Raw genomic sequence first — 56,636 nt, 5'->3', positions numbered from 1 at the left:
GCTGCTCTTGCAACCGTCGCCACCTCGGCTCTCGCGGTTGAAACGCAGGAAACCTCGATCCCTGACTCGCTGCAGTCCAGTGAACTGGTCGAATCCTATGGCGTAAATTCCGTGACCACCTTCACCGAACACACCGAAGCGCCGAACAGCCTGCGCAACCGCGTCGTGGAGCAACTGGAAGACGGTCAAGTGACCGAGGTCAACTCGGACTTTGAAGAAAACGTACCGGCATCGCTGCGCGGCAGCCGCCTGTACCAGCGCTGATCCGAATAAACTTCGGACCTTCCGTGCCCCGTGACGGGCACCTTTCGCGGGGCTTAGGCCCCGCGACAAATTTTTTGCAGATCAATTTCCGCGAACAGATACCTGTAGAAAGGATCCCGCGCACATACGTTTGAAAACGCATTTGGATCCCTTTTTTAAAAATTTTTTTCTACAGGAACCAACTCCTTACTGGACGGTTGATGACCCAGACAGCCCGCAACGAACCAATCTACAGCGGGCAGAGATAAGGAGCTATATATTATGCGTACGACTAACAAAGCACTTGGCCTTGCAGCAATCCTCGCTACGGTTTCCACCGGCGCCGTGATGGCACAGGACGCCGTGAAAAAAGACGTCCCGGCATCGCTGGAAGATTCCCGTCTGATCGAAAGCACGGACAATAACACCGTGACGACCTTCACCGAGTCGACCACTGTCGCCGAATCCGCCGAAGACACCCAGCGTGTTGAAGCAGGCGCCGACATGTCCACCGAAGTCGCCACCACCATGGGCACGCCCGCATCGCTCGAAGATTCCCGTCTGGCAGAAGCCAACGACATCACCGAGATGAACGCTGACGGTACCATGTACATCTGGAACATGTCCGAAGTCGAAGGCGCATCCATGTGGGCCGACGACGACGCAGTGATGATGCGTCAGGCGATCCTCGACAATGCTGCTGTCAAAGCCCAGCTGGAAGCTGAAGGCTACACCGAAGCAGACGTCGTGTCCGCTTACACCAACGCAGAAGGTGGTCTGACCATCCTCGTTGACGGCTAATCTTAGTTCATAAGTCAGCCCACCCCGGGTCGCCTCGCGCGGCCCGGGGTTTTTCGTGTCTAAATCGGGGCTTTTAGCCGCAGAACAGCCCATTGCGCCGCATCACGCACAACCGGATCGTCATCTTTGCAAAGCGTCTGCGCATGCTCCAGCAACCGCTGATCTGCACTGTTCCCAATCGCATAAAGCACATTGCGGACGAACCGCCCCCGCCCGATCCGCTTGACCGGAGAGCCAGAGAACATCGCCCGAAATTCCGCGTCATCCAACGCGACGAGCGTCCCGAGATCAGGCCCCACCAAATCCGTCCGCGCGTGATACTTCGCCTCCGCCGCGCGGCTGGCGAACTTGTTCCACGGACAGACCGCCAGACAATCGTCACAGCCGTAGATCCGGTTCCCCAAGGCTGGGCGCAACGCCTCATCCACCGGCCCCGCATGTTCGATCGTCAGATAGGAAATGCACCGCCGCGCATCCAACTGGTAGGGCGCCGGAAAGGCATCCGTCGGGCAGATGTCCAGACATTTGCGGCACGAACCGCAATGATCCACCTCCGCCCCATCCGGCTCTAACTCTAACGTCGTGAAAATCGCGCCCAGAAAAAACCAGCTTCCCAGATCGCGGCTGACCAGATTGGTGTGCTTGCCCTGCCAACCCAACCCCGCCGCCTGCCCCAAGGGCTTCTCCATCACCGGTGCGGTATCGACGAAAACCTTGACCTCGCCCTCGCCCGCCTCGGCCAGCAGCCAGCGCGCCAACCGCTTCAGCCGCTTCTTCACGACGTCATGGTAATCGCGGTGCTGCGCATAAACGGAAATCGCGGCCCGATCAGGATGCTCCAGCACCTCCAGCGGATCATGATCCGGACCGTAATTCTCGGCCAGCATGATGACCGACCGCGCCTCGGGCCACAGCGCCTGTGGATTGCCGCGCCACGCCTCCCGATCTGCCAACCAGCCCATGTCGCCATGATACCCGGCATCCAGAAACGCGCGCAGCCGCTCTGCTGCGAACGGAATATCGCCCGGACGACACACCCGGCAGGCCGAAAACCCAACCTCCAAAGCCTCAGAAACCAGCGCCTCTTTCAAAGCCCGCCCCTCCTTTCAGCTTGATGGAAATATCCCGGGGGTGTGGGGGCAGCGCCCCCACGTAGCCCGATCAGAAATCCAGATCGGCATAATGTGCAGGCGGCGGAAAGCCCGGCACCACATCCGCAAGGATCGACCGGAAGGCCGGACGCGATTTGATCTTCGCATACCAATCCTTCACGTTTTCAGACCGGTTCCAATCCACGTCCGAGATATAGTCCAATGACGACAAATGCGCCGCGGCGGCGAAATCGGCCAGCGTCATGGAATTGCCCGCCAGCCACCGCCGATGGTCCAGCAACCACGCCATGTAATCCAGATGAAATTTGATCTTCTGGGCCCCGGCCTTGATGTGCTTGCTTTCGGGATAGCCCGATTTCATCAGCTTCTTGTTCACCCGCTCGTACAGCAGGTTCGCCGTGACCTCGGAATGAAACTTGTCGTCGAACCACTGTACCAGCCGCCGCACCTCGGCGCGTTCGTCGGGCGTGTCGGGCATCAGCGACGGTTCGGGATAGACCTCTTCGATCCATTCGCAGATGGCAGAGCTTTCCGCCATCAGCTTGCCATCGATCTTCAGAACCGGAACTTTGCCCGCAGGGTTGCGACGCAGGAATTCCGGCTCCTTCTCCCAGTACCGTACCTCGACCAGCTCACATTCAATCCGCTTTTCAGCCAAGGACAGACGAACTTTGCGACAGAACGGAGACAGGGGTACGTGATACAGTGTGGCCATGATGATCGAATGTTATTGCGTCACGCCTCTCTGCCTTGTCGTAAGGGGAAATTCAATCCTCGAAGCAGGCGGCGCGCCCGTCTGCACGGATTGTCGCCGCACCGTCCATAATCGACGCGGCCCGCTTGCGCAGGTAATCGGTGGGCCGGCTGGCCGAACGCTGCTTGGGCGACGGCAGCACCGCCGCCAATAGCGCGGCCTGCCGCGCGCTTAACTCGTCAGGTCCGATGCCGAAATAATGATGCGCCGCCGCGTCCACGCCAAAGACGCCCTCGTCGAATTCCACCATGTTCAGATAGATCTCGATAATCCGCCGTTTCGACCAGACCGTTTCGACCACGGGCGTCAGGATGGCTTCCAGCGCTTTGCGGGTCCAGTTGCGCCCATGCCAAAGATAGACGTTCTTGACCACCTGCTGCGAAATGGTCGACGCGCCGCGATTGCCGCCCGCGTCGATTGCGCTGCGGATGGCGGCGATGTCGAACCCCCAGTGTTCGCAGAAATTCGCATCCTCTGCCGCCACGACTGACCGTGCCATCACCGGCGCGATCCCTTCCAGATCGACCCATTCGTGATCGATGGTGCCCAGCCGAAGCTCTTCTGACTTCATGTAGATGCCGGTGGGCGGGTCCAGAATGGCATAGGTCCCGGTGGCCAGACCGATGATCCCCACGGCCAACAGCACAAAGCGCATGACCCAGCGGCGCAACACCCGACCAAGGCCAAGGCTGCGTGTCTGCTTTGTCTTTCTGCTCTGCTTGCGCGGTTTTCTGCGCTGCGCTGCCTGCTTTGCCATGTGCGGTTTTTACGCCAGTTGCGGGCCTGAGGGAATTACGAACTCACCCTCGGCGCACTTAGGGCGAACAGGACGACACGCGCACCTGACAGTTGCGCCCGTGCGGCACGCAATACGCAATGGCAGAGCTTTCTGCATCCGACCTGGTCGGCGCATGGGCCCAGCCCCAGCCGCCATTGTCGGCCACCGCGATGGCTCCGCAGGTGTTGTAGAATGTCCTGACCACACTGCAGTTCCAGCCACAGCCATTCTGCGCCACGTTCACCGCCTCGGTTTCGGAAAACTGTCCGTAGGAATAACCCCATGCGCCATTCGGTCCGAAACCGACCGCGCCCCAGCAATAGTCATAGCCGCAGTCTCCGGCATAAACCGCTGGCGCTGTCACCATGGCCGCGGCCAGCACTGCGCATCGCAACAATCGCTTCATAAGATATCCCCCCGGTAAAACTGAATATATCCTAACAGCAGACACCGCCCCGCCAAAGGTCCATTTCCGTGACAGCAGGATCCTCGCGCAGGTCCAAGCCGCCCAGCCCCCTTTGTGCCAAAAGAAAAGGCCCCGCTCTCACGGGGCCTTTTGTCACCGGGTCCGGTCAGATCACTCTGCCGGAACGGCCTGTTCTTCGACCGACAGCGGATGCGGGATATGGACCAGCATCTCTTTCGGGCAGACCTGAAGGAAGTTGTCCTTCTCCAAATCCCAGTTCTGCAACAGGTCGGTGGCTTTCCGGCTGCCCGTCTCGGCCGCATGGCGTTCGATCAGGCCTTTCAGCTGATCCTGCCAATGCTCGACCGTGACCGGGCAGGTCACCAGCGTTTCCATGTTCATCAGATCCGCCGCCTGACCTTCGGGATCGTACAGATACGCCATCCCGCCGGTCATACCCGCGCCAAAGTTCGGCCCGATGGACCCAAGGATCACCGCGACGCCGCCGGTCATGTATTCACACCCGTTCGAGCCACAGCCCTCGATCACCACCTTCGCGCCCGAGTTCCGAACCGCGAAACGCTCGCCCGCGCGGCCCGCCGCAAACAGGTAACCGTCGGTCGCACCATACAGCACCGTATTGCCGATGATGGTGTTGTCCGCAGCGACCAGCGGCGATTCCATCGGCGGACGCACGACAATCGTGCCGCCCGACAGACCCTTACCGACATAGTCGTTGGCCTCGCCCATCACCTCGATCTTGAGGCCCGGAGCAGAGAAGGCCCCCAGCGACTGACCGGCCGATCCCGACAGCTTGACCGTCAGGTGATCCGGCTGCAGCGCGTTACGCATGCCAAAGTTCTGAACGATGTGCGACGAGGTGCGCGTGCCGACAGACCGGTGGGTGTTTTCCACCGCGTAGGACAGCTGCATCTTTTCGCCGTCTTTCAGGAACCGCGCGGCGTCGCGCACGATTTCCACGTCCAGCGTATCCGGCACGGCGTTGCGGGCCTTGTCACGGTTGTAGACGATGTTCTTCGACCCATCGACCGTGATCAGCAGCGGGTTCAGGTCCAGATCGTCCAGATGATCCGCACCACGCGACACCTGGCTCAGCAGGTCCGCACGCCCGATCACCTCGTCCAGCGACCGCGCGCCGATGGAGGCAAGGATTTCCCGCACTTCCTGCGCGTAGAAGGTGATGAGGTTCACGACCTTGTCCGCCGTCCCGGTGAACTTGGCACGCAGGCTTTCGTCCTGCGTACACACGCCAACCGGGCAGGTGTTCGACTGGCACTGGCGCACCATGATACAGCCCATCGCGATCAGCGCGGCGGTACCGATGCCGTACTCCTCGGCCCCCATCATCGCGGCCATGACGATGTCACGACCCGTGCGCAGACCACCGTCGGTCCGCAGCGTGACGCGGGACCGAAGGTTGTTCATCGCCAGCACCTGATGCGCTTCGGTCAGGCCCATTTCCCACGGCAGACCCGCGAACTTGATGGACGTACCCGGGGACGCCCCGGTGCCACCGTTGTGACCCGAAATCAGGATGATATCCGCCTTGGCCTTGGCCACACCGGCAGCAATCGTGCCGACGCCCGAAGACGCCACCAGTTTCACCGTGACCTTCACCGTCGGGTTGATCTGCTTCAGGTCATAGATCAGCTGCGCAAGGTCTTCGATCGAGTAGATGTCGTGGTGCGGCGGAGGAGAGATCAGCGTCACGCCCTTGGTCGAGTGGCGCAGACGGGCGATCAGGTCGGTGACCTTCATGCCGGGCAGCTGACCCCCTTCGCCGGGCTTGGCACCCTGCGCGACTTTGATCTCAAGCTCTTCACACTGGTTCAGGTATTCGGCGGTCACACCGAAACGACCCGAGGCCACCTGCTTGATCTTCGCAGACGGGTTGTCGCCGTTGGGTTCCGGGACGAAGTGCGCCGGATCTTCACCGCCCTCGCCCGAGTCCGACTTGGCCCCGATGCGGTTCATCGCAACGTTCAGCAGCTTGTGCGCTTCGGGCGACAGGGCACCCAGCGACATGCCCGGCGTCACGAACCGCTTGCGGATCGAGGTGATCGACTCGACCTCTTCCAGCGGGATCGCGTTGCCCAAAGGCTTGATCGCCAGCAGGTCGCGCAGATGGATCGGCGGGTTCGCCTGCATCCGGGCGCTGTACTGCTTCCAGATCTCATAAGACGCGCGGTTACAGGCCGTCTGCATCATATGCATGGTCTGCGCTTCCCACGCGTGGGTTTCACCCGATTTCCGCGACTTGTAGAAGCCGCCGATCGGCAGAACGTCGAGGCCCGAGAGCCAGCCCTTGGCATGAACGCCTTCGATCTTTTTCTGGATACCGGACACACCGATACCGGAGATCCGCGAGGTCATGCCCGGGAAGAATTCGGCACACATCGCGCGGGACAGGCCCACCGCTTCGAAATTCAGACCGCCGCGATAGGACGACACGACCGAAATGCCCATCTTGGACATGATCTTTAGCAGACCTTGATCGATGGCTTCGCGGTAGGCCGCGGTCGCTTCGGTCAGGGACATGTCCAGCAGGCCGCGGTTGATGCGGTCGGCCAGCGTGTCTTCGGCCAGATAGGCGTTCACAATGGTCGCACCACAGCCGATCAGCACCGCAAAGTAATGCGGGTCCAGACATTCGGCAGACCGGACACCCAGCGAACAGAAGGTCCGCAGACCTTTCTGCGTCAGCCAGCTATGCACGGCGGACGTGGCAAGGATCATCGGCATCGGCACCTTGTCGGGGTTCTGATGCTGGTCGGTCAGGATGATGTGACCCCCGCCCGAGCGGACGGCCTCTTCGGCCTCGGCGCGGATACGGTTCAGCGCCTGACGCAGGCCATCGGCCCCGCCACCCGCCGGGAAGGTACAGTCGATTTCCGACAGGCCCGCATTGAAATGCGTGGTCAGCTCATCAAACTGAGAGTTCGCGACAAACGGGCTGTCGAGAACAAAGATTTCCGTCTGGGCCGAGCTTTCGTCCAGCACGTTCTTCAGGTTCCCAAACCGCGTCTTCAGCGACATCACCCGGAATTCCCGAAGCGAGTCGATCGGCGGGTTGGTGACCTGAGAGAAGTTCTGCCGGAAATAATGGCTAAGGTTGCGATACTGGTTCGACAGAACGGCGGACGGCGTGTCGTCGCCCATCGACGCCAGCGGTTCTTTCGCATCTTCGGCCATGGGGATGAGGATCTGTTCGATATCCTCAATCGTCATGCCCGACGCGATCTGACGCTTGCGCAGTTCTTCGCCCGTATAGATCGGCTTTTCTTCGATCTTGGACAGCGTGTCTTCCAGATCGGTGATCTTGCCGACCCATTCGCCAAAGGGCTGCGATGCGGCCAGACGGTCCTTGATTTCGACGTCGTGGTACAACTTGCCCTCTTGCATATCGACGGCAATCATCTGACCCGGACCCAGCGCGCCTTTTTCGCGCACAGTGCCTTCGTGGGTGGGGACCATGCCCGCCTCGGACCCGGCGATCAGCAGGCCGTCGCCGGTCACGACATACCGCATCGGGCGCAGACCGTTGCGGTCCAGACCACCACAGACCCAGCGACCGTCGGTCATGGCCAAGGCTGCGGGGCCGTCCCACGGCTCCATCACGCCGTTGCAGTAGGAATACATGTCACGCCACGCCTGCGGCAGTTCCAGCGCCTGCTTGGACCAGGATTCCGGCACCAGCAGCGTTTTCGCCATAGGCGCAGAGCGGCCCGAGCGAACCAGCACTTCGAACACCGCGTCCAGCGCGGCCGAGTCGGACGAGCCCGACGGAATGATCGGTTTGATGTCTTCCGCCAGATCGCCGAACGTGCCCGACGCCATACGGATTTCGTGGGACTTCATCCAGTTGATGTTGCCCTTGATGGTGTTGATCTCACCGTTGTGGGCCAACATGCGGAAGGGCTGCGCCAGCCACCACTGCGGGAAGGTGTTGGTGGAATAGCGCTGGTGATAGACGGCGAAGGCCGACTCAAACCGTTCGTCCTGCAGGTCGGGGTAGAAGACGGCGACCTGTTCGGCCAGCATCATACCCTTGTAGATGATCGACCGGCACGACAGCGACGCGATGTACAGGCCGTCGACATGCGCGGCAGCAGCCGCTTTTTCGATGCGGCGGCGGATGACGTACAGCTCACGCTCGAAGGTTTCTTCGTCCACACCTTTGGAGTTCGAGATCAGGATCTGTTCAATCTCGGGGCGGGTCGCGTTGGCCTTTTCGCCAAGGCATTCGATGTCCACCGGAACGTGGCGCCAGCCGTAGATGTAATAGCCCATGCGCAGCACTTCGGCTTCGACGATGGTCCGGCAGGTTTCCTGCGCGCCGAAATCGGTGCGGGGCAGGAAGACCTGACCAACGGCCATCAGTTCGTCCAGACGCGGTTCGTGGCCGGTGCGCTTGATCTGGTCATAGAAGAAGGGGGCCGGGATCTGCACGTGGATGCCCGCGCCATCGCCCGTTTTGCCGTCTGCGTCCACAGCACCACGGTGCCAGATCGCCTTCAGCGCCTTGATCCCGGCTTCGACCACCTTGCGGCTTTTCTTACCGTCGATGGACACAACCAGACCCACCCCGCAGGAGGAGTGCTCTTCGGCTTCGGAATACAGGCCGTTTTCGGCCATCCACTTGCGCTTGGCTTCCTCGGCCCGGGCCCAATCGGCGTCATACTTGGTCATGGTCTTGGTCCTCCATCTGGGCGAACGCAGCGCATTCGCGTGGAACAGGGTCTAATTTCATCAGATCGCGGCGGGTCATCCGGCAACCTGTTTTGCAAAAGGGTCAGGGTCCGACCGGCGGTAGGCTTCCATATCGGACAGCGACAACCGGAAGGCGCGCGGGCGATTCTGGAACGCAAATTCCACTACTTCGCCCAGCTTGCCCGCGGCCCGCAATTTCTGCGGCACGTTGTGAACCGTGCGCGGCAGGATCAGGTGGACGATGTTCGTCGCCTCGGGCATCCGATCCCGCAGATGTTTTTCCCGCGTATGGCGGCCATGCAGCACGTAGTAGGTCGTGTCCGGCACGATGGTTTCCGACAGATCGCGGATGGTAAATGCCGTGATCCGGTCACGGTATTCGGCCCAACGGGTTTCTTCGGGCACCACATCGGGATGCACCGAGGCCTGCGGCGACAGCCCGACAGCAACCTTCACCGGCGTATATTTCGGCATGGCCAGCGCAGCGAACCCGCCCATCGAATGGCCCAGCGTCATCACCACCTTGGCCCCGGTTTCAACCCGGGCCGCGTCGATCCACTGGCGGATATCGTCGATGATGCCCGGCGCGTTCAGCCAGCTGCGCGTTTTGTCCGCGATAAACAGCGCCGAGTCGCGCCCGCCGTGCGTTGCCGTATTGGCAAATTCATAGCCCAGATCTGCGCCGTCCAAGCCGATGCCCGTAAAGGACACGACCAGCCGATCGCTTTGGCCTTTGTACAGCCAGACGCGCAGGACGTCGCCGTCCTGTACCATGGGAATGGAGAGCTGCGCGCTCACAGTTGGACCCCGAACTTGGCCATCACTTCGGCCTTGGTCAGCCGTTCGTGATCGCCAGCCAGATCGTAGCTGTCGGGCTTCTGGTCGATGAAAATCTCGCGATTGAGCGTAAAACCGTTGGGATCGTCAAAGACCCCGAGCGGGATTTCCACCTTGGCCGACATCGGGCCATCCACCGTCACGTGATAATACAGCGACGTGCCGCACCGCTGGCACCACGCGCGTTCGGCCCAGTCGCTGGATTGCAGCGTCTTAATATGCGCCTCGCCTTCCCAGGTGAGATCGGACTGAGCGACCGATACGCCGAACAGGGCAGATCCGGTCCAGCGACGGCACATGTCGCAATGGCAGACGCCGAACGTGTCGGGGACGTTCGTTGCGGTGAAACGCACCGCGCCGCACATGCATTGTCCTGTCTTCGTCTGTGCCATTGATCCGGGCCTTCTTGATTTGATCCGGGTATACCATGGGTTCGGAGGGTGTTGCGGACATCGCAAATCACCGAACGGTCGAAATCGGGGGGTTGTGCCCTGAAATCAGGGCACAAATTCTTTTCAAATTATTCCGCGGCAACCGCAGCGTTGGTGTTCAGATCGTCCAGAAGGGCGGCAACACAGTCGCGCCCATCCCGAATCGCCCAGACCACCAAGGACGCGCCGCGCACGATGTCGCCAATGGCATAAACACCGTCGAGGCTGGTCTTGCCGGTCGCGAATTCCGCGCGGATCGTGCCCCAGCGGGTCACGGCCAGTTCCGGCTGATCCCAGAGCGTCGGCAGATCTTCGGGCTCAAAACCCAGCGCCTTGATGACCAGATCGGCGTCTTCGGCATAATCCGAACCTTCGATCAGTTCCGGCGACTGACGCCCCGAGGTATCGGGCGCGCCCAGACGCATTTTCTGGATGGTCAGGCCGGTGACAGTGTCACCTTTGAAATCCAGCGGGTTCGACAGCCAGACAAACTCGACACCTTCTTCTTCGGCGTTCTGCACTTCGCGCTGCGATCCCGGCATGTTGGCACGGTCGCGACGGTACAGACATTTGACGCTGGTTGCGCCCTGACGGATCGCGGTGCGAACGCAGTCCATCGCAGTGTCACCACCGCCGACCACGACGACCTTCTTACCCTTGGCGTTCAGCTCACCCGATTCAAACTCGGGGACGGTGTCGCCAAAGTTCGACGCCTTGTTCGACGCGGTCAGATAATCGATCGCGCGGACGATACCCTTGGCGTTGCAGCCGGGCTGGGTCAGTTCGCGGGTCTTGTAGACGCCGGTGGCGATGATCACGCGGTCATGCTGTTCGCGGATCTCGGCGAACGAGATGTCTTCGCCGACGTTGCAGTTCAGCTTGAAGGTCACGCCGGATTGCTCCAGCTGGTCCATCCGGCGCATGACGACGTCTTTTTCCAGCTTGAAGCCGGGGATGCCGTAGGTCAGCAGCCCGCCGCCACGGTCGTAACGGTCATAGACGGTCACCTGCACGCCAGCGCGGCGCAGCATGTCAGCGGCGGCCAGACCACCGGGGCCCGCGCCGATGATGCCGACGGATTCCTTACGCTCGACCGCCGGGGTCACAGGCTTGACCCAGCCGTTTTCCCACGCCGTGTCGGTGATGTATTTTTCGACCGCGCCGATGGTGACGGTGCCGTGGCCCGATTGTTCGATGACGCAGTTGCCTTCGCACAGACGGTCCTGCGGGCAGATACGGCCACAGATTTCCGGGAAGGTATTGGTGGCCTGAGACACCTGATATGCTTCTTCCAGCCGGTTGGTCGCGGTCAGACGCAGCCAATCGGGGATGTTGTTGTGCAGCGGGCAGTGCGACTGACAATACGGCACACCACACTGAGAACAGCGCGACGCCTGCTCTTCTGCTTTGGCGGCGGCGTATTCGGCATAGATTTCGTCGAAATCCTTGTTCCGAATATCAGCTTCGCGTTTGCTGGGCATGTCACGCTCGACGGTGACAAATTTGAGCATCGGTTGCTTGGCCACGCGGAATCCTCTTGGTCAAACTGGCGTAAGTGCTGGTTCCGGCGGTTCTTACGGTATCCGATCAGAAAAGAAAAGTCATTATTGCTGACCTAATACTGGTCGCGAAGGAAGATTTTACACCCACGGCACAATATCTGACCGAATTAATGGTCCGATGCGGACCTACATGCGGTCTTCCCTTCGCGCAGCAAAGGCGTAAACCACCGAAAACGGAGACTTAACGATGCCCCTGTTCCAACTGATTCTGCTGGCCGTCATTCAGGGCATCACCGAATTCCTGCCGATATCGTCGTCCGGACACCTGATTCTATTGCCCCAGCTTACCTCAATGGCGGATCAGGGGCAGACAATCGATGTGGCCGTGCACGTCGGAACGCTGGGCGCGGTGATCGTCTATTTCTGGTCGGACGTGAAACAGGCGCTGCTGGGAGTGCCAAGGTTGCTGACAGGCCGGTTGGACACGCCGGGCGCGCGGCTGGCGTTCCTGCTGATCGTCGCGACGATCCCCGCCATTCTGGTGGGGCTGGTGCTGAAGGTCACAGGGCTGGCCGATGCAATGCGGTCAGCGCTGCTGATCGGGATCACCATGCTGGGGTTCGGCATCGTGTTGTGGTGGGCGGACCAGAAATCCCCGGCCGAGCGTGAGGCGAGAGAGTGGAACCTGCGCGAAGCCTGGGTACTGGGTCTATGGCAGGCGGTGGCGCTGATCCCCGGCACGTCGCGGTCGGGCATCACCATCACTGGCGCGCGCTTCATGGGATATGCGCGGCCGGACGCGGCCAAGATTTCAATGTTGATGTCGGTGCCGGTCATCATTGCCAGCGGGTTGCTGCTGGGCGCGGACGTGGTGATGTCGGGCGATGCGATCGTGGCCAAGGACGCGGCGATCGGCGCGGGGTTCGCGTTCGTATCGGCCATGCTGGCGCTGGTGCTGATGATGCGGCTGCTGCGGACCGTCAGCTTTATGCCTTACGTTATTTACCGGGTCGTGCTGGGCGCCGGGTTGATCATCTGGTCGCTGAACTGAGCCGGGCGTCGCGGGGCCGCGGACTGGCGATCCCTTTCGATTGAACCGAGCGATTTATCTACCCGTGGAAGCGCGCTGAATGCACGTGCGGCCTACGACGCCAAATCGCCGGGCCCGGGGGCGGCCCGTCGATGCGCGGCGGCCTGCGGCCTTGATGCCGCGCGGGGTAAGCCGCCCAGACAATTCGAAGAGAGAGCTCCATCAAGGCCGGAATCGAGGCACTCAGTGCCGCCGACCTTTTCCTCTCAGGCCCGCAGGTTTTTCGCGGAATCCTTGATCGCGTCGTACTGACCCGACGGGCGGAAGCGCCACAGGTAGTCGGGCAGAACCGCTTCGGTCGCGACGGGCGTGATACCCACGTCAGCAAAGCCCTTGTGATTCCCGGACACGACATTGTCGATCTGCAGGTTCACGATCTGGTCGCGGGTCAGCGTATCGTTGTGGATCAGACCCAGCGACACGTACTGAACAATCGTCAGACCAAAGGCCATCAGCTTGGCAACCCAAGCGGGCAGGTTCAGCAGGATGCGGCGGCGGTGGATCACGCCCAGCATTTCCTTCATCAACTCGCGGAAGGTCGCGACATCAGGACCGCCCAGTTCGTAAACGCCACCCTCGGCCGTGCCCAGCGCGCCCATTTCCGCCACAGCGGCCACGTCATCGACATAGACCGGCTGGAACTTGGTCGACCCACCAACCATCGGCAGCACCGGACCAAAGCGGGTCATTGATGCGAACCGGTTAAAGAACTCATCCTCGGGTCCGAACATGATCGACGGGCGCAGGATCATCGCCCCCGGCATATGCTCTAGCACGGCGGCTTCGCCTTCGGCCTTGGTGCGGGAGTAATCGCTTTCGGCGTCCTTATCCGCGCCGATGGCCGAAATCTGCACCATCCGCTTAACCCCATCCGCCGCAGCAAGCCGCGCGATCCGGGCTGCGCCTTCGGTCTGCACCGCGTCAAAGCCGTTCTTGCCCTTTTCGGTCAGAATACCGACGCAGTTCACCACGGCCTCGGCCCCGTGCAGGGCCTGCCGGACCGAGTCGTCATCGCGGATATTGCAGAAAATAGGTTCGACCTGGCCGACGGTCCCATAGGTCCGCACGAACATGGAATCATTCGGATGCCGGGTCGCGACGCGCACGCGCCAACCCTGTTTCGCCATCCGCCGCGCTACATAGCGCCCCAGAAACCCCGATCCGCCAAAGATGGTCACCAGTCCCGACATGCGAGAAACCCCTGCAATCTAGCCTTTATCCCCCTTTTCCTAGCCCTCGCACCCCCCCGGGGCAAGGCGAATTGGGAGATATGATGAAAATGGCGCAAATCGCCGTTGACACCGTGCCCGACCACGTCTAAATCGCGGCCTCACGCAGTTTCGTGCCCAGATGGCGGAATTGGTAGACGCGCTGGCTTCAGGTGCCAGTGGCCGCAAGGCCGTGGAGGTTCGAGTCCTCTTCTGGGCACCAACTGTGGTATCACCCCGTACCGCACAGAACCGTAGAGCCTTGATAACAGGGCCGTCTGGTTCCATTCTTTACCGCACAGTTCCGCAGGAGCCCGCAGCGTGTGGGGGAAAAGTGGGGGAAATTTGCGAGTGAGGGGGGAAATCCATGTCGAAAACCGGAGAGCGGAGCCGGAGCGGCCTTACCCAGAAGTTTGTCGATAGAGCCGAGGTTGGGCGGCACAATGACGGCGGCGGCCTGTACCTGAACGTGAAAAGCGAAGGACAGGGTAGCTGGGAGTGGCGCGGCCAACGCAACGGTAAGCGTCGGGAAATCGGCCTAGGGTCCGCAAAGACGGTGAAGCTGGCCGTGGCACGTGACCTGGCTGCCAAAATTCGGACTGCCATCCTGGAACAGCGTGACCCCTTGGAGGCGATTGGCCGCGTGAAGGGTGCAGGAGCGAAGGACTGGACGCTCAACGCTGTGGTGGAGCGTACTTTCGAAAGCCTAAAACCCAGCCTTAAAGGTGAAGGCAATGCAGGACGATGGATGTCTCCTTTGCAGCACCACGTTCTACCAAAGATGGGAAAGATGTCGGTCGAGGAAATAACGTCCGAGGACATTCGGGCAACCCTCTCGCCCATTTGGACGACAAAGCAATCAACTGCCAAGAAAGCGTTCAACAGGTTGAAGATGTCCTTGGACTATGCTGCGGACGAGGGGGCGAGGGTTGATGAGGCCGCCGCGCCAAGGGCGAAAAGGTTGCTTGGACAGGTGCCAAACAACACCAAGCATATCCCCCACACACCTTATGAAGATATTCCGCAGCTGTACGAGCGGATCTGCGAACTTGACCAGACGCCGGCGACACTTGCTTTGCGCCTAGCGCTGCTGACAGTGCATCGCGGCAGTCCCGTTCGGGAAGCGATGGTAGAGCAGTTCGATATAGAAAATCGTGTATGGACAATTCCGGCCCAAGCTTTGAAAGGTCGGCTTGGAACTGTCTCAGACGTTCGCTGTCCACTTTCGCCTGAAGCCGCCAAGGTTGTTGAGTTGGCCATGCGGCACGCCAGAGGCGGCAAGCTTTTCCCAGCCCAATACGGTCCTAACGAAGTACCGCAAAAAAGCGTGTTGGAGGTATTAAACAACCTCGGAGAAAAAGGACGTATTCATGGCTTCCGGTCGTCTTTCTCTGATTGGGCGACCGCCACCGGTATTCCGCCAGATATGAGCGAAAGGTGCATTCAGCACAAAGTCGGCAACAAAGTATCTCAGGCATATCAGCGGGACGACCATCTGCCCTTGCGCCGCAAGATTATGAACGATTGGTCATCCTACGTCACGTCCGCCAAGGAAGGGACGCAACGCGCTGGGCTGCGGGTGGTGGAATGAAAGGCCTGATGTCCCTCACACCAGAACCACCTAAGGGATTTTGTTATCCTAGCCAGTTCGTGGCCATTCTTCGGGAGAGAGGAATAACCGAAGAGCCGGCGGCCAGTTGGTTACCGACGGCCCTTAGCGCCCAGTATTCAGCAGAATTGCGGAGAGGCCGAGATGAAGGTTGGTCCGAACGGTTTTGGGCGTTTTATCTTGAAGTTCAACTCGCAGAAATGTGCCACCGCGGTTTGTTCGCGTGGCGACCGGGAAGCGAACCGGTCCAGCTGCAAACTTTCACCTTCATAACAGACATATACGATGAAAACGGGTACCAAGGAACATACCCTGACACATTGTATTTCAGTGCTGAATTTAATCTCATCAAAGCCAACAGAAATTGTAATGTCTGGAATTTCGCTAAGACGACATCTAACAGATACGGCGGCAGAGAAGACCAAAACCTGCTGGAAAGTATTTTCTCAGGAATAGACCTGTACCAAGGCCATTACGCGCTGTTTCGAAACGACGAAATCGAAGAACAGTTAGCCTGTACCTACGGGGTTCAGAATACAGCAGCGAGAGTTCGGCCTGGGCGACCAGTCAAATTTGAGGCCGAAAAATATATCAGGCTCTTGTCTGAAGCCCTAGAGTGCGGTGAAAGACCGACACCCTTTAGTGCTGTTGCGATATGGGAAAAAAGCGGTGTGCCCATCCCCGGCAAAACGACAACCGAAAAATTTGTCCGAGAATATCGGGAACGATACCTCAAATAATTGGCGAGCGAGGACCCACCTCAGGAGAAGCTACGCAAGCTTCTGTTTTCACGATGAATTTTAGCTCAAAAACTACAGCCGTCATTTACCGAGGTTAATGGGCGTTGAGAGCGAGCGGCGTTGTGCACCATTCTGCGAGCGTTCCAGCAACCAGACGGGAGTAAACGATGTCTAAAGAACAGCCTACATATATTAATGTTAAGGAGGTTTGTGAAATGACCGGTCTCGGTGAGACCTTCGTTCGCATCTCCATTGCCACCGGCGACCTGCCCGCATTCAAAGTCGGCAAGAACGTTCGCCTGCGCCGCTCCGATGTCCGTGAGTGGATGGAGCGCAAGAGCGCGGCCTAGTAGCGCCAAACACGGCACTTCCAGCCAAAAATGAAACCGGGTGCTTCTCCACAAAGCCCCGGTTTCCAATTTCCCAAAATTATGGAGTTCCCATGTCAGATGACATCAAAACCCCTCGGGGTGCACAGTACCGCTGTGCCTTCACCAATGCAAAGACCATCCTGTCCGAAACGGACCTCAAGCCTGACACGGCACCCGCGACTTTCATGGTCACCAACGGCTCGGAGACGTCCACCATCACCGTCGCTGGATTGAACCGGCAAGTTCTGGAAACCCTGATGGAAGCCCCGCTGGTTTGCGCCAGCACCGTCCGCCTTGCTGCGAACGTCCATTGCCTTGCCGGGAAAGGGGTCATGTTCGACACCATCCACAACGCGGTCCAGTTGCCGGGGAAGCATCGCCGCAGCGCCATCTACGTTCTCAAAAGCGACGTGCGCCGCGTCGAAGAGGGGGGCGAATAATGCACGTCGCACCTGCATCTCAGCGGGTTTCGACCCCTCTCAAGCGCCGCTCCGCCGCTGTCGTATCTCGTACGTCCCGGAACCCCGCCAACGCCAAAGCCCACAGCAAAAAGGCCAATCGGCGGACCGGCCCTACTATTAGTATGGCGAAAAAGAATACCCGTAAGGCAGGGAAAGCAAAAAACGCTCGCCAGAAGACTTCGCCGCGCAAGTTGGCGGAACGGGTGAAAGCTGCGGAGACTGTCGCTATAGCGGCATGGCAGGCCGGGTATCCATTGTCCTTCATGGTCACGGTCACCTGGCACAATCTGCGTCACCTGGGCAAAGGCCATAAGCACAATGTCCTGGGCCTTCCTGAGCCGAAGCGGCGCGACACCCTCTTCCAGCGGCTCCGCCGCGTGCTGAGAGAGGTTCTGGGTTTCCCGGCCTATTGGGTCTGGGCAAAGGCCGAAGGCTCTCAGGTTGGCGTACATCTTCACGTCTACCTGTTCTGGCCCGAGGACCACACCCACCACCTCATCCGCGTCTTAGAGAAGGTCACCGGCGACCCAGCGCACCCGCAATGGGCGGACGATGCAGAGGATGTCGTATCAGAAGCGCACAGCCACGGGTGGCAGGTGAAGCGGAACCTTTACGGCTATCACGGCAGTCTGAGAGGCGCAGATTACGTGGCGCGTCAGGAGGAACACCACGGGCGGGCTTTGCCGGGAAAGTGCTTCGGGACGACGATGCCCAAGGCGGCGTAACGCTCGACAAGTACTAAATCCGGGGGGCGTCAAATTTGCGCCCCCCTATTTGATGGGGGTGCACTAGGCCACGTACTTCCCGTCTTCGACCCGCTCCGCATCGCCCCACGCAGCCTGCAAGCAGCAAGTTTTCAAATGCGACTATTCGTTAACTAGTTCTGTTTCATTTAGAAAATCTGGTGCGGTTCTGGGTTGAAGGTAGAACACATACTTGATGATTTTCTCGTCGAACGCGACGGAAAGTGCCGACCTTAGGTCTTCAATCGTGCTCAGCTTCTCTTTTCTAGCCACCCTTCGCCATGAAATTTTCTGCCCACTTGGACGCACCCAATCGAGAAGCCGAACCAAAGTTCTATGACCAAACTCTGTAACTTCGGTAGGTGCTGTGTATCGAAGCCAAATGTGGTCTTCATCGTGATCTTGGCGTTCTTCTAAATCCCATACGGTTAATAGCGACTGCGTTTCAGACGAAAGCTCGTCGACTACTTCTCCATCACGGTTGGTAAATTCGACTTTGTCGATATGCATCTTCCAATGCTCTGATGTGTGACTATCCAGTTTTTCGGCGGAGAGAAGCTCATCTTTTTTTGCGCGCAGATGCACACCAGAGCCGGGGCCAATTTCATATGCTACATCCCCGGCCAATACCGTCAGCAGGTTTTCCGCCATAGCGTCATGGAATGAGATGTTGAAATTCTTCACAGCCAACTTGAGGTGGCGAGCCTCGAACAGTGTCCAGAATGAGTGATACTTCCAGGCGATCAGGAGCGGCATTCCCATGAGCGTCGAGTAGTTTTGAAGTCGTTCGAGATATTCAGGCTTGAAAGAAAGTGTATTTTCATTGCCCGTTTTAACCTCGATCAAGAGCGGTCTGTTGTTTTTCTGTGTATCGAAACGAGCCAAAAGGTCAGGGACTTGGAAACTCTCTTTTGACATTTTGGGCACCTGGTGTTGGTCCAATTTGTGAAGAAGCTCCACTCGACCCAACCAAGCGCAAATCACTGAGAACTCGTCCTCCGCGGGCAGGCCTATGTCCAGTCGCCTAACCCTTTCAGCCACACTGGCTGCGTTCGAATCCCACCCTAGTTCTTCAAGGGCTTCGTGTATCAGTCGGGGAAGGTCATCGGGTGATCCGCTCATCTCAGCACCCTTTCAGATATTGTCGAAGTGTTAATCCAAATAAATCCGAACAAAACGCTCTCGATGGCTTCGCCCAAACTAAAAGCTAAATTCGCCGGAAACTCTCCAAGTCTGCACAAGCCGAAGTGGGCCGCAAAACGTGGCTATTATGACTTCTACGCCGCGTACTTCCCGTCTTCGACCCGCTCGGCATCGCCCAGCGCGGCGAGGCTTTCCAATAGGGGCAGCACGGCCTTGGTCCGGGCGCGGTGGAAGCGGCGGGCGATTTCTTCGGGGGTGGCAACGCCCATGTCTTCCAAGACCTCCCGGACGGCGGTGATTTGTTCGGGCAGAGACTTGGGCCACGCGGCCTTGTCCACCGTGGCGACGATGCCCAACTCCATCTCGGCCGTCTTGCCTTTGGCGGCGGCTTTGCCTTCGGGGTTCTGATACTCGGGACGGAGCCAACGGATATGCCCCCGCGCCTCCTCTTCCGCCCGTTCCTTGTTCAGCGCGACGAGGCGGAACAGGATGTCTTCGTCCGACAGGTCAGCGGGCCAGCCGTAGGCTTCGGCCACGGCGGCGTCGATACGGTCGTGAATGTCGCGCAGGATGCCGACAAGGCCCTGGTCATAGATGTCACGGTCTTTGCCTTCGATGGTTTCCCCGGCCCGGAGTTTTTCCAGGACGTTATACATCTGGGTGAGGGTGAGTTTGGGGTGCGCGGCTTGTTGTGCTTTGCGGTGCGCATCGAGTTCTTCGCCCAAGTTGCAGAGGTGGGTGCGCTGATCCTCGGTGAGGTCTGGGAATGGGAACGGGTCGAAACAAAGGCTATTGTTGTATCGTGGATCATTTCCGACGCCCATCCAACCGCAAGTAGCCAATGAGAAAACTGTATGATGGCGAGAAGATAACACGGACAAAATAGCGTCATCGCTTGCGCCAACTACGACCACTTCGCTCTCGGGCAGAAAATCTGTGGGTTGTTTTTGAAAAATTCTGTGCTTGGCCGTTCGAGAAGTGACAATCATCTCACTTAAGCCGTTGGTAGCAGACCGATAGCTGCGACTCGGGTCTCCAAAAACCCACCAGTTCTCTCGTCGCCAATCCATGTCGTTTTCATCTCGAACAGGCTTCACCGTGTCCAAAATATGTTGGAAAGCAGAAGGGTATCGGGTCATGGCTTCTTTGGCAGATAGCCCCCAGAAATCGATAACCCATCGACGCCTATGTTTTTGCGTCAGGTCGTAGCCTCCCAGGAAGGGCCTGATAACCAACGTCTTCAATGCGTCGGTGTCTTTTGCGAGCTCGAATGCCTCTTCCTTGGTTCTAAGAAACCCTTTACCGATTAAGAATGCGCCCCTCGCGGACATCTTTTGGTTAGACTTGAGTGGGCCAGCTTCCAAAACATCCGCGCCAAGCCTAAGGTTGCTGAAAATTCGACCTGTCTCCACAGCATAGTCAACTCTTCTGCCGAGTGACTCAGAGTGGTCCTTAGTTTCTTCGACAACTGTCTCAAGCGAACCGCTTCGCCTTCCTTTGGCACCAACGGTCATCGAAATCCGAACCGCAGCTCCAAAAAGTGCGTCCACCCAAGGGTGATCAGGTATGGCGTACAAAATTGACAGCGTATCCTTAGGATCTCGCAGGTAGGGTTCAACGATAGCGCGGTTTCTTAGCTGTCGGAGACTATTGGTTGAGATGAAGCCAAATCTGCGAGCTCCGGTTCTCGATTTTGAGTTCCATTTTTTCGCACACTCAGCTGCCTTGGCCCACCAGTACATAACAAAATCAACGCTGTCAGGGATGTTTGGGTATGCTTTTCGCAGCGCGTCAACATAGCCGATGCCCAGGTCACTCTTTTGTTTACTTCCCCCAATAAACGGCGGGTTGCCGACAATGAAATCCGCCTGCGGCCACTGGGTCGGCTTGGGCTTGGCATAATCAAAGACCTGCACCCGGAACTCTGGGTCTGGCACTTCCTCTCCGGTCACCGGATGCCGCATCGTGGTAACCCCGTCCCAGCGGGTCACGGGGTTGCCATCGGCATCAATACGCGGCGTCCGCTCTGACCATTCCAACACCGCGTCGCCTTGGCGGATGTTTTTGAAATCCCGCAACACAGGTTCTGACGGGGCCGCCGTGCCGTAGGTGCGGAAATGCCATTGCAGAAAACCAATCCACAGCACCAGTTCGGCCACGTTGGCGGCCCAGGGGTTCAACTCAATTCCTAGGAACTGATGCGGGTCCACGGTAATAAGCGGGCGGGAGTCGTCCAGGTCGGACATCAGCGCCGTCACCTCACCCTCTAGCCGCTTCATCATCTCTAGCGCGACGTAAAGGAAGTTGCCCGACCCGCAGGCCGGGTCCAGCACAGTCGTGGCGCATAGCTTGCCGTGAAACTCCCGGACAAGCGCCCTGGCATCGTCAAGCTTCCCGTCCTCTGTCAGGCGCTGCACGCCCGCCTGGACGGCCTTCCAATCCTCTCGCAGGGGTTCGATGACTGTGGGGGTCACAAGGCGCTGCACATAGGCCCTGGGCGTGTAATGCGCCCCCAGCTTGTGCCGCTGGCGTTTGTCCAGGGCACGTTCCAGAAGCGTGCCAAAGATGGCCGGTTCGACCTGTTTCCAATCGGCCTCTGCCGCTTTGATAAGCAGACCCAGTTGAAGGGCGTTCAGGGGCAGCGCCTCCGCCTCTTTGAACAGCCCACCATTGAAGCGTTTTAGGTCGGTCGTGAGAACAGGAGAGAAGCCGCCGGTGTTCATGGTTTCCCACAGGCTTTTCAGCGTGGGGGCAGCGTGTTCGGGGTGGCCCCGCAATTCGATAAGCTTTTCGGTGAAGCTGCCGCGCGGGATCAGGTCCACGTCTTCGGCAAACATCGAAAATAGGCACCGCATGAGGAACTTTGCCACAGTTTCGCTGTCGTGCCCTTGGCCTTCAAAGCTTTTGCCAAGTTCCGCCAGCTGCGCGGCGATGTCTCGGGTCACCTCGGCCGATTTTAGCGAGGGGTCCAGGCTGTAGGGGTCGTTCCAAATGGTGCGAAGAAGGTCGCGGACTTCTTCCTTGCGGAGGTCGTCCATCGTGATGCGATAGCGGTTGCCGTCCTGGAACTGGTTGTACCCCTGCCCTTGCCGCGAAAAGTCGGCATAGAGTTCGATGACATAGCCCACGTCCACGATAAGCAGGAAAGGTGGCCAGCCGTCCTCTTTCGACACCGCGCGTGCGTAGTTGTCCGCCTGGTTCCGCGCCTTGAGCATCGTGTCATCGAATGAGGATGTCCCGCGCTTGCCGTGCCCGGTCTGTTTGGGCGCACTGTCGTCGGTCAGCAGCGACAGTTGGTCTTTGTGTTCGCGTGCAGGCTTGTGACTGCCTTGCTTGGCCTCCAACACGAAGCAGCCGCGCCGATACAGGTCGATGCGCCCCCGGCGCTCACGGCCCGTATGTGTGAAGGTCACGGGACGCTCAAAACGGTAGTCGTTGTTCTGACCTTCCGCGTCAGCGACCTTGACGGGTTCTACCCCAAGGATTTGCACCAATTCACCAGCGAAACTCTGAAAGTTCGCCATTTCATTCCCGCCGGACGCTTTCCAGCGTTCAATGAATGCGTCCAATTCCATCGTGTCTTCAACTTTCAGCAACCAACTCGGGAACGATAGAGTTCACTTTGAACGCCGACAACCGCCTAGCGACGGGTCTTGAGGTGGGCTGACGTCGAAGGCGCGGCCAAGGGTCGATTTTCAGAAATGCAGCGCAACATGTGCAGGGTCCAGGCCGGAGTGAGGACCAAACGGCCCCAAGATGCGACGGGGCGGGGGGTAGGAGGGCCGTTAAGGGGCATAAGGCGGACATCCCCACCCGAGCACCGCCGAAGCCGCCTAGCGGCGTCCTATGCGACTTGATGGTTTGCCTGTCCCACTCCAGGTATCGAATGGCACTCTTTATTCCGCCAAAACACCCAATGTCGGAACGCGTTCCAGCTTCATTTTGAAAACCGAGCAAAGAGCGGAGCGTCAGCCGGTGGGAACGATGCCCCAATGCGAAGTATGGAAAAAAACTTAGTGGGGGAATTTTGGGGGAAACCGACAATCCGAAAAAACAAAAATTAATATTTTCAGATTCTTGCAATAACCAGAAGGTGCCTCTTCTGGGCACCAACTGTGGATCAAAAGCCCCGGTGGTTTCGACCATCGGGGCTTTTTGTTTTTATCTCGAATGTGCGGCTAACAACTGCGCCTAGTGGCCAGAGCCGCCACCGTCGTGGTTGTTGGTCTGATCCGCTGCGGCGGCCGCCTCTCGGTTCAACTGGCGATCTTGAAACAGGGGATCCCCCAGTACGTTGACCACCGTTGCCTCGCAGGTGCCTTCGCACTTGTGCCATTCGCCTTGGATCTGAACGTAAGGACCCGTCTTTTCCTCTTTGAAGCCGTCGTACTGCATGCCGACGGGATAGGTCTTATTCTCGACCGTGACGACGCGCCCATCGGCTTCGATCGTCGTGCAGGCAGCCAGTGACAGGCCGACGGCCCCAAGGATCAGGGATCTGGCGGAATTGGTGATGAGAGGCATATCGGGCCCTCCGTCTTTGGTGGTAGATGCCCGCAACTTCTTTGGTCGGCGAAGAGTCCGCGATGACCTAAATCAAAGGTTTCCTGAATATCCGCAATGACTTAAATGCATAGCAAAAATACTATATGTCTAGCGCGTTTGCCTTTTCCCAAGCCGAGAAATGCGCCATGTAGCTGTCCCATTCCTTCGACTTCAGCGCGACATAGGCGGTGGAAAACGCGTCCCCTAGCATCGCCTTGAAGGCCTTGTCCTTGTCGAAGGCGCGGATGGCATCCAGCAGGTTCAGCGGCAGGCGCACGGCCCCGCGGACCTTGTGCCCTTCGGCGTACATGTCGATATCCAGCCGTTTGCCCGGATCGGCCTTGGCCGCGATCCCCGACAGGCCCGCGGCGATGATCGACGCCTGCAGCAGGTAGGGGTTCGCGGCACCATCGGGCAGGCGCAGTTCGAACCGGCCCGGGCCCGGCACGCGGACCATGTGGGTGCGGTTGTTGCCCGTCCATGTGACCGTGTTGGGTGCCCATGTCGCGCCCGAAGACGTCGCGGGCGCGTTGATGCGCTTGTAGCTGTTCACCACGGGGTTGGTCAGCGCGGTCATGGCCTGCGCGTGTTTCATGATGCCGCCAAGGAAATTCATGCCTTGCGGCGACAGGTCCGCATCGGCGTCGGCAAAGACGTTCACCTTGCCCGCCTTGTCCCAGACCGAGACGTGGCAGTGACAGCCGTTCCCCGTCAGGTTCGCCAGCGGTTTCGGCATAAAGGTCGCGCGGAAGCCGTGGTTTTCGGCGACGGATTTGACCATGAACTTGAAGAAGGAATGGCGGTCGGCGGTCACCAGAGCGTCGGCGAAATCCCAGTTCATCTCGAACTGGCCATTCGCGTCTTCGTGATCGTTTTGATACGGCCCCCAGCCAAGCGCCAGCATGTAATCACAGATCTCCGCGATCACGTCATAGCGGCGCATGACCGCCTGCTGGTCGTAACAGGGCTTTTCGGCGGTATCGAAGGGGTCAGAGATTGCCTCGCCCTCAGGCGTGAGCAGGAAAAATTCAGCCTCCACCCCGGTTTTGACGTGCAGGCCCTGATCGGCAGCCTTGGCGACCAGCGATTTGAGCACGTTGCGCGGGGCCTGCGCGACCTCCTCGCCCTCCATCACGCAATCGGCGGCGACCCAGGCGACCTCTGGCTTCCATGGCAATTGGATGACGCTGTCGGGGTCTGGCACGGCCAGCATGTCCGGGTGCGCCGGGGTCATGTCGAGCCATGTGGCAAAGCCCGCAAACCCGGCCCCGTCTTCCTGCATGTCGGCGATGGCCTGCGCGGGCACCAGCTTGGCCCGTTGGCCGCCGAAGAGGTCGGTGAAAGAGATCATGAAGTATTTCACGCCGTTCTGTTTGGCGAATTTGGCTAGGTCCATGATCGTCTCTCCTGTCTGATGTGGTGCGGGCGGATGCGTTGGGTTGGGATATTTATTTGACCAAAGAAGCCCTGATTTAGTGTCTTAAAACCCCGGTTTTCCGGGATACCAATCGGTGCCCGCAAGGGGGACCTGCGCCATGGCGGCGGCCTCCATCGTGAGGGCGCAGAGGTCTTCGGGTTCAAGGTTATGGACGTGGGATTTGCCGCAGGCGCGGGCGAGCGTCTGGCATTCCAGCGTCATCACGTTGAGGTAGTTGTGCAGGCGGCGACCTGCGGCGACAGGGTCGAGACGTTGGGCGAGGTCCGGGTCCTGCGTGGTGATGCCCGCCGGATCGCGGCCTTCGTGCCAGTCGTCATAGGCGCCGTGGGTGGTGCCAAGCGCCTGATAGTCGTCTTCCCAGCGGGGGTCGTTGTCGCCCAACGCGATCAGCGCGGCGGTTCCGATGCTGACGGCGTCCGCGCCAAGGGCCAGCGCCTTGGCCACGTCCGCGCCGTTGCGGATACCACCGGAAACGACCAGTTGAACCTCTCTGTGCATGCCGAGATCCTGCAGCGCTTTGACGGCGGGGCGGATACAGGCGAGCGTCGGCTGGCCGACGTGTTCGATGAACACATCCTGAGTCGCCGCCGTGCCGCCCTGCATGCCGTCCAGCACAATCACATCCGCCCCGGCTTTGACCGCGAGCGCCGTGTCGTAATAGGGCCGCGCGCCGCCGACTTTGATGTAAATGGGTTTTTCCCAGCCGGTGATTTCACGCAGCTCTAGGATCTTGATTTCCAGATCGTCCGGGCCCGTCCAATCCGGGTGACGACAGGCCGATCGCTGGTCGATCCCCTGTGGCAGGTCGCGCATCCCCGCGACCCGTTCGGTGATTTTCTGACCCAAGAGCATGCCGCCGCCACCGGGTTTCGCGCCTTGGCCCACGACAATCTCAATCGCGTCGGCGCGGCGCAGGTCATCGGGATTCATGCCGTAGCGGGACGGCAGGTATTGATAGACGAGCTGTTCGGAATGCCCACGCTCTTCGGGCGTCATGCCGCCGTCGCCTGTGGTGGTCGAGGTCCCGGCAAGGGTGGCACCGCGACCCAACGCCTCTTTGGCCTGAGCGGAGAGGGAGCCAAAGGACATGCCCGCGATGGTAATGGGGATCTTCAGCTCGATCGGTTTCTTGGCAAAACGGGTACCGAGGGTGACGGCGGTTTCACACTTCTCGCGGTACCCCTCTAACGGATAGCGGCTGACCGACGCGCCGAGAAACAGCAGGTCGTCGAAATGCGGCACGCGGCGTTTCGCGCCACCGCCACGGATGTCGTAGATGCCCGTCGCCGCGGCCCTACGGATTTCCGAGTTCACCTCGCGCGAGAAGGTCCAGGATTGGCGCGGCTCTGTTCTGGGTGTCTTATCCATCAATAGGCATCCGCATGATCAATGTTAAAGTTATAAAGCTTGCGGGCCGAGCCATAGCGCCGGAACTGGTCAGGCGTCGCATTCGCGCCCGTCCGGGTCAGGATGTCGGCAAGAAAGCTTAGATGTTCATCACGCATCTCTTTCTCGATGCAGTCGGTGCCCAGCGATTTGACGGATCCGCGCACGAACAGCCGCGCCTCGTAAATCGAATCGCCCAGCGCATCGCCCGCGTCGCCCAGCACCACGAGGTTGCCCTTTTGCGCCATAAAGGCGGACATGTGGCCGATGTTGCCATGCACCACGATGTCGATCCCCTTCATCGAGATGCCGCAGCGGGATGAGGCGTTGCCCTTGATGTTCAGCAATCCGCCGCGACCGGTCGCGCCCGCGTACTGGCTGGCGTCGCCATCCACGGTGATCTCACCCGACATCATGTTTTCGCCGACGCCCGGACCCACCGATCCGGTGACATGCACGCTGGCCTGTTGGTTCATGCCCGCGCAGTAGTAGCCCGTCGATCCGTTGACCGTGACGCTGATCGGGGCGTTCAAACCAACGGCCACCGCATGAGAGCCACGCGGGTTGTCGATCTGCCATTCGTCCTGCCCTTTGGCGGCCTGCAGCGTGGCGTTCACCTGCCGCAGTTCAACCTGCGACATGTCCAGTATTTCAGTCATCAGCGTTCCCAGAAATAGACAGTGGCGGGTTCGGGTTCCCAGATGCGGGCGGTGTCGATACCGGGAAGGTCGGCGAAGGCGCGGTATTCGCTGCCGAAGGCGACGTAATCGTCGGTTTCCGCCATCACCGCCGGTTTGCAGGCGATGGGGTCACGCACCACGCCGAACCCGTCGCGGGTGCCGGTGACGAAGGTGAAGAACCCGTCGAGGTCTTGCAGCGTGCCCTCCAGCGCGTCGCCCAGCGATGCGCCGTCGGCGATGCGGGATGAGATATAGGCCGCGCCGACCTCGGTATCGTTTTCGGTCTTGGTCATCACACCCTTGCGGGCCAGTTTGCGGCGCATCTGGTTGTGGTTCGACAGCGACCCGTTGTGCACAAGGCACTGGTCGTCAGCGGTCGAAAACGGATGCGCGCCCAGCGTCGTCACGGCGCTTTCGGTAGCCATGCGGGTGTGGCCGATGCCATGGGTGCCGGACATTTCGCGCAGACCAAAGCGGGCGGCGACGTCACGCGGCAGGCCGGTTTCCTTGTAGATTTCCATCGCCTCGCCCACGCCCATGATGCGCAGGCCCTTGGCCTCCAGATGCGCGATCAGGGCGGCGCGGGCGTCAGCCGGGCAGGTCAGGATGGCGTGGGTGTCGACGATGCGGACGCCGATTTCAGAGCCGGTCGCTTCGCTCAGATCAGTCTCTAATCCGGCGAAATCCACGTCTGGCGTGTCGGACTGGATGGTGATCTTCACGCCCTCACCACCCGTGCCATAGATGGCGATCCCGGCGCTGTCGGGGCCGCGGTCGGTCATGGTGATCAGCATATCCGTCAGCATCGCGCCGAGCTGCGTCTGCAAGCTGTCGTTCTTTAGAAATAGGCCAACGATCCCGCACATGGGCGCCTCCTGTCGATTGCCCGATATGCGTAGCAAGAAAATAAGTTTCTTGAAAGGAAACCAAAGCGCCTTGAGGCGCGGCGCGGCAGGCCGCCCAAAAATCAGGCAGATTGCGGGTAGGTGATGATCGAGAGGTAACGGATCGGGAGGGTGTTCAACTCCTCTGGCCCATGTGGCGCGTCAGAGTCGAACAGAAGCGAGTCACCGGGTTCCAGCAGATAGGTCTGATCCGCGTGGCGGTAGAGCATCGTGCCGTCGAGCACATAGAGCATCTCGATCCCCTCATGCTGGAAGGTGGGGAAGCGGTCACTTTCGCTGTCGAGGGTGATCAAATAGGGCTCTACCACTACACCAGAGGCATTCGACCCAATGTGGCCCAGCAGGTTGTACTGATGACCGGCGCGGGTTCCAGCGCGGTCGATCTCTACCCCCTCGCCCGCTTTGACATGCATGCAGCCGCGCGGTTCCTCATAGGCCTGGAACAGCTGCACCACCGGCACCTTCAGCGCATTGGCCAGCACCGTCAGCGTGTTGAGCGAAGGCGAGATCACGCCGTTTTCGATCTTGGACAGCATCCCCACCGATAGCCCCGTCTGCGCCGCCAGTTCGGCCCCGGTCATCCGCTGGCGGTGGCGCAGCGACCGGACCTCGCGCCCGATGGCGGCCTCCAGTGTCTTGTCGCGGGGTTCACGCAGGGCGTGGGGGTCTTGGGACAGGGGGATGGGCTTGGGGTCTGACATGGATGCTCCGGCTACGGGGCGATTGTCCGTGCCGCACCGCGCGTGGTCAATGGCTTGTCGCGGCGCGAACCCCGGCGCTAGGGTGTCGGACAGGGAGAGAGCCATGGCCAACACATACGAGATCTACGCGATCCGCCACGCGGTGAACGAGGGCCGGACCCGGTCGCAGAACTTCATACACGACCCCGACCCGATGGCGCCGCTGACCATGGATTTCTACTGCTGGGCGCTGAAAGGCCCGGATGGCTGGATCATCGTCGACACCGGCATGGACCCGGTCAAAGGCGCGGCGCATCAGGTGGTGATGAACCCTGTAGACGGCTGGCGTGCCTTGGGGATCGAGCCTGAGGCGGTGACAACCGTGATCCTGACCCACGCGCATTACGATCACATGGGGTTTGTCGATGCGCTGCCTTTTGCCACCTTCCTGATGCAGGCCGAGGAGATGGCCTATGTCACCGGACCGCTGATGGAACATGCGGTGTTCCGCTACGCCTATCACGCGGATGAAATCGCCGGGCTGGTGACGCTGCTGCACGAGGGACGACTGCACCTGCATGGGCGGGAACATGAGGTCGCGGACGGGCTGACCCTGCATTGGGTCGGAGGCCACACAGCCGGGCAAGAGGTGCTGCGGGTGCGGACGGAACGGGGGTGGTGCGTGCTGGCGTCCGACGCGCTGCACTACTACGAAGAGCTTGAGAAGGGCATTCCCTTTGCCGTGGTTCACAGCCTGCCCGACATGATCAATGCGCATCAGACGATCCGCGATCTGGCGGACAGTGACGACCATATCCTGCCCGCGCATGATCCGTTGATCCGGGCGCTTTATCCCAGTGTTAGTGACACATTGGAGGGCAAGATCCTGCGGCTGGACGTGGCCCCCACCAAATGAAAATGGCGCCGCAAGCGCGACGCCATTTCCTAGTGTATCCAGATGTGATCAGACCTCGAAACGGTCCGCGTCCATCACCTTGGTCCAAGCGGCGACAAAGTCTTTGACGAACTTGGTGCCGTTGTCGGACTGGGCGTAAACCTCGGCCAGTGCCCGCAGTTGCGAGTTCGAGCCGAACGCCAGATCGACGCGGCTGCCCGTCCACTTCAGATCGCCCGAGGTACGGTCACGGCCTTCAAAGACCTTTTCGTCATCCGTGGGCGTCCAGACGGTTTCCATGTCCAGCACGTTGGTGAAGAAATCCGGGGTCAGCTGACCCGGACGGTCCGTCAGGATGCCGTGCTTGGCACCGTCGTAGTTGGCGTCCAGCGCACGCATGCCGCCGACCAGAACGGTCATCTCCGGCGCGGTCAGGCCCAGCAGGTTGGCACGGTCGACCAGCATCTTTTCCGCTGGAATGGTGTATTCTGGGCGAACATAGTTGCGGAAGCCATCGGCCAGCGGTTCCAGCGGGGCAAAGCTGTCGGCGTCGGTCATTTCGTCCGTCGCGTCAGTCCGGCCCGGCGTGAAGGGTACAGTGACGTCGTGACCCGCAGCCTTGGCGGCCGCTTCGACGGCGGCACAGCCACCCAGAACGATCAGGTCCGCGATGGACACCTTCTTGTCGCCCTTCTGGTCGAACTTGCCCTTGATCGCTTCGATCGCCTGCAGGGTCGTGGCCAGCTTGGTGGGTTCGTTGACTTCCCAATCCTTCTGAGGGGCCAGACGGATGCGGGCGCCATTGGCACCGCCGCGACGGTCAGAGCCGCGGAAAGACCCGGCTGACGACCATGCGGTATAAACCAGATCGCGCTGCGGCACGGCGGACAGAAGTTCGGCCTTCAGATCGGCGATGTCGGCGTCGTCCACCAGCGGGTGATCGACTTCCGGAACCGGATCCATCCAGATCAGGGTTTCTTCGGGGACTTCCTTGCCCAGGTAACGGACCTTCGGACCCATGTCGCGGTGGGTCAGCTTGAACCACGCGCGGGCAAAGGCGTCGGCGAACTGATCCGGGTTCTCGTAGAACCGGCGCGAGATCTTCTCGTACTCCGGGTCCATGCGCAGGGCGAGGTCGGTGGTCAGCATGTTGGGCGTGCGCTTTTTGCCCGCGACATGCGGATCGTCCACGGTGCCTTCGGCCTCGGCATTCTTGGGCGTCCACTGGTGGGCACCTGCGGGCGACTTGGTCAGTTCCCATTCGTATTCGAACAGGTGCTTAAAGTAGTCGTGGCCCCACTGCGTTGGCGTCGTGGTCCAGATGACTTCAAGGCCAGAAGTAAAGGCATGTTCCCCACCCTTGCCGTCGCCAGAGGTCCAGCCAAAGCCCATTTCGTGGATGTCCGCAGCTTCGGGTTCACGACCCACGGTGGCGGCGTCGCCGTTACCGTGCGTCTTACCAAAGGTGTGACCCCCCGCGATCAGCGCGACGGTTTCTTCGTCGTTCATCGCCATGCGGCCGAACGTGTCACGGATGTCGAAGGCTGCGGCCAGCGGATCGGGATTGCCGTCCGGACCTTCGGGGTTCACGTAGATCAGGCCCATCTGCACGGCAGCTAGCGGATTTTCCATCGCGCGGCCTTCGGAATAGCGGGTGTTCGGGTTGTCCGACGGCGCCAGCCATTCTTCTTCGGTGCCCCAGTAGACGTCTTCGCCCGGTTCCCACGTGTCTTCGCGACCGCCACCGAAGCCAAAGGTTTTAAAGCCCATGGATTCCAGCGCAACGTTACCCGCAAGGATCATCAGGTCGGCCCAGGACAGGGCATTGCCGTACTTGGCCTTGACCGGCCACAACAGGCGGCGCGCTTTATCCAAGTTGGCGTTATCCGGCCAGGAGTTCAGCGGCGCAAAACGCTGACCACCGGTGGAGGAACCACCGCGGCCGTCGCCGATCCGGTAGGTGCCCGCGCTGTGCCACGCCATACGGATCATGAAGGGACCATAGTGACCCCAGTCCGCCGGCCACCAGTCCTTGCTGTCTTTCAGAACGGTGTCGATATCGGCCTTGACCGCGTCGAGGTCCAGCGCCTTGAACGCTTCGCCATAGTCGAAGTCCGGGTCCATCGGGTTCGACACTTTGGTGTGCTGAGCAAGGATGCGCAGGTTCAGCTGGTTCGGCCACCAATCTTTGTTCTGGCGTCCGTCAAAGCTGGTGTGAATGACCGGGCATCCGCCCGTGAGGGGTGCGTCGTTTCCGTCCATATTGGCTCTCCCTTGGATGGTTGGCTGGCTGAGAGACTCAGCCGTCGCGCGGAGAGTAACAGCGCAGATGCATCAGAATAACCCGCAATATGGTGATTATTGCGATAGGATTTGCTTATGAATTTGTGCAGCAAGCCATCAGTCACCACGCCGGCATTTGCAAGTGCGCCCAACTGCGGCTAGATCAAGCCAGACACCGCGAGGGAGAGCCGCGTGACCAACCATCTGTACAAAAACGATCTTCCAGACGGGCTGGACCTTGGCCCCATCGTTGCGATCGACTGTGAAACTATGGGTCTGAACCCACACCGTGACCGTCTGTGCGTGGTGCAGATGTCCGGCGGCGACGGCAATTCGCATATTGTGCAGATCGAAAAAGGTCAGACCGAGGCGCCGAACCTCTGCGCCATGCTGACCAATCCGGACGTGCTGAAGCTGTTTCATTTTGGCCGTTTTGACATCGCCGCACTGTTCAACACCTTTGGCGCGCTGACGGCCCCCGTCTACTGCACCAAGATCGCCAGCCGTCTGGTGCGCACCTATACCGACCGTCACGGGCTGAAGAACCTGACACAGGAATTGATCGGCGTGGACCTGTCGAAACAGCAACAATCAAGCGACTGGGGCGCCGCAGAACTGACAAACGCGCAGCTGGAGTATGCCGCGTCAGACGTTTTGTACCTGCACCGCCTGCGGGACGAGCTGAACAAACGTCTGGCCCGCGAAGGCCGCATGGACGTGGCGCAGGCCTGCTTTGACTTCTTGCCCATGCGCGCGCAGCTGGACCTGATGGGCTGGCCCGACACCGATATCTTTGCTCATTCATGATCCGCTTTTGCCACCTCTTGGGGGCCGCGTGACATGGCCCGCGCCGACGACGGATACACCCGCCTTGTCGGCTGGCTAAAGATTCTGCTGCCGCTGGCCGCGCTTGGGCTGCTGTCCACGGTCTTTCTATTCTCTGAATCCAACGAAGCGACGCTAGAGATCCCCTATTCCGCGATCGAGCTGGATCAGGACGGTCTAGTGGAACGGATCGTCGAACCCAGCTTTGCAGGCGCAACCGATGACGGCGATCTGGTGTCGTTCGTCGCCGCCTCTGCCCGGCCCGAGGGCGAAGGTCTGGGCCGCATCGCCGCATCCGAATTCCGCGGCAAACTGGACCTGCGCGCAGGCAGCACCATCACCTTCGACGCCGACACCGCCATCGTCGATCAACCAGACGGTACCGCACGGTTGCAGGGCAACGTGGTGATCGTCTCGTCACAGGGATACCGCGCCGAAACCAGCGCGCTGACCGCCGATCTGCGTGAAACCATGCTGGAAAGCGATGATACGATCACCGGCCAGACACCCTTTGGTGACTTTACCGCAGGGCGCATGGTGATTACCGGGGATGCGCAGGGTGACCACCTGCAACTTGTGTTCACCGATGGCGTAAATCTGGTATACCAGCCGAAATCCGACTAAAGGGCTTTTTATGATGAACCTCAGACTGATCGCTGCCCTTTGGATAGCCCTGATGCCTGTCGCGGGTTTTTCCCAGCAGACGGCCTTTGGGTCCGCCACCGTCGATCCCGACACCCCCGTCGAAGTCGAAAGCGATGAGTTGCGGGTAAATCAGGACGACGGCACCGCAGAATTCATCGGCAACGTCGTGATCGTTCAGGGCCCCATGCGGCTGGCCGCGCCCCGCGTTCTGGTCATCTACGACGAAGAAGGCGAAGAGGTCCGCGAGATGGAAGCCACAGGCGGCGTCACCATGGTCAGCGGCGAAGACGCGGCCGAGGCGCAGTCGGCATTCTACAACATCGAAAACGGCAAGGTCCGCCTGACGGGCGACGTGCTGCTGGTGCAGGGAGAGTCGACCCTTGCGTCGCAGGACATGACCATCGACCTGACCACCGGCAGCGCGCAGGCCAGCGGCCGGGTGAAAACCCTTCTGAACGCGAAAGACTGACGTGACCAAACCGGACCTGACCCTGCACGACGGCGATCACGGGCTGCGCATCGAACACCTGCGCAAGTCCTACAAGCGGCGCGTCGTCATCCGCGACGTCACGATGAGCGTTGACCGGGGCGAGGTCGCCGCCCTGCTGGGGCCGAACGGGTCCGGCAAGACCACCACCTTTTACGCCGTCGCCGGTCTGGTCGTCCCCGAAGGCGGGCGCGTGACCATCGACGGGCGTGATGCGACCAACATGCCGATGTATCGCCGCGCCAAACTGGGCATCGGCTACCTGCCGCAAGAGATGTCGATTTTCCGCGGTCTGAACGTCGAAGAGAACATCAGCGCCATCCTCGACATCACCCATTCCGACCGCCACAAGCGCCGCGAACGGCTGGAAGAACTGCTGTCGGAATTTTCCATCGAACACCTGCGCCGCGCGCCCGCGCTGGCCCTGTCGGGCGGCGAACGTCGCCGGGTGGAAATCGCCCGCTGTCTGGCCGCCGATCCGAAATATCTGCTGCTGGACGAACCCTTTGCGGGCGTCGACCCAATCTCGGTTTCGGACATCCGGCACCTTGTGGCCGACCTGAAGAAACGCGGCATCGGCGTGCTGATCACTGACCATAACGTACGGGAAACGTTGGAAATTGTGGACCGCGCCTACATTCTGCACGACGGCAAGGTTCTGATGTCCGGCACGCCCGCCGAGGTGGTGGAAAACGAAAACGTGCGCCGCGTTTATCTGGGCGACAGCTTCCGCATCTCGTAACCCTGGCTCAAGCGAAGTTCATGCCTTGAACACCATTGTTGCGTGTTTCCATTGACAGGTCGGGTCCGGCTCCCTTCATATAAAGGTATGACAGTCGTCCTTCGGCTTAGATTTCAATCTGGCAAGCACTTGCACAATTTGCGCAAGGTCAAGGAAACTCGACTGTCTTTCACCAACATTCGACCGTGACGAACCCCGGGCCCCCGGGGGGTCCTTGCACGTGCTCGAAGACAAAGAAAAGGAGACGAAATGCGTTACGAGATCACAGGTAAGCATATCGACATCGGTGAGGCCCTTCAGTCCCACGTGAAAACCGAATTGGGAAGCATGCTGGAAAAATACGGCCAGCGGCCAACCGACTCGACCGTCATCTTTTCCAAATCCGGTCACGAGCATGTCTGCGAAGCGACCGTCCACCTGTCGTCCGGTCTGAACGCAGCGGCCAAGGGCCATGCCACTGAAATCTATGCAGCTTTTGAAGAAGCCTGCGAGAAAATGGACAAGCAGCTGCGCCGCTACAAACGCCGGCTCAAAGACCACCACAAGGCCCGCCCCGAACCGGTTGAACTTTTTGGTGCTGCCTCGTATATCCTCGCCGCTGAGCAGGAAGACGAGGAATCGGAAGCCGAGACGCTCCAACCTATCATCGTCGCCGAGATGGAGACAAAGATACCTTCTTTGTCCGTTGGTGAAGCGGTGATGCAGATGGAGCTGGCAGGTGCACCCGTTCTTGTTTTCCGAAACGAGGGTAAGGAAGGGGTCAATGTCGTGTACCGTCGCGAAGACGGCAACATCGGCTGGATCGACCCCCGAAATTGAGGCGACGGGTTACCGTCGCGAGCGTTGGTACACATGAATCTTGCCGAGATCCTCAAACCCGAGGCGATCAAAGTTGTCGCCTCGGCAACGTCGAAGAAACGGCTACTGCATGATCTGGGCGATCTCGCTCAGGCTGCTTACGGGTACGAGTCGGGCGCCCTTGTCACCGCCCTGATGGAGCGTGAAAACCTTGGCCCCACCGGTGTGGGCCATGGTGTCGCCCTGCCCCATGCCCGCATGGAGCAGGTCACCGATATGTCGGCTGCTTTCATCCTGCTGGAACGCCCCGTCGATTTCGACGCGGTCGACCGTCAGCCAGTGGACGTGGTCATGGCGCTGTTCGCCCCCGAAGAGGCAGGCGTTGAACACCTCAAAGCACTGGCACTGGTGTCGCGCACCCTGCGCAACGAAGCGCTGTGCAAAAAGCTGCGCGCCAACCGCGATGCATCGACGTTGTACGCGCTGCTGACCTCGGATCAGGCGACCCAGGCCGCCTAAGGCTTATGGCGTCGCCAGGCGCCATATCCGAACATCAGATAATCCCGCTGATAGACCTCCTGCGCCTTTGACTCGATCTCGTCATCGTAGATCGCGTCCAGCGTAAAGGGTTCGTCTTGCGGGATCGCTCCGGGTTCCGGCGGTCCGGCGTGGCCGACCTGTTGGGCCAAGGCGGGCAGATAGACGCCCAGATCCTCTTCGCGCACGATCATGTCAGGCAGGGCAAAACCGCCCATGCCTTCGACCACTGCTGATTGCGTGGCCCACGTCTGATCGATGCGGATCGTCGTCTGGCCCGACAGGTTCGCCCTGAGGAAATCCAGAAACATGACAAACGCCGTCCGGTGCATGTCGAGCGTATAGTCACCCTCTTCATGCTTACCAAGGATCGGCAGACCGTGCCTGTTCTTCAGGATGCGCCGGATTTCGCCAAAGCTGCCTTTGCCCCGGTTCACGATGCGGTGGCAAAACACCGAATGCGCCCGCGCAAGGGGATGGCGCACGACCGCAAAGGTGCGGTGCCCGACGCGGCGGCGTTTCCACTGGCGCAGGCTTTTCTGCGTGAACTGCGTCTTCAGATCGTCGACGCCTACGTCGTCCAAGGCCGCCAGCCACGTCAGGATCGGATCATCAATCTCTCCGCGTACTGGCAGGTACAAAAGGTTCGTTTTAGCCGCCGCGACATAGGACGGCACGTTCGGCCCGCGCCGCGGTTCGAAATTCGGCGTGCGCGTCAGGTTGAACTGGTCCAGCCGGGCCAGCGCCTTTTCCATGTCGTTAAAATTCTCGACCTTCTCGGACAGGGGCGCGGGGTTCTGCGGCTTTAGCTTTCCGTCCAGTTCATCCAGCTGATCGGTCTGACCCAACCAGCGGGCAAGGCCGTTCATCACCTCAACGTCCTTGAGGTCTTCGTAGGCCACGTAAAACGGCGTCTGGCCCGTGGTCTGCATCGCGTTCAGCAGGAACACCTGAAACGCCTGCAGATCGGCGATATGCTTGCGGAATTCTTCGGCATCAAAGACGGCCTTGGCGTCCTTGCGCTTGCGCACGTCTGTCAGTTTCCACTGCCCGGTTTCCTGCGCGATCTTCCAGCTGACATAGCTGTCGACCGGGTTGCGGGTCAGAATGATCTTGGCGCAGCGCGGGTCTGGCAGAACCTCGTCCAGAATGCGGTGATCGTGGTCGTGGAAGAACCGGAACCCGGACAACGCATCAGGCGTGTCACGAACCGCGTTGATCAGCACCATCGGATCGGCATCCCGCGTGGGCAGGTCGATGCCAAGGCAATCGTCCTTGTTGGGATAACCGACAAAATGCGGATTAAACGCCTCACCCAGACAGGACAGTCCGGGAAACGCATTCAAGTTGGCCTCTAGCAGGTTGGACCCGGTCCGCATCTCGGCAAAGACCACGAAATACTCAAAATCCGCCATCTACTTGGTCACCACATAGGGTTTGCGTTTAGCCCCGCGCGACGCAGCCTGCGGCGCGGGGTCGGCGGGGAAATCGCCCATCAGATAGGGGTGCATCCCCTGGTTCTTCAGCGTCTGCAGAAATTCCCCAAAGCCCGTCAGATCGACCATACGAGGCAGTTCGGACAGCCGCCGCATATTGCTGGCGGCCAGACCGTCGACGATGGCCTGCAGCGGTTCAACCGGAGATTCCACGAAATCGGCCATGGTCCAGATATCCACGCGCGCCTTGGTCGCTGGATCGCGCAGCAGATCGATGAAGGTGCTTTCGATCCGTTGCAGGCGCGCGGCCTCGGCCCGTTTTGTGGCGAAATCCGCGTTGGTTCTGAACAGCCGGATCGCCCAGGCCCCCGAAATGACCGAGATATTGGCATTGGCGTCCTTGACCAGCACCTCGGTGATGTCCTGCACGTCCATGGGCCCGAACTGAAAACACTGCTTTTCACCACGCGCGTTCCAGATCAGGTTCGTCAAAAAGGCCTGAGGGCGATAATCCCTGATGGCCGCGCTGGCAGGCAGCGCCCCGTTCACCACCTTTTGGCGGCCGGAAAACACCGCGCCGTCAGGGGCGTAGATATGGCCGTGCACCTTGGCCCCGGTCATCCGGTGCAGCCACGGTTCAAAATCATCGAACAGCTCGGCAAAGCCTTGGAACACCGAATAGGGCGCGCCGGTCAGCCCGTTATCCCATTTCGCATTGGGAAAGCGGCTGTGCATGTAAAGCCCGGGCCGCCCCCGCGTGCGGCGGTCGGTGGCGCGGGAAAAGATCCGGTCGATCTTGGCCGGGTTCGGCTCGGCCCGCTTCATGGCGTGTTCGGCGTCGGTCAAGAACGCCTTGTACAGCCGATCCGCGTGGTGCCAGATCTTGCGTGCCACAAAGCAATCAGACCGCCGCAAAAGCTGCAGGTGATCGTCGTAGAAGATATGCGGTTTGCCCTGAAAATCGAACTTGGACAGGGTCAGGGATCGGCTTTGGATATCCTGCGAATATAGCCGGGATAGGGTCTGAAAATAGCTCTCGTCCGGGATCCAGACACGTTTGAAGAATTGGTCGTAATCCGGGCGATCCGGGCTTTCCAGAATGTCCTTCAGCGTTTTGCGCGTCAGGCACCACCATTGCGATCCCATGTGCGGCACGATCCCGTGCGGCATCTTGCGTTTCATGCCTAGCCGACGTTGCAGCCGGACATAGCCGTCGAACAGCCGTCGCTGCCGTTTCCATGCGAAAGGAAAACGCAGGGTGAACCGTTCCGCATCCAGACCGCCCACCGTCCAGGGCACATCCGCGGTCGTCGCGCTTTCGATGAAATCTGTGGTGGGGCGATCCTCAAGGTACTGGATCAGTTCCGACACCGGACGCAGCGGCAGGCACGAGCCCGAGGCAAGGTAGACATGCCGCACATCTGGAAATTCCCGCAACATTTGTTCCGAGGCCGAGATCGTCGCCGCCACGATCCCCCACGTCCCCCATTCACAGCGATGCCGTTTCGAAAACTGGATCAAAGGCTGATCCTTCACTGAGGCGACGAACCGGTTGTACGCCTTAGGAGAGACGTTGGTATCGGCATGGATCACCACCGGACAGCCCGCCGCCGCCCAGTGCCGCGCCACCTGTTCCGCGCGGTTCAGCGCGGTATGGATCAGCATGACGACGCCCAGACTCATGCCCAGTTCCCCTTGGACAAAAGACCCAGGATCTCGAGCTGGCGCCAGTTGATGTACTTCTCGCTCCACTTGCACCAAAGCTCTGGATCGTTGTCCAACATATCGGCGTAGGACCGATATTCGACAGACGCGTTATAGTGCTGTTTCCGCTCCAGCTCTTCCTGCGCCTTGGCGTCGAAGGTGTTCAGGAACTTGGTGTGCAAAAGCAGCCCGCTGGCTTTCTCTCCGCCCCATTCGTCGTAGACAAGATTCAGCCCGCGCGGCAGCAGCATATGGGTCGAGGACACGTAGGCGTTTTTACGTTCCCATTTGACCAGCGGTATCTTGTTCAGCGCCGGGGCCAGTTCGGGTTTGTCCGCAAAGAACACACGCTGACGCACGCCGCCTTGGATCCACAGGTTGCCATAGCGTTTGTTCTTTTGGATCGCGTAATTGCCGCTGTCGAACCAATGGGCGATCTCGATCGGGTCCTGCCCTTCCTGATAGGTCTGCTGACTGATCCGCCCCTTGGGATACATGTCCAAAAGCATGGCCGAGAACGACTTGATCGACGAGGCATCCAGCCAATCGGTCAGGGCCTGCAGGGGCCGCGTGTCGCAGAAGGGAAAGATGAAGAATTCGTCTGGATCGACCGTCAGACACCAATGGCCGGTGCCGTATTTGAACAGCAGCCAGTTGATCCAATCCATGCCGTACCGCGCACGTTTATAGCCCGCCTTGGTGGTCCAGACCGAACAATCCTCTTGTTCGGCCAGATACTCTCGGCTCCCATCGGTGCTGTCGTTGTCGACGAACAGAAAGTGTTTCACCCCAAGGTCGCGGTAGTATTTCAGGAAATACGGCAGCCGGACCTTTTCGTTGCGCAGGGTGCAGAACACTAGAATATCGGGTTTCTTGATCTGGCGGGTACGGCGGACAACAACCTTCAGCTCGCGCCGTTTGCGCACGGCACGGATCAGCCAGCGGCGACGCTGGAGCCTTAGGCGATATTGCGAAACGATGCTCAACGCTCGCCCTTCTTGACCGCGGTGCGGACCCATTAAGGGCGGTAGCCTATCAGGTCGCCTTTAACACGACCTTGAAATGCATATCCCATGTCGGGGGAAAAAACCCCGAACTTGCCCCGGACCCTGACCGTCCAACCTCTATTCGGCTCTTTATGGCCTTTTTCCAAGAATAGCTGTCCGTTGCGTCCACGTAAACTGGCAAATCCCCCAGCGTTTCCTTGACCGCGTCCAAGGGCGCGCTGATCACCGGCGTGCCTAGCGTTGCGGCCTCGACCGGGGGCAGGCCATAGCCTTCGGCGAAACTGGGAAACAGCAGCGCGTTGGATTTCGCCAACAAGGTCGCGACGACCTTGTCCGACAGGTCGGGCCATTCAAAGATATCGATGCCCCGCATGGGCGTGCGGTCCAGACGGCGGAACGTTTCTTGGTTCATCCAACCGCGCGCGCCGCAGATGCCCAGCACCGGGCGGGGGCCGTCCTCTTCCTCGTCCCACTCTTCCCAGACATCCAGCAGGATCGCATGGTTCTTACGCGGCTCAATCGTGCCGACACACAGGAACAGGGGCCGATCCTCGGGCAGTTCTGGCGGCAGAACGGTGCTGTCAGCGCGGGAGATGTCGACGCCCAGAGGCGCGACGATGCAATGCGGCGGCGTGACCCGGTCGGCTTCGTCCATTTCTTCGTTCAGGGCGGCCATGTGGCGAACCACGTCCTGACGGGTCTTGTCGCTGTTACAGATCACCAGATCGGCGTGATAAAGCACCCGTCGCAGGATGCCGCGAAACCGATCCACGCTTTCGGGGCGGCAGTATTCGGGGAAATCCAGCGGGATCGTATCATGGATCATCACGCTGATCTTGACCCCCGGCTTGGCATCCAGCGCGGACAGCGTCGCTTCGGTCAGGCCGGAGTGGCCAATGTTCAGGTAGGTGAATTCCCCGGTCAGCGATTGCAGCAGTTTGGGCAGGTTCTTCCCGTAGACGCGCACGCGGGCCAACCGCCACAAATCGCTGTGCACGCGTTTCTGCAAGGGCGTCAGGCGCCCGAAAAAGTTCAGCCAGAACCGTGTCTTGCCCCAAGGCGTCTTGCCCTGAACCCGGTGCAAGAACGACGTCATACCGGACCGGTCCAGCAGCACATAGCCCAGCGCAACCCGCACCAAGGCATAGCAATCGGTATCCCGCTCCAGCAGCTCGCGCAGGTAGGCAAGCTCGACCCGGTCGACGCCCGTGGGTTTGCGCCCCATCCGGCTGGCCATGCGGGTCAGGTCCAGAACGCGAACCGTCGGCTGTTTATTTGTCGTAGTGTCCAGTCTGATGCCACCGCCAGGCATCGGCAATCATCTGGTCCAAGGTGGACCGCGTCGGTGTCCAGCCCAGCTCGGCCTCGGCCCGGGTAGAGCCTGACACCAGTTTCGTACAATCGCCGGGCCTGCGCGGACCCTCCGTATAAGGCACAGCCTTGTTGGTGACTGCGCGGGAATGTTCAATAACCTCACGAACCGAGAAACCAGAACCTGTGCCCAAGTTAAACACACGGCTTTCCCGCCCGTCTATGAGCCATTTCAATCCAAGAACATGTGCGTCGACGAGATCACATACATGTACATAATCCCGGATGCAGGTGCCATCGGGCGTATCGTAATCGGTACCAAAGATCGTCAACGCATCGCGTTTCCCGTCGATCGCGTCCAGCATCAGGGGGATCAGATGCGTTTCGGGCCGATGGAATTCGCCAATTTCACCGTCAGGGTCACCGCCCGCCACGTTGAAATAGCGAAAGATCACGTGGCGTAGACCATAGGCCGCCCCAAAGTCGCGCAACATATCCTCGATCGCGCGTTTGGACGCGCCATAGGCGTTGATCGGCAGTTGGACCGAGTCTTCGTCCAGCACCACCCCATCCTGATCGCCATAAGTCGCGCAGGTCGACGAAAACACGAAGTTGCGGCAGCCCGCATCCACCGCGGCCTCGATCAGATTGCGTGACCCTTCGACGTTGTTCTGCCAGTAAAGCCCCGGCTTCTGCATGGACTCGCCAACCTGCGACAAGGCCGCGAAATGCATCACGGCGACCGGCGCATGGGTGGCAAAGACCTGATCCAGCCGCGCACGGTCCAGCAGGTCACCGCGTTCGAACGGTCCGAATTGGACCGCATCTTCCCAGCCGGTGATCAGATTGTCGTAGGTGACGGGCTCAAACCCCGCCGCGCGCAATGCCTTGCAGGCGTGGGATCCGATGTATCCCGCGCCGCCGGTGACCAGTACCTTATCCAAGAAACACCCGTATTATTGCGCCGCTTGGTCCATGTTTACCACGGTCTGCAGAAATTCCATCAAGTCATCGCGCAATTCCGGCCGCGACAGGGCAAAAGACACAGTGGCCTGCAAATACCCCGATTTAGAGCCGCAATCGAACCGCTGCCCGTTGAACCGGAAGCCAAAGACATCGCGCCCTTCGGTGATTTCATGCGCGATGGCGTCGGTCAGCTGAATCTCTCCGCCCGCGCCGGTTTCCTTGGCCTCCAGGTTTTCAAGAATTTGCGGCGTCAGCAGATACCGCCCAATCACGGCAAGGTTCGATGGCTGCGTTCCGGGCTTGGGCTTTTCGACCATCCCCTTGACCGACACCAGCGATCCCATGTCCTCTTTCACGTCCAAGATGCCATAGGCGTGGGCGCGATCCGCGGGCACTTCCATCGCGGCGACCATGTTGCCGGGATTTTCTTCGAACGCCTCGACCATTTGCTGCAGGCAGGGCTTTTCGGCGGCGATGATGTCATCAGGCAGGATCACGGCAAAAGGCTCGTCACCGATCAGACGGCGCGCGCACCAGACCGCGTGGCCCAGACCCAGCGGCTTTTGCTGGCGGATATAGGCGATGCGCCCGCTGTCCATGACCGTTTTCTTCAGCTCTTCCAGAAGGTCGTCTTTGCCCTTCTTTTTCAGCTCGGCCTCCAGATGCGGGGCGTGGTCGAAGTAATCTTCCAAGGCGGATTTGCCACGAGAGGTGACAAAGATGAATTCCTTGATGCCCGCCGCGCGGGCTTCATCGATCGCGTATTGGATCAGGGGGCGGTCGACCAGCGACATGATCTCTTTCGGGATCGATTTGGTGGCCGGCAAAAAGCGCGTGCCCAGCCCCGCGACGGGGAAAATGGCCTTGGTGATCTTGTTTTGCATATGTGTCTGCGCCTTTGCGCCTAGTCCTTCGTTACCCATCATTATGTCAGAGCTTCCTATAGTAATCACCCCGAACGCCCCGAAAAGTTCCCCATACTGAACCGAAGGGTTACGAAACAGGCAGATTACCGGGCCTTCCGAGGGATCCCTCTGACAGCCGCAACCCGCGCGATTTCACGCCGGACGCGGCCCTTGAAACGGCCCGGACGGATCATCCACCCCGATCGCAGGCTTTTACCCCAGATACCGCCGCGCTGTTCCCAGACCCCCGCACGCGTCATGCGGACGCGGTGGTACAGCGTCGTCGGCGAAAACAGAAACAGGCTGACGGATTCCCCGCGATCTGCCCGCTCTTCTGCTTCGGCCCTTAATGCGCGTCGGCGCAGGCTGCGACCCGAAAGAACGACGCCCGGGGTCTTGATCCGGGTTTCAAACGCCAAGAACGGCTCCGTCGAATGGGGCAGGCTGGGCAGCGCGTGCAGATCCCGCGTTTGCCCCGCCTTGATCCCGTCGCGCAGACGCCTGCGCAAGCGGCGCACATCACGCGGCTCTAGCCGTCCGGCGATCATGTGGTCGATCAGGGCTTTGTCGCGGGCTTTGCGGAAGTGGCGCACAATGCTGTCGCGCTGATCTTCGGGACAGTGACGGCGCAGATAGACCATCAGGCTTGCCCCGATTTCGAACAGATCGCGGGGTGCACGCGACGCATCCCGCCGGACCGATGGGGCAAAAGCGTGATGCACCTGCGCCAGTGGCACGATCGCTGTGGGCTTGCGCGCCTTGGCCAGCCGCATGTTCAAATCGGCCTCGTCCAGATAGAACCGATAGGCCGGGTCGAACCCTCCGATCCGCGCCAGATCAGAGCGGCGGAACGCCATGTTGGTACCTTCCGTCTTGATCGCCGACCCGGGCGGCGGCGTCAGCACCGTCGGCTGCATCCCGTCCAGATTCAAAGCGCTATCGGTCGCGGTATAGTCGATGCTGCGCGCAGTCCATTGGAAGGAAATCCCATTCCGGCCAATCACATAGCCACCCGCAGCCGCCACAGACATATCCGCAAAAGGCGCGGTCAGATGGTTCAGCCACGTGGGTTCCGGCACAGCGTCATCATCGATAAAGGCCACCAACTCTCCGGCTGCGATGGCGATACCGACGTTCCGCGCAAGCGAGATGTTGGGATCAGCAAAGGCCACTGTCTTGACCTGATCTTCCATCCGCAGGCGGCGCACGGTTTCCAGACCTTCGGCATCGGCGACCACGATGATTTCATAGCTGTCGTACAGCAGCCGCGCCAATCCGGTCAGCGTCAGGGCAAGGCTGTCGCCCCGGCCCTTACTGACCACAATGACACTGACCGCAGGGTTCGACATCGGCGTTATGCAGGCTTTAGATCGACCGTCGGCGATGCGACGATAAAGAACGGGTTGGCAAAGTCTTCCTTGCCGTAAGTCAGCGGCTCATGCGTATCAAAGCGCACGACCTTGCCGCCCGCGCCGTTGACGACCGCATGGCCCGCGGCTGTGTCCCATTCCATGGTGCGTCCGATGCGGGGATAAATGTCGGCCTCTCCGGTCGCGACCAGACAGAATTTCAGCGACGATCCCGCGCTTTTGGTGTCTGCAGCTGTGTATTTCGCCAGATAATCATCGGTCGCCTGATCGCGGTGCGATTTCGACGCGACGATCCGCAGGGCGCTGTTGTCGGCCTGTGCGACGCGAATGTCATGCACCTCTCCGACCGTGTCCTTGTCGAACGGCCCAAACTCCTCGACCGAGGATCCGTCGGCCCGGGTGTAGAACATCCGGTCCCGCGCCGGGGCATACACCACGCCGCGCACCGGAACGCCATCTTCGACCCAGCCGATGTTGACCGTGAAGTCGCCGCGCCGATTCACGAATTCCTTGGTTCCGTCCAGCGGATCGACGATCAGAAAGCTCATCGCGCTTTCGCTGTGGGTCGCGGCCTGTTCTTCGGTCACCAGCGCCACATCAGGGAACGCGTCGCGCAACCCGGCCGAGATCAGGGCATCCGCCGCCTCGTCCGCTTCGGTCACGGGGCTGCTGTCGGACTTGGTCTTCACCTCGAAATCGTCGGAGTTGTAGATCTCCATGATCTTGTCACCGGCTTCCAATGCCAGCTTCCGCATCACGATTTCTAGTTTTTGATAGTCCAAACTGCTGCTCCTTGACCCAAGTGCGCCTGCAGGCGTGAATTGCCTTAACGCTTGGTCAGAGTTATGATGCCCCCTAAAGGGATCAGCAAGACTTCCCTGCACAGAATAGGCGCAGCCCTACAGGACACCATCATGTTCGAGACGAGAGTCAATCGGTCCAAATTCGCGTCAGCGCTCGCGATCCTCGAACTGATCTACCATTCTGCCGTCCATTCGATCCGCATCACGCACCGTCACGCGATCTGGTCGATCTTCATCAACATGCTGCAGGCGATCATCTTCGTTCTGTCGTTCTACGCGATGTTCGAAATCCTCGGCATGCGCCGAACGGCGATCCGGGGCGATTTCCTGCTGTACCTGATGTCCGGCATCTTTCTGTTCATGACCCACGTGAAAACCGTGGGCGCGATTGCGGGCGCGGGCACCTCGACCAGTGCGATGATGAAACACGCGCCGATGAACACGGCGGTGGCGATCGGGGCGGCGGCGCTGTCGACGCTCTATATCCAGATCCTGTCGCTGTTCATGATCCTGTTCATCTATCACGTGGCTTTCACACCGATCACGATCGAACAGCCGGTCTATGCGCTGGGGACGCTGCTTCTGTCTTGGTACACCGGGATCGGTGTGGGCCTTGTGCTGCTGTCGATGCGGCCATGGGCACCGCAATTCGTCAGCGTGTTCAGCCAAGTTTATCAGCGGGCGAACATGATCGCCTCGGGCAAGATGTTCGCGGCCAATTCACTGCCGGGCTACATGATCGCCATGTTCGACTGGAACCCGCTGTTCCATGCGATCGACCAATGCCGCGGCTTCGTGTTCCTGAACTACACCCCGCACAATTCATCGCTGGCCTATCCCATCTGGGTCGGCACGGCACTGTGCATGATCGGTCTGATGGGTGAATTCTACACGCGCAAACACGTGTCTCTGTCGTGGGATGCGAAACGCTAATCCACAACGCGTAGCGTCAGGTTGATCCGCCCGCCCTTGGGCAACACGCGGGACGACCCGAACCGGATGCGATCCACCCCGTGATAGGTCAGCCGCGCAGGCCCGCCCATCACCACGACATCCCCGGATTCCAGCCAGATCGACTCGGTCTTGCCGCCCTTTTCCTCGTTCCCGATGCGGAACAAACCGTCGTCGCCCAAGGATACCGACAGCACCGGATAGGTAAAATCCGCCTCGTCGCGGTCTTGGTGCATCCCCATCCGCGCGCTTTCGCCGTAATAGTTGATCAGGCAGCAGTCCGGCTGCCGGTCCAACCCCGTCACGTCGCGCCAGATGTCCAGTATTTGGTCCGGGATCGGCGGCCACTCCATCCCCTTTGGGTGCGTGCGTTCGTACCGATAGCCGCGCGCATCCGAATACCAGCCGTACTTGCCCGCGCTGGTCATTCTTACCGACATCTTGTTGCCAAAGCGGGTCGTGGGTGAAAACAGCGGCGCAGCCTTCAGCACATCGCGCAGCCCGGCGATCAGGTCGCGCTGCGCCTGTTCATCCAGATAGCCTTTATAGATATCAAAACCGCGAATTGAGACCTTGTTCACCCGATTTCGCGCCCTTTTCGCGTCCAAAAGCCCAAATATCTCAAATTTGCCGATTCCTGTTCTTTGCCCGCCTTGCAGCACGAAACACTGGTCCTTATATACGCCGAGAAGCGCGGCGGACAGCATATCGACCGCCGCCCTGTCAGGCGGAGGTGGATGCCGTTTACGGGTCCGTCTCCGGTACTATCGCCTTAAGTAGAAGGGATTGAAAATATGTCCAAAGTGATCGGTATTGACCTTGGCACCACGAACTCCTGCGTTGCTATCATGGATGGCTCGCAGCCGAAGGTCATCGAAAACGCAGAAGGTGCACGCACGACCCCGTCGATCGTTGCCTTCACCGACGAGGAACGCCTTGTCGGCCAGTCTGCCAAGCGTCAGGCTGTAACGAACTCCACCAACACCATCTTCGGCGTCAAGCGTCTGATCGGCCGTCGTGCGGACGATGCGGATCTGGCCAAGGACAAGAAGAACCTGCCGTTCAACGTCATCGACGGCGGCAATGGTGACGCATGGGTGGAAGCCAAGGGTGAGAAGTACTCTCCCTCCCAGATTTCTGCCTTCATCCTTGGTAAGATGAAGGAAACCGCCGAATCCTACCTCGGCGAAGAAGTCAGCCAGGCCGTCATCACGGTGCCTGCTTACTTCAACGACGCACAGCGTCAGGCGACGAAAGACGCCGGTAAGATCGCCGGCCTCGAAGTGCTGCGCATCATCAACGAACCGACTGCCGCCGCGCTGGCCTATGGTCTGGACAAAGAAGACACCCAGACGATCGCCGTCTACGACCTTGGCGGTGGTACCTTCGACGTAACCATTCTGGAAATCGACGACGGCCTGTTCGAAGTGAAATCCACCAACGGTGACACGTTCCTTGGTGGTGAAGACTTTGACATGCGCATCGTCAACTACCTCGCCGAAGAGTTCAAAAAAGAAAACAACGTCGACCTGACGCAGGACAAGATGGCCCTGCAGCGTCTGAAAGAAGCCGCTGAAAAAGCCAAGATTGAACTGTCGTCGTCGCAGTCGACCGAAATCAACCAGCCGTTCATCTCGATGGGCTCGAACGGTCAGCCGCTGCACATGGTCATGAAACTGACCCGCTCCAAGCTGGAGCAACTGGTGGGCGACCTGATCAAAGCTTCGATGAAGCCTTGCCAGGCTGCGCTGAAAGACGCGGGTCTGACCACGTCTGACATCGACGAAGTCGTTCTGGTCGGCGGTATGACCCGTATGCCGAAAGTCATCGAAGAGGTGACCAAGTTCTTCGGCAAGGAACCCCACAAGGGTGTGAACCCTGACGAAGTGGTGGCCCTTGGTGCAGCCATTCAGGCCGGCGTTCTGCAGGGTGACGTGAAAGACGTTGTTCTTCTGGACGTGACCCCGCTGTCGCTGGGTATCGAAACGCTGGGTGGCGTGTTCACCCGCCTGATCGACCGTAACACCACGATCCCGACCAAAAAGTCTCAGGTCTTCTCGACCGCCGAAGACAACCAGAACGCCGTGACGATCCGCGTGTTCCAAGGTGAACGGGAAATGGCCGCTGACAACAAGATGCTGGGTCAGTTCAATCTGGAAAACATCCCGCCCGCACCGCGCGGCATGCCCCAGATCGAGGTGACGTTTGACATCGACGCCAACGGTATCGTGTCTGTTTCTGCCAAAGACAAAGGCACCAACAAGGAACAGAAGATCACGATCCAAGCATCGGGTGGTCTGTCGGACGAAGACATCGAAAAGATGGTCAAGGACGCCGAAGAAAACGCCGAGGCGGACAAGGAACGCCGCGAGCTGATCGAGGCGAAGAACCAAGCCGAAAGCCTCATCCACTCGACCGAAAAGTCGATGGAAGAGCATGGCGACAAGGTCGACCCGTCCACGATCGAAGCGATCGAACTGGCGATTGCCGCGCTTAAGGATGAACTTGAGAACGACAACGCCGAGAAGATCAAATCCGGCATCCAGAACGTGACCGAAGCGGCCATGAAACTGGGTGAAGCGATCTACAAAGCAAGCCAGGACGAGGGCAGCGATGACGAACCCGCCCCCGCCGATGGCCCGTCGGATGACGACGATATCGTAGACGCGGATTTCGAAGATCTGGATGACAACAAGCGTGCGTAATTGCGCATGCTGGAACCTTTGGGGCCGGCTCACCTTCGGGCGGGCCGGCCCTATCCGTTCCTAGGGGGAGACCACCCATATGGCAAAACGTGACTATTACGAGGTGCTGGGCATCGCCAAAGGTGCCAGCGCCGACGAGATCAAAAAAGCCTATCGCAAGAAGGCCAAGGAACTGCACCCCGACCGCAATTCGGACAACCCGAAGGCCGAGGAACAGTTCAAGGAAGCCAACGAAGCCTACGACTGCCTGAAAGATCCTGATCGCAAGGCGGCCTACGACCGTTTCGGGCATGCAGCATTCGAAGGCGGCATGGGCGGCGGCGGCGGACCGCGCGGCGGTCAGCAGGGCGATTTCGCCAGCGCCTTCAGCGACGTCTTCGACGACCTCTTTGGCGACTTCATGGGCCAGCGCGGCGGCGCGGGCGGCGGGCGTCAACGCGCGACCCGTGGCTCTGACCTGCGCTATAACCTGCGGATTTCGTTGGAAGATGCCTTTAGCGGGCTGCAGAAAACCATTCAGGTCCCGACCTCGGTTCAGTGCGACACCTGTAACGGGTCTGGCGCCGAAGGCGGGTCCGAACCCGCGACCTGTCCGACCTGTTCCGGCATGGGCAAGGTTCGTGCACAGCAGGGATTCTTCACGGTCGAACGCACCTGCCCCACCTGTTCGGGTGCGGGTCAGATCATTAAGAACCCGTGCAAATCCTGCGGTGGCATGGGCCGTGTCGAACGGGATCGGTCGCTGTCGGTCAACATCCCCGCCGGTGTCGAAACAGGCACCCGCATCCGCCTTGGCGGAGAGGGTGAGGCCGGGATGCGCGGCGGCCCTGCGGGCGACCTCTATATCTTTATCGAGGTTGAACCACATAAGATCTTTGATCGCGAAGGTCCGAACCTTTTCTGCCGCGTGCCCGTGTCCATGACGACCGCAGCACTTGGCGGTGATATCGAGGTGCCAACCATCGACGGTGGCCGTAGCCGTGTGAAGATCCCCGAAGGCTCGCAATCCGGTCGCCAGATGCGTCTGCGCGGCAAAGGGATGCCAGCGCTGCGGGGCGGCGGTTCGGGCGATATGATGATCGAACTGGCGGTGGAAACGCCGGTGAACCTGACATCGCGCCAGAAAGAACTGTTGAAGGAATTCAACGAGCTGTCCGAAGAAAACAGCCCCGAGAACAAGGACTTCCTAAAGTCTGTTCGCGGGTTCTGGGACTCGATGAAAGGCGCTTAAGAACAATACCGAAAGGCCCGCCTAACCCGCGGGCCTTTCTTTTTCCTAATCCCCACTCCAGCGCTTTCCTTTTCCTATTTACGCACCGCCAGTTTCATGGCTGGCTGACGAAATTAGGTAAAAGGATTTCTCATGGATATTCACATCTGGCTGGCCTTCGTCGCCGCCTCTATCGCACTGTTGTTGATCCCGGGCCCCACTGTTCTGCTGGTGCTCAGCTATGCGATCAGCCAAGGCAAACGGGTGGCCCTTGCCACGGTTGCGGGCGTTGCCCTTGGCGATCTGATCGCGATGTCGGCCTCTCTTGCCGGGCTTGGCGCGCTGCTACTGGCTTCGGCCACATTGTTCATGGTGCTCAAGTGGGTCGGCGCGGCTTATCTGATCTACCTTGGCATCAAACTCTATCGCAGCGCCTCTTCGGCCTCACTTGGCCAGTTGGAGACGGCTGACCAATCCTCGGCGTCGGGCGTTTTCGGTCACGCGGCTGCGGTGACGGCGCTTAACCCCAAGTCGATCATCTTCTTCATCGCCTTCGTACCGCAATTCGTCGCCACGGACAGCCCAGTGTTGCCGCAGTTCGCGATCCTGACCGCCACTTTCGTTGGCCTCGCTGCCATCAACGCACTGGCCTATGCCCTGCTGGCCGACAAGCTTCGGTCCAGGATCGCCCGCCCTTCGGTCCTTGCATGGTTTTCCCGCATCGGCGGCGGCGCGTTGATCGCCATGGGCATCGCCACGGCTGCGGTCAAACGCGCGTAACGGTACAGCCAGCGGGCGGTCGTTTCTATGACCATCGCCCGCTGCGTTAACCCGGCTTTAACCATGAGCGGCGCATCTTCGCGCTCATGACACACCGCGCCCATTCTCTCTCTGAACCGCCTCTGCCGCTTTTCGCCTCCTCGCGTCAGGCATCGGTGCCACAATCCACCGGCGACAAGCTTCCCTCCTACATCGCCGATCACCGCGCCCGCCTGCGCGATCGGTTCCTGAACGGCGGCGCGGATGCCATGCCCGACTACGAACTGCTGGAAATGGTCCTGTTCCGCGCCAATGCCCGAACGGATATGAAACCGCTGGCCCGAGCGCTGCTGGACCGGTTTGGCAGCTTCAACAATGTCATCACCGCACCAGAGCCTGAGCTGCTTAAAATCCCCAAGATCGGCCGCGCCATCGTGGCCGAGTTGAAACTGATCGAAGCCGCCGCCCAGCGCCTGATGCGATCAAAGGTCATCAATCGTCCGGTCCTTAGCTCTTGGCAGGCGCTGCTGGACTATTGCCAAACGGCCATGGCCCACCGCGACACCGAACAATTCCGCATCCTGTTTCTGGATCGCAAGAATTCCCTGATCGCGGATGAGGCGCAGGCCAAAGGCACCGTGGATCACGTCCCCGTCTACCCGCGCGAGGTCGTGAAACGCGCGCTGGAACTCAACGCCAGCGCCATGATCTTGGTGCACAACCACCCCAGCGGCGATCCGACGCCCAGCCAGCCCGACATCGACATGACGGCCCAGATCGTCACCGCCGCAGACGCGCTAGGCTTGACGGTGCATGACCACCTGATTATCGGAAAATCTTGCGAATATTCGTTCCGGGCGAACGACCTAATTTAGTCTCTAAATCAGGTTATTTCGGCCCATACGTCTGCCACAGCCAGATCAGCAACAGCGCCCCAAGCACCGCACCGATCAGCCCGGCAAACATCCCCATCACCGACAAAAGCGCCCGCAGGATCAGCCCGCCGATCACGGCGCCCCCCATGCCAATCGCTATCGTCGCGGGGACCGAGGCCTCGACCTTCATCATCCGCGTCGCCAGAAACCCTGCCGCCGCGCCCACGATCAACAACCAGATCACACCCATAATCGCCCCCTACTTGCGCCGATAATGCGTCGGCACGATCACCAACGCGCCAAGCGACGCCAGAATAGCATCAATCCCCGGCGAAAACAGCCGCAGCCCGAACATCAGCGCAACGAAATAGAACAGAAAGGCGCCGCCGACGCTAATGATGATCGACGGCACATATCCATTGCGCACGAACCCGGACCGTTCGGCCGCATAACCGACGATCCCCGCAATCACCACCGTACCGATCAGCGTCGGAAACATCGCAAACCTCCTACAGCACCGCACCCTTGGGCACGGCGCGCCCGCGCAGAAACTCTGTCGCATCCTGCGCGCCCTTGCCCGCCCGTTGCAAGCGCGTCAGTTGCACCGCGCCCGTCCCGCAGGCCACACTTAGCGCGTCATCTAACACCTCACCCGGCGCGCCGGAGCCGTCAGCCAGTCTGGATCCCAGCAGCTTCAACCGCTCGCCCTCAACTTCGACCCAAGCGCCAGGAAAGGGCGACAGACCCCGGATCAGCCGATCGACCTCTTCTGCAGGTTTCGACCAATCCACCCGCGCCTCGGCCTTGTCGATCTTGTGGGCATAGGTCACGCCCTCTTCGGGTTGGACCTCAGGCGTCAGATCATCCAGCTGCGCCAAGGCCTCCACGATCAGCCGTGCCCCCATGACCGACAGCCGATCGTGCAGCTCTGCCGTGGTCTCCTCTGCCCCGATCTCCAATGCCTCGCGCAGCAACACCGGCCCTGTATCCAGCCCCGCCTCCATCTGCATGATGCACACGCCGGTCTCTCCGTCCCCCGCAATGATCGCGCGATGGATCGGCGCGGCCCCGCGCCAACGCGGCAGCAAGGACGCGTGGATGTTCAGACAGCCCCGATCAGGCGCATCCAAAATCGCCTGCGGCAGGATCAGCCCATAGGCCACGACCACGGCAACCTCGGCGTTCAACGCGGCGAACTCTGCCTGTTCCTCGGCACCCTTCAGGGACACCGGATGCCGCACCTCCAGCCCCAGTTCGATCGCGCGGGCATGAACAGGCGTCGGCCGATCCTTTTTGCCCCGACCCGCAGGGCGCGGGGGCTGACAATAGACGCAGGCGATCTCGTGCCCGGCCTCCACCAGCGCATCCAGCACAGGCACCGAAAACTCTGGCGTTCCCATGAATACAAGGCGCATCGCTCACCCCTTCTTCTGGTTAAAAATACCCTCGGTGAGCGCGAGGGGCAGCGCCCCTCGTTTCCTCACCCGACCTTCTTCGCCTTCCGCAGCAGCATGTCGCGCTTGGTCTTGGACAGGCGATCAAAATACATCTTGCCCGCCAGATGATCGATCTGGTGCTGCACAGACGTCGCCCAAAGGCCAACGAAATCCCGCTCCTCAACCTCGCCAGCTTCGTTCAGAAACCGTACCGTCACGGCCCGAGGGCGCGTGATCTTGGCCGAAACGCCAGGCAAACAGGGCGATGCTTCTTCGTGATCGCGCGGCTCAATGCTGGAATGCAGCACCTCGGGGTTGGCCATCCGCACGGCTTGGCCACGTTCGCCGCTTGCATCCACAACCGCCAGCCGCCGCATCACACCGATCTGCACGGCGGCCAGACCGACCCCCGGCATCGCCTCCATCGTGTCGATCATGTCGTCCCAGATACCGCGCACCTCATCGGTGACGGCATCGACATCGACCGCACGGGTCCGCAGCCGTTTGTCCGGCCAGCGCAGGATCGGGCGAACCGTCACGCGCGGGCCCGTTCGCGTTTCATTTTCTGGGATTTGCGCGTCATCATCTGCCGCTTGATCGGGCTCAGGTAATCGATGAACAGCTTGCCGTTCAGATGGTCGATTTCATGCTGAACGCAGGTCGCCCACAGCCCGTCGAAGGTTTCCGACTGGGCGTTTCCGTCCCGGTCCATCCATTCCACGGTCACCTCTGCCGGGCGCTCGACCTCGGCATATTGTTCGGGGATCGACAGGCAGCCTTCCTCGTACACCGATTTTTCATCCGAAGACGCGATAACCACCGGATTGAACATGATCAAAGGGCGCGGCGTGGCGCCTTCTTCTTTCACGCAATCCATCACGATCAGGCGGCTCATCAGCCCGATCTGCGGACCGGCCAGACCGATGCCCGGCGCGTCATACATGGTTTCCAGCATGTCGTCGGCCGTGGCCCGCAGCTCATCTGTCAGGTCAGCAACAGGATCGACCACCTTTTTCAGGCGCGGATCGGGATGGATCAGGATCGGACGTATCATGCGCCTGATGTAAGCGATGCCGCGCGCCCGCGCAATCTGGTCGCGCATCCCATTCAAACCATTGTCCATCCACGCACAGCAGCCCCCCTTGCCAAGCCTGCCGCGATAGCTAGCTTTGGCCCGACGCATAAAGGAATACCTATGACCACATCCCATCCCAACTTTGACGAAGTCATCGAACGTCGCGGCACCCATTCGGCCAAGTGGGACAAGATGGAGGCGTTTTGCGGGGTCTCTCCGACTGACGGGATTCCGATGTGGGTCGCCGATATGGATTTCCGTCCGCCGCAAGTCGTGACCCAGGCGGTGCATGATTACGCAGCCCACGGGGTGTTCGGCTATTTCGGTGACGACGATGCCTATCTGAACGCCATCACGTGGTGGATGAAGAACCGCCATGGCTGGGACGTGGACGCGGGGCACATCTTTTCCACCCACGGTCTGGTCAACGGCACCGGCATGTGTGTTGAGGCGTTCACCCAGCCCGGCGATGGCGTGGTGATGTTCACCCCCATCTATCACGCGTTTTTCCGCGTGATCCGCGCGGCGGGCCGTCAGGTGGTGGAATGCCCGATGATGTTGAACGATGGCCGCTACACGCTGGATTTCAACCGCTATGACGGCATGATGACCGGCACCGAAAAGATGCTGGTGTTCTGTTCGCCCCACAACCCCGGCGGCCGCGTCTGGACCGAAGCAGAACTGCAGGGCGTGCTGGAATTTGCCAAGCGCCATGACCTGATCATCGTGTCCGATGAAATCCACCATGATCTGATCATGCCCGGCCAAAAGCACATCCCGATGGCGAACATCCCCGGCGCGTCCGATCGGCTGGTGATGATGAGCGCGGCCACCAAGACGTTCAATCTGGCCGGGATGCACACGGGTAACGTCATCATTTCCGACCCTGACCTGCGGCGCGATTTTGAAATGAAGATGAGCGCGCTTGGCATGTCCCCCAACGCCTTTGCCAAACACATGATCCCCGCCGCCTATTCGCCCGAGGGCGCGCAATGGGTCGATGCGCTGATGGAGTATATCGACGGCAACCGTAAGGTGTTCGATGACGGTATGCGCCAGATCCCCGGTGTGAAATCAATGGATCTAGAGGGTACCTACCTCGCCTGGGTCGATTTCGCTGATACCGGGATGGAGGCGACAGAGGTGCAGCGCCGTATCCTCAAGGACGCCAAGATCGCCGTGAACCATGGCGACAGCTTTGGTGCGGGTGGCGCGACGTTCCAGCGGTTCAACCTTGCCACGCCGCGCGCCCGCGTGGTCGAGGCGGTCGAACGGATGCAAAAGGCCTTCGCCGATCTGCAATAACGCTGTCGGCGATCACCCAAGGATCACGACGACAACGCCGATCACACAGACGACAGACCCGATCATCCCCCGCGGCCCAAGGCTTCGGTCGCGGTGGATCAACCAATTCAGACCGATGGTGATCAGCGGATAGGTCGCGATCAGCGGGGCAACCTGCGCGACCTCTCCTTTCCCTAGGGCCAGATACATCAGCACCAACGCCGTGCCATTCGCCAAACCGATGGCCATGAACCACGCGATGCCCGCGCCCGCGTTGGGGGGCAGCTTTTGCCCCGACGCCCACCGCGCGCCCCAGACCACGAAGGATGACATCAGATAGGCGATCAGCGCGGCGGCAAACGCCGAGGGCCAGAAGATCATCCCAAGTTTGACCACTGGCTGAACTGCGCCGCGAAAGAACGCCCCGATCAACGGCAAAGCCAGCACCGCCAACTTGGCCGTCGGATCGCGGCGGGACCGGTCAATCGCCAGCAGCAGCATCCCGCCGCAGACGGCCAGCACGCCGATCCACTGGGGGATACTCGGCACCTCTCCTAACAGCAGGATCGCCAAACCGATGGCAAAGATCGGAGACAGGTTGCCCAAGCCCCCCGTCAGATTCGGCCCGATCGCCCGGTTCGACACGAAGTTCAGCAGCGACACCACCGCAGGGTAAAATACCCCCGCCGCAGCGAAGATCCCCACCGCGCGCCAGTCCAACGCCGCGAAATCAATGGTGACAGGGGCCAGCACCGCGAACATCACAAACGACGTCGGCACGCTGAACGTCGCGCCCACCAAGGGCGACAGCGTTCGCAGACCAAAGGTGGTCAGCACCAGCCCGAGGGCCAGAAAAACAGCCGCCGACAGCGACAGGGCATAGATGATCAGATCCAAACGCGCGTCCCGAAACCCTTATGATACAAAGGTGTTTCACGAAGTTGGACAAAAAGAAACCCGGGCACGAGGGCCCGGGCAAGTCCAACAGGGAGGTACATATCAAACCCGGATATGCGCGGGTCGGTTCCGTTAA

The 56,636-nt window shown here is 60.1% G+C and carries 54 protein-coding genes and 1 tRNA gene (1 of these 55 cut by a window edge); 22 read left to right on the top strand and 33 right to left on the bottom strand.

All coding sequences use genetic code 11. The features are described 5' to 3' along the window. On the top strand, positions 1-264 hold the 3' portion of the coding sequence (locus ACI3GR_RS09530) for a hypothetical protein (protein WP_407494011.1). Its footprint begins 33 nt before the window's first position; only the last 264 of its 297 coding nucleotides appear in the window; its start codon lies beyond the left edge, outside the window; the stop codon is at positions 262-264. A gap of 261 nt (positions 265-525) precedes the next feature. Beyond that, positions 526-1,044 carry a hypothetical protein gene (locus ACI3GR_RS09525; protein WP_407494010.1) on the top strand — a complete coding sequence of 173 codons (519 nt, stop codon included), beginning with the start codon at positions 526-528 and terminating at the stop codon, positions 1,042-1,044. A gap of 59 nt (positions 1,045-1,103) precedes the next feature. Here the strand turns inward: ACI3GR_RS09525 and queG are convergent, their stop codons facing one another. The 8 genes from queG to ACI3GR_RS09485 all read right to left on the bottom strand — a co-directional run bounded on the left by queG (position 1,104) and on the right by ACI3GR_RS09485 (position 11,619). Continuing rightward, positions 1,104-2,135: a tRNA epoxyqueuosine(34) reductase QueG gene (queG, locus tag ACI3GR_RS09520; RefSeq protein ID WP_407494008.1), complete on the bottom strand. Its 1,032-nt coding sequence runs from the start codon at positions 2,133-2,135 to the stop codon at positions 1,104-1,106. Between the two features lie 70 nt (positions 2,136-2,205). Beyond that, complete coding sequence (gene fzlA / locus ACI3GR_RS09515) at positions 2,206-2,871, bottom strand: FtsZ-binding protein FzlA (RefSeq protein WP_407494007.1); 666 nt, start codon at positions 2,869-2,871, stop codon at positions 2,206-2,208. A 52-nt stretch (positions 2,872-2,923) separates the two neighbouring features. Beyond that, entirely contained in the window at positions 2,924-3,667 is a 744-nt protein-coding gene (mtgA, locus tag ACI3GR_RS09510) for a monofunctional biosynthetic peptidoglycan transglycosylase (protein WP_407494006.1), read from the bottom strand. 58 nt (positions 3,668-3,725) lie between these two features. Further along, the gene (locus ACI3GR_RS09505; RefSeq protein WP_407494005.1) at positions 3,726-4,094 is read right to left on the bottom strand and encodes a DUF4189 domain-containing protein; all 369 of its coding nucleotides are present in this window, start codon (positions 4,092-4,094) and stop codon (positions 3,726-3,728) included. 171 nt (positions 4,095-4,265) lie between these two features. Next, positions 4,266-8,804, bottom strand: coding sequence for a glutamate synthase large subunit (gltB, locus tag ACI3GR_RS09500; RefSeq protein WP_407494004.1), 4,539 nt, complete (start codon positions 8,802-8,804; stop codon positions 4,266-4,268). Positions 8,805-8,879: 75 nt separating this feature from the next. Further along, positions 8,880-9,623 carry a serine aminopeptidase domain-containing protein gene (locus tag ACI3GR_RS09495; RefSeq protein ID WP_407494002.1) on the bottom strand — a complete coding sequence of 248 codons (744 nt, stop codon included), beginning with the start codon at positions 9,621-9,623 and terminating at the stop codon, positions 8,880-8,882. Next, positions 9,620-10,054, bottom strand: coding sequence for a GFA family protein (locus ACI3GR_RS09490; protein ID WP_407494001.1), 435 nt, complete (start codon positions 10,052-10,054; stop codon positions 9,620-9,622). The genes ACI3GR_RS09495 and ACI3GR_RS09490 overlap by 4 nt, the downstream gene beginning before the upstream one ends. 128 nt (positions 10,055-10,182) lie before the next feature. After that, positions 10,183-11,619: an NAD(P)-dependent oxidoreductase gene (locus ACI3GR_RS09485; protein ID WP_407493999.1), complete on the bottom strand. Its 1,437-nt coding sequence runs from the start codon at positions 11,617-11,619 to the stop codon at positions 10,183-10,185. A 223-nt stretch (positions 11,620-11,842) separates the two neighbouring features. On the opposite strand from ACI3GR_RS09485, the gene ACI3GR_RS09480 reads away from it, so the two are divergent. Continuing rightward, a complete protein-coding gene (locus ACI3GR_RS09480; protein WP_407493997.1) occupies positions 11,843-12,646 on the top strand; it encodes an undecaprenyl-diphosphate phosphatase in 804 nt (267 codons plus the stop codon). 245 nt (positions 12,647-12,891) lie between these two features. Here the strand turns inward: ACI3GR_RS09480 and ACI3GR_RS09475 are convergent, their stop codons facing one another. Beyond that, positions 12,892-13,875, bottom strand: a complete 984-nt coding sequence (locus ACI3GR_RS09475) for a complex I NDUFA9 subunit family protein (RefSeq protein WP_407493996.1) — start codon at positions 13,873-13,875, stop codon at positions 12,892-12,894. Positions 13,876-14,029: 154 nt separating this feature from the next. On the opposite strand from ACI3GR_RS09475, the gene ACI3GR_RS09470 reads away from it, so the two are divergent. From ACI3GR_RS09470 to ACI3GR_RS09445, 6 genes are all read left to right on the top strand, one after another. Beyond that, a tRNA-Leu gene (locus tag ACI3GR_RS09470) sits at positions 14,030-14,116 on the top strand. Positions 14,117-14,260: 144 nt separating this feature from the next. Then, positions 14,261-15,484 (top strand): tyrosine-type recombinase/integrase, encoded by a 1,224-nt coding sequence (locus ACI3GR_RS09465; RefSeq protein ID WP_407493994.1) that lies wholly within the window; start codon positions 14,261-14,263, stop codon positions 15,482-15,484. Beyond that, on the top strand, positions 15,481-16,242 hold the full coding sequence (locus ACI3GR_RS09460) for a hypothetical protein (RefSeq protein ID WP_407493992.1): 762 nt from the start codon (positions 15,481-15,483) through the stop codon (positions 16,240-16,242). The genes ACI3GR_RS09465 and ACI3GR_RS09460 overlap by 4 nt, the downstream gene beginning before the upstream one ends. A gap of 167 nt (positions 16,243-16,409) precedes the next feature. After that, positions 16,410-16,592: a helix-turn-helix domain-containing protein gene (locus ACI3GR_RS09455; protein WP_407493990.1), complete on the top strand. Its 183-nt coding sequence runs from the start codon at positions 16,410-16,412 to the stop codon at positions 16,590-16,592. A 92-nt stretch (positions 16,593-16,684) separates the two neighbouring features. Then, a complete protein-coding gene (locus ACI3GR_RS09450) occupies positions 16,685-17,053 on the top strand; it encodes a hypothetical protein (protein WP_407493989.1) in 369 nt (122 codons plus the stop codon). A 224-nt stretch (positions 17,054-17,277) separates the two neighbouring features. Next, positions 17,278-17,799: a hypothetical protein gene (locus ACI3GR_RS09445; protein WP_407493988.1), complete on the top strand. Its 522-nt coding sequence runs from the start codon at positions 17,278-17,280 to the stop codon at positions 17,797-17,799. Between the two features lie 141 nt (positions 17,800-17,940). Here the strand turns inward: ACI3GR_RS09445 and ACI3GR_RS09440 are convergent, their stop codons facing one another. The 8 genes from ACI3GR_RS09440 to ACI3GR_RS09405 all read right to left on the bottom strand — a co-directional run bounded on the left by ACI3GR_RS09440 (position 17,941) and on the right by ACI3GR_RS09405 (position 28,615). Continuing rightward, entirely contained in the window at positions 17,941-18,939 is a 999-nt protein-coding gene (locus ACI3GR_RS09440; RefSeq protein ID WP_407493986.1) for a PDDEXK family nuclease, read from the bottom strand. Between the two features lie 155 nt (positions 18,940-19,094). Next, a complete protein-coding gene (locus tag ACI3GR_RS09435) occupies positions 19,095-22,535 on the bottom strand; it encodes a class I SAM-dependent DNA methyltransferase (RefSeq protein WP_407493984.1) in 3,441 nt (1,146 codons plus the stop codon). A gap of 616 nt (positions 22,536-23,151) precedes the next feature. After that, the gene (locus ACI3GR_RS09430) at positions 23,152-23,484 is read right to left on the bottom strand and encodes a hypothetical protein (RefSeq protein ID WP_407493983.1); all 333 of its coding nucleotides are present in this window, start codon (positions 23,482-23,484) and stop codon (positions 23,152-23,154) included. A gap of 121 nt (positions 23,485-23,605) precedes the next feature. After that, complete coding sequence (gene glnT, locus ACI3GR_RS09425; RefSeq protein ID WP_407493982.1) at positions 23,606-24,901, bottom strand: type III glutamate--ammonia ligase; 1,296 nt, start codon at positions 24,899-24,901, stop codon at positions 23,606-23,608. An 84-nt stretch (positions 24,902-24,985) separates the two neighbouring features. Beyond that, positions 24,986-26,311 (bottom strand): FMN-binding glutamate synthase family protein, encoded by a 1,326-nt coding sequence (locus ACI3GR_RS09420; protein ID WP_407493980.1) that lies wholly within the window; start codon positions 26,309-26,311, stop codon positions 24,986-24,988. Continuing rightward, complete coding sequence (locus ACI3GR_RS09415; protein WP_407493979.1) at positions 26,311-26,988, bottom strand: GltB/FmdC/FwdC-like GXGXG domain-containing protein; 678 nt, start codon at positions 26,986-26,988, stop codon at positions 26,311-26,313. The genes ACI3GR_RS09420 and ACI3GR_RS09415 overlap by 1 nt, the downstream gene beginning before the upstream one ends. Beyond that, positions 26,988-27,875 (bottom strand): class II glutamine amidotransferase, encoded by an 888-nt coding sequence (locus ACI3GR_RS09410; RefSeq protein ID WP_407493977.1) that lies wholly within the window; start codon positions 27,873-27,875, stop codon positions 26,988-26,990. The genes ACI3GR_RS09415 and ACI3GR_RS09410 overlap by 1 nt, the downstream gene beginning before the upstream one ends. Before the next feature lie 101 nt (positions 27,876-27,976). Beyond that, positions 27,977-28,615 carry a helix-turn-helix domain-containing protein gene (locus ACI3GR_RS09405; RefSeq protein ID WP_407493975.1) on the bottom strand — a complete coding sequence of 213 codons (639 nt, stop codon included), beginning with the start codon at positions 28,613-28,615 and terminating at the stop codon, positions 27,977-27,979. Positions 28,616-28,718: 103 nt separating this feature from the next. Between ACI3GR_RS09405 and ACI3GR_RS09400 the strand changes: the two genes are divergently transcribed. Further along, on the top strand, positions 28,719-29,510 hold the full coding sequence (locus tag ACI3GR_RS09400; RefSeq protein ID WP_407493974.1) for an N-acyl homoserine lactonase family protein: 792 nt from the start codon (positions 28,719-28,721) through the stop codon (positions 29,508-29,510). Positions 29,511-29,558: 48 nt separating this feature from the next. Here the strand turns inward: ACI3GR_RS09400 and katG are convergent, their stop codons facing one another. After that, positions 29,559-31,751: a catalase/peroxidase HPI gene (katG, locus tag ACI3GR_RS09395; protein ID WP_407493973.1), complete on the bottom strand. Its 2,193-nt coding sequence runs from the start codon at positions 31,749-31,751 to the stop codon at positions 29,559-29,561. Positions 31,752-31,964: 213 nt separating this feature from the next. Between katG and ACI3GR_RS09390 the strand changes: the two genes are divergently transcribed. From ACI3GR_RS09390 to ACI3GR_RS09365, 6 genes are all read left to right on the top strand, one after another. Further along, positions 31,965-32,579, top strand: a complete 615-nt coding sequence (locus ACI3GR_RS09390) for a ribonuclease D (RefSeq protein WP_407493971.1) — start codon at positions 31,965-31,967, stop codon at positions 32,577-32,579. 33 nt (positions 32,580-32,612) lie between these two features. Next, positions 32,613-33,221, top strand: coding sequence for an LPS export ABC transporter periplasmic protein LptC (gene lptC, locus ACI3GR_RS09385; RefSeq protein WP_407493969.1), 609 nt, complete (start codon positions 32,613-32,615; stop codon positions 33,219-33,221). Positions 33,222-33,231: 10 nt separating this feature from the next. Further along, on the top strand, positions 33,232-33,711 hold the full coding sequence (locus ACI3GR_RS09380; RefSeq protein ID WP_407493968.1) for an LptA/OstA family protein: 480 nt from the start codon (positions 33,232-33,234) through the stop codon (positions 33,709-33,711). A gap of 1 nt (position 33,712) precedes the next feature. Beyond that, on the top strand, positions 33,713-34,471 hold the full coding sequence (gene lptB / locus ACI3GR_RS09375; RefSeq protein ID WP_407493967.1) for an LPS export ABC transporter ATP-binding protein: 759 nt from the start codon (positions 33,713-33,715) through the stop codon (positions 34,469-34,471). Between the two features lie 249 nt (positions 34,472-34,720). Further along, complete coding sequence (gene hpf, locus ACI3GR_RS09370) at positions 34,721-35,290, top strand: ribosome hibernation-promoting factor, HPF/YfiA family (RefSeq protein ID WP_407493966.1); 570 nt, start codon at positions 34,721-34,723, stop codon at positions 35,288-35,290. A gap of 33 nt (positions 35,291-35,323) precedes the next feature. Beyond that, on the top strand, positions 35,324-35,788 hold the full coding sequence (locus ACI3GR_RS09365; RefSeq protein WP_407493964.1) for a PTS sugar transporter subunit IIA: 465 nt from the start codon (positions 35,324-35,326) through the stop codon (positions 35,786-35,788). Here ACI3GR_RS09365 and ACI3GR_RS09360 read toward each other — a convergent pair. The 8 genes from ACI3GR_RS09360 to cysQ all read right to left on the bottom strand — a co-directional run bounded on the left by ACI3GR_RS09360 (position 35,785) and on the right by cysQ (position 45,287). Then, positions 35,785-37,221 (bottom strand): sulfotransferase family 2 domain-containing protein, encoded by a 1,437-nt coding sequence (locus tag ACI3GR_RS09360; protein ID WP_407493963.1) that lies wholly within the window; start codon positions 37,219-37,221, stop codon positions 35,785-35,787. The two genes, ACI3GR_RS09365 and ACI3GR_RS09360, sit on opposite strands and share 4 nt — an antisense overlap. Beyond that, on the bottom strand, positions 37,222-38,925 hold the full coding sequence (locus ACI3GR_RS09355) for a DUF5927 domain-containing protein (RefSeq protein WP_407493962.1): 1,704 nt from the start codon (positions 38,923-38,925) through the stop codon (positions 37,222-37,224). Then, complete coding sequence (locus ACI3GR_RS09350) at positions 38,922-39,965, bottom strand: glycosyltransferase family 2 protein (protein WP_407493961.1); 1,044 nt, start codon at positions 39,963-39,965, stop codon at positions 38,922-38,924. The genes ACI3GR_RS09355 and ACI3GR_RS09350 overlap by 4 nt, the downstream gene beginning before the upstream one ends. A gap of 16 nt (positions 39,966-39,981) precedes the next feature. Continuing rightward, the gene (locus tag ACI3GR_RS09345) at positions 39,982-41,265 is read right to left on the bottom strand and encodes a glycosyltransferase family 4 protein (protein ID WP_407494890.1); all 1,284 of its coding nucleotides are present in this window, start codon (positions 41,263-41,265) and stop codon (positions 39,982-39,984) included. After that, positions 41,225-42,208, bottom strand: coding sequence for a UDP-glucose 4-epimerase GalE (galE, locus tag ACI3GR_RS09340; RefSeq protein ID WP_407493960.1), 984 nt, complete (start codon positions 42,206-42,208; stop codon positions 41,225-41,227). The genes ACI3GR_RS09345 and galE overlap by 41 nt, the downstream gene beginning before the upstream one ends. Before the next feature lie 12 nt (positions 42,209-42,220). Continuing rightward, positions 42,221-43,114 carry a UTP--glucose-1-phosphate uridylyltransferase GalU gene (gene galU / locus ACI3GR_RS09335; RefSeq protein WP_407493959.1) on the bottom strand — a complete coding sequence of 298 codons (894 nt, stop codon included), beginning with the start codon at positions 43,112-43,114 and terminating at the stop codon, positions 42,221-42,223. A gap of 125 nt (positions 43,115-43,239) precedes the next feature. Then, the gene (locus tag ACI3GR_RS09330) at positions 43,240-44,484 is read right to left on the bottom strand and encodes a glycosyltransferase family 2 protein (RefSeq protein WP_407493958.1); all 1,245 of its coding nucleotides are present in this window, start codon (positions 44,482-44,484) and stop codon (positions 43,240-43,242) included. Between the two features lie 5 nt (positions 44,485-44,489). After that, positions 44,490-45,287 carry a 3'(2'),5'-bisphosphate nucleotidase CysQ gene (cysQ, locus tag ACI3GR_RS09325; protein ID WP_407493957.1) on the bottom strand — a complete coding sequence of 266 codons (798 nt, stop codon included), beginning with the start codon at positions 45,285-45,287 and terminating at the stop codon, positions 44,490-44,492. Between the two features lie 132 nt (positions 45,288-45,419). Between cysQ and ACI3GR_RS09320 the strand changes: the two genes are divergently transcribed. Next, entirely contained in the window at positions 45,420-46,241 is an 822-nt protein-coding gene (locus tag ACI3GR_RS09320; protein WP_407493956.1) for an ABC transporter permease, read from the top strand. Here the strand turns inward: ACI3GR_RS09320 and ACI3GR_RS09315 are convergent. Continuing rightward, entirely contained in the window at positions 46,238-46,840 is a 603-nt protein-coding gene (locus tag ACI3GR_RS09315; RefSeq protein WP_407493955.1) for an alpha-ketoglutarate-dependent dioxygenase AlkB family protein, read from the bottom strand. The genes ACI3GR_RS09320 and ACI3GR_RS09315 overlap by 4 nt on opposite strands. Positions 46,841-47,053: 213 nt before the next feature. Here ACI3GR_RS09315 and dnaK point away from each other — a divergent pair, with 213 nt between their 5' ends. The 4 genes from dnaK (at position 47,054) to radC (ending at position 51,808) form a co-directional block, all read left to right on the top strand. Continuing rightward, on the top strand, positions 47,054-48,964 hold the full coding sequence (dnaK, locus tag ACI3GR_RS09310; RefSeq protein WP_407493954.1) for a molecular chaperone DnaK: 1,911 nt from the start codon (positions 47,054-47,056) through the stop codon (positions 48,962-48,964). Between the two features lie 79 nt (positions 48,965-49,043). Further along, positions 49,044-50,195 (top strand): molecular chaperone DnaJ, encoded by a 1,152-nt coding sequence (gene dnaJ / locus ACI3GR_RS09305; RefSeq protein ID WP_407493953.1) that lies wholly within the window; start codon positions 49,044-49,046, stop codon positions 50,193-50,195. A 132-nt stretch (positions 50,196-50,327) separates the two neighbouring features. Then, a complete protein-coding gene (locus ACI3GR_RS09300; RefSeq protein ID WP_407493952.1) occupies positions 50,328-50,954 on the top strand; it encodes a LysE family translocator in 627 nt (208 codons plus the stop codon). Positions 50,955-51,040: 86 nt separating this feature from the next. Beyond that, the gene (gene radC / locus ACI3GR_RS09295; RefSeq protein ID WP_407493951.1) at positions 51,041-51,808 is read left to right on the top strand and encodes a RadC family protein; all 768 of its coding nucleotides are present in this window, start codon (positions 51,041-51,043) and stop codon (positions 51,806-51,808) included. Positions 51,809-51,821: 13 nt separating this feature from the next. Here the strand turns inward: radC and ACI3GR_RS09290 are convergent, their stop codons facing one another. The 5 genes from ACI3GR_RS09290 to def (ACI3GR_RS09270) form a co-directional block, all read right to left on the bottom strand. Beyond that, positions 51,822-52,058 (bottom strand): GlsB/YeaQ/YmgE family stress response membrane protein, encoded by a 237-nt coding sequence (locus ACI3GR_RS09290; RefSeq protein ID WP_407493950.1) that lies wholly within the window; start codon positions 52,056-52,058, stop codon positions 51,822-51,824. A gap of 9 nt (positions 52,059-52,067) precedes the next feature. Further along, entirely contained in the window at positions 52,068-52,307 is a 240-nt protein-coding gene (locus ACI3GR_RS09285; RefSeq protein ID WP_407493948.1) for a hypothetical protein, read from the bottom strand. 10 nt (positions 52,308-52,317) lie between these two features. Next, entirely contained in the window at positions 52,318-53,223 is a 906-nt protein-coding gene (gene fmt, locus ACI3GR_RS09280; RefSeq protein ID WP_407493947.1) for a methionyl-tRNA formyltransferase, read from the bottom strand. 65 nt (positions 53,224-53,288) lie between these two features. Then, positions 53,289-53,783 (bottom strand): peptide deformylase, encoded by a 495-nt coding sequence (def, locus tag ACI3GR_RS09275; protein ID WP_407493946.1) that lies wholly within the window; start codon positions 53,781-53,783, stop codon positions 53,289-53,291. Next, entirely contained in the window at positions 53,780-54,298 is a 519-nt protein-coding gene (gene def / locus ACI3GR_RS09270; RefSeq protein ID WP_407494889.1) for a peptide deformylase, read from the bottom strand. The genes def (ACI3GR_RS09275) and def (ACI3GR_RS09270) overlap by 4 nt, the downstream gene beginning before the upstream one ends. Positions 54,299-54,439: 141 nt before the next feature. Between def (ACI3GR_RS09270) and ACI3GR_RS09265 the strand changes: the two genes are divergently transcribed. Then, positions 54,440-55,624 (top strand): MalY/PatB family protein, encoded by a 1,185-nt coding sequence (locus ACI3GR_RS09265; RefSeq protein WP_407493945.1) that lies wholly within the window; start codon positions 54,440-54,442, stop codon positions 55,622-55,624. A 12-nt stretch (positions 55,625-55,636) separates the two neighbouring features. Here ACI3GR_RS09265 and ACI3GR_RS09260 read toward each other — a convergent pair whose 3' ends face one another. Next, on the bottom strand, positions 55,637-56,500 hold the full coding sequence (locus tag ACI3GR_RS09260; protein WP_407493944.1) for an EamA family transporter: 864 nt from the start codon (positions 56,498-56,500) through the stop codon (positions 55,637-55,639). Positions 56,501-56,636: the final 136 nt, after the last annotated feature.

The organism is Pseudooceanicola aestuariicola (assembly GCF_045763785.1).
GTDB lineage: Bacteria > Pseudomonadota > Alphaproteobacteria > Rhodobacterales > Rhodobacteraceae > Pseudooceanicola.
This window is presented reverse-complemented; position numbering and strand designations above follow the sequence as displayed.

What these genes read in the sequence shown, in the direction of transcription:
- ACI3GR_RS09525 (WP_407494010.1), top strand. Translation starts at nt 526, where the DNA reads ATGCGTACGACTAACAAAGCACTTGGCCTTGCAGCAATCCTCGCTACG.
- fzlA (WP_407494007.1), bottom strand. Translation starts at nt 2,871, where the DNA reads ATGGCCACACTGTATCACGTACCCCTGTCTCCGTTCTGTCGCAAAGTT.
- mtgA (WP_407494006.1), bottom strand. Translation starts at nt 3,667, where the DNA reads ATGGCAAAGCAGGCAGCGCAGCGCAGAAAACCGCGCAAGCAGAGCAGA.
- ACI3GR_RS09505 (WP_407494005.1), bottom strand. Translation starts at nt 4,094, where the DNA reads ATGAAGCGATTGTTGCGATGCGCAGTGCTGGCCGCGGCCATGGTGACA.
- gltB (WP_407494004.1), bottom strand. Translation starts at nt 8,804, where the DNA reads ATGACCAAGTATGACGCCGATTGGGCCCGGGCCGAGGAAGCCAAGCGC.
- ACI3GR_RS09490 (WP_407494001.1), bottom strand. Translation starts at nt 10,054, where the DNA reads ATGGCACAGACGAAGACAGGACAATGCATGTGCGGCGCGGTGCGTTTC.
- ACI3GR_RS09480 (WP_407493997.1), top strand. Translation starts at nt 11,843, where the DNA reads ATGCCCCTGTTCCAACTGATTCTGCTGGCCGTCATTCAGGGCATCACC.
- ACI3GR_RS09475 (WP_407493996.1), bottom strand. Translation starts at nt 13,875, where the DNA reads ATGTCGGGACTGGTGACCATCTTTGGCGGATCGGGGTTTCTGGGGCGC.
- ACI3GR_RS09465 (WP_407493994.1), top strand. Translation starts at nt 14,261, where the DNA reads ATGTCGAAAACCGGAGAGCGGAGCCGGAGCGGCCTTACCCAGAAGTTT.
- ACI3GR_RS09460 (WP_407493992.1), top strand. Translation starts at nt 15,481, where the DNA reads ATGAAAGGCCTGATGTCCCTCACACCAGAACCACCTAAGGGATTTTGT.
- ACI3GR_RS09455 (WP_407493990.1), top strand. Translation starts at nt 16,410, where the DNA reads ATGTCTAAAGAACAGCCTACATATATTAATGTTAAGGAGGTTTGTGAA.
- ACI3GR_RS09450 (WP_407493989.1), top strand. Translation starts at nt 16,685, where the DNA reads ATGTCAGATGACATCAAAACCCCTCGGGGTGCACAGTACCGCTGTGCC.
- ACI3GR_RS09440 (WP_407493986.1), bottom strand. Translation starts at nt 18,939, where the DNA reads ATGAGCGGATCACCCGATGACCTTCCCCGACTGATACACGAAGCCCTT.
- ACI3GR_RS09435 (WP_407493984.1), bottom strand. Translation starts at nt 22,535, where the DNA reads ATGGAATTGGACGCATTCATTGAACGCTGGAAAGCGTCCGGCGGGAAT.
- ACI3GR_RS09430 (WP_407493983.1), bottom strand. Translation starts at nt 23,484, where the DNA reads ATGCCTCTCATCACCAATTCCGCCAGATCCCTGATCCTTGGGGCCGTC.
- glnT (WP_407493982.1), bottom strand. Translation starts at nt 24,901, where the DNA reads ATGGACCTAGCCAAATTCGCCAAACAGAACGGCGTGAAATACTTCATG.
- ACI3GR_RS09420 (WP_407493980.1), bottom strand. Translation starts at nt 26,311, where the DNA reads ATGGATAAGACACCCAGAACAGAGCCGCGCCAATCCTGGACCTTCTCG.
- ACI3GR_RS09415 (WP_407493979.1), bottom strand. Translation starts at nt 26,988, where the DNA reads ATGACTGAAATACTGGACATGTCGCAGGTTGAACTGCGGCAGGTGAAC.
- ACI3GR_RS09410 (WP_407493977.1), bottom strand. Translation starts at nt 27,875, where the DNA reads ATGTGCGGGATCGTTGGCCTATTTCTAAAGAACGACAGCTTGCAGACG.
- ACI3GR_RS09405 (WP_407493975.1), bottom strand. Translation starts at nt 28,615, where the DNA reads ATGTCAGACCCCAAGCCCATCCCCCTGTCCCAAGACCCCCACGCCCTG.
- ACI3GR_RS09400 (WP_407493974.1), top strand. Translation starts at nt 28,719, where the DNA reads ATGGCCAACACATACGAGATCTACGCGATCCGCCACGCGGTGAACGAG.
- katG (WP_407493973.1), bottom strand. Translation starts at nt 31,751, where the DNA reads ATGGACGGAAACGACGCACCCCTCACGGGCGGATGCCCGGTCATTCAC.
- lptC (WP_407493969.1), top strand. Translation starts at nt 32,613, where the DNA reads ATGGCCCGCGCCGACGACGGATACACCCGCCTTGTCGGCTGGCTAAAG.
- ACI3GR_RS09380 (WP_407493968.1), top strand. Translation starts at nt 33,232, where the DNA reads ATGATGAACCTCAGACTGATCGCTGCCCTTTGGATAGCCCTGATGCCT.
- hpf (WP_407493966.1), top strand. Translation starts at nt 34,721, where the DNA reads ATGCGTTACGAGATCACAGGTAAGCATATCGACATCGGTGAGGCCCTT.
- ACI3GR_RS09365 (WP_407493964.1), top strand. Translation starts at nt 35,324, where the DNA reads ATGAATCTTGCCGAGATCCTCAAACCCGAGGCGATCAAAGTTGTCGCC.
- ACI3GR_RS09360 (WP_407493963.1), bottom strand. Translation starts at nt 37,221, where the DNA reads ATGGCGGATTTTGAGTATTTCGTGGTCTTTGCCGAGATGCGGACCGGG.
- ACI3GR_RS09355 (WP_407493962.1), bottom strand. Translation starts at nt 38,925, where the DNA reads ATGAGTCTGGGCGTCGTCATGCTGATCCATACCGCGCTGAACCGCGCG.
- ACI3GR_RS09350 (WP_407493961.1), bottom strand. Translation starts at nt 39,965, where the DNA reads ATGGGTCCGCACCGCGGTCAAGAAGGGCGAGCGTTGAGCATCGTTTCG.
- ACI3GR_RS09345 (WP_407494890.1), bottom strand. Translation starts at nt 41,265, where the DNA reads ATGCCTGGCGGTGGCATCAGACTGGACACTACGACAAATAAACAGCCG.
- galU (WP_407493959.1), bottom strand. Translation starts at nt 43,114, where the DNA reads ATGCAAAACAAGATCACCAAGGCCATTTTCCCCGTCGCGGGGCTGGGC.
- ACI3GR_RS09330 (WP_407493958.1), bottom strand. Translation starts at nt 44,484, where the DNA reads ATGTCGAACCCTGCGGTCAGTGTCATTGTGGTCAGTAAGGGCCGGGGC.
- ACI3GR_RS09320 (WP_407493956.1), top strand. Translation starts at nt 45,420, where the DNA reads ATGTTCGAGACGAGAGTCAATCGGTCCAAATTCGCGTCAGCGCTCGCG.
- dnaK (WP_407493954.1), top strand. Translation starts at nt 47,054, where the DNA reads ATGTCCAAAGTGATCGGTATTGACCTTGGCACCACGAACTCCTGCGTT.
- dnaJ (WP_407493953.1), top strand. Translation starts at nt 49,044, where the DNA reads ATGGCAAAACGTGACTATTACGAGGTGCTGGGCATCGCCAAAGGTGCC.
- ACI3GR_RS09300 (WP_407493952.1), top strand. Translation starts at nt 50,328, where the DNA reads ATGGATATTCACATCTGGCTGGCCTTCGTCGCCGCCTCTATCGCACTG.
- radC (WP_407493951.1), top strand. Translation starts at nt 51,041, where the DNA reads ATGACACACCGCGCCCATTCTCTCTCTGAACCGCCTCTGCCGCTTTTC.
- ACI3GR_RS09290 (WP_407493950.1), bottom strand. Translation starts at nt 52,058, where the DNA reads ATGGGTGTGATCTGGTTGTTGATCGTGGGCGCGGCGGCAGGGTTTCTG.
- ACI3GR_RS09285 (WP_407493948.1), bottom strand. Translation starts at nt 52,307, where the DNA reads ATGTTTCCGACGCTGATCGGTACGGTGGTGATTGCGGGGATCGTCGGT.
- fmt (WP_407493947.1), bottom strand. Translation starts at nt 53,223, where the DNA reads ATGCGCCTTGTATTCATGGGAACGCCAGAGTTTTCGGTGCCTGTGCTG.
- def (WP_407494889.1), bottom strand. Translation starts at nt 54,298, where the DNA reads ATGATACGTCCGATCCTGATCCATCCCGATCCGCGCCTGAAAAAGGTG.
- ACI3GR_RS09265 (WP_407493945.1), top strand. Translation starts at nt 54,440, where the DNA reads ATGACCACATCCCATCCCAACTTTGACGAAGTCATCGAACGTCGCGGC.